This window comes from Roseivivax sp. CAU 1753 (assembly GCF_054482575.1).
In genome coordinates, this window is sequence record NZ_JBTLRF010000001.1 from 567722 (window position 1) to 625098 (window position 57377).

Consider the following 57377-nt stretch of genomic DNA (forward strand, 5'->3'; position numbering starts at 1 on the left):
TCGGGCACCGTATCTGCCACACGGTTGAGAAACCCCTGCAACTCGGCCAGCGTCTGCACCAGTCGGTCGAGGTTCTGCAATGACGCGCTGACCTCGTCCTGACCCTCCGTGCGATTGATCAGCGCGGTCATGCAGTGTTCGACAGACAGGCTCTGTTCCTCAAGCTGGGCCATTTCGCTGGCAAGCCTGCGCAAAAGCTGGCTCAGCGCCACGGCGCCCGACGCGTGATCGAGCCCGTCCTGCAGCGTTGCCCCGGCGCCGTCCGGGTACGGAGCCACCCTCACAGCGGCCCCACCACAGCCTGAAGACAGGCTTTCATCTGCGCGGTATTGAACGGTTTTTGCAGCACGTTGTTCAAGCCAAGCTGGCGACCCGTGGACACGATCTGATCGTCGAGGCGGCCACTGATCAGGATGAACCCGATCTTGGCGGTCCGGGCGTTTTGTCGCAACGCCTGCAACAGCTGAAGCCCGTTGACCTTTGGCATGTTGTAATCCGAGATCACGATGTGACGCGGTTGGGCGTTCAGTTTCTCATAGGCGGCCTGGCCGTCGGCGCAAAAGTCCACCTGTTTGATGCCGATCTCGTCGAGCGCCATCAGAATGAGGCCGCGACTCGTACTCATGTCGTCGACAACCAATACGCTCAGCTTTTCGCGCAACGCCATATTTCAGATTCCTGACTGATTGGGACCGCGCGACCGCGCAGGGCGGCGGAAAGATGTCTTGTCGAATAGTTCCAGGCGGCCCTCGAAACCCGGCCCCAGGCGTTCTGAATGGCCAAGAAACAAGACCCCGTCCGGGTGCAAAACCGCTTCGAGCCCGTTCCAGAGGCGGTCCTGGGTCGCGCTATCCATGTAGATCGCGACATTGCGGCAGAATATCGCATCGAACGGACCGGTGACCGGCCACGGCTCGACGAAGTTGAGATAGCGGAAGGTCACCAGTTGTCTGAGAGGCCCCCTGATCGTAACGGTCTCGGCGCCGTCGCCGACGGGTTCGAACATGTCCGACGCCATGCCGGGGTCCACGGACTCGGCGGAGCGCACCGTGTATTCCCCGGTTTCCGCCCGCGCCAGCACGTCGCGATCGATGTCGGTGGCCAGAATGCGAAAGTCGAACTGGGTCGCATCGGGCATCGCCTTGAGAACGACGGCCGCAAGGCTCCAGGCTTCCTCGCCGGACGCGCATCCGGCGGACCACAGCCGCACCCTTTCACCGGCCCGCGCGCGGTCCATGAGTTGTGGCAACAGCTGTGCGTGGAAGACATCGAAATGAACCGGTTCCCGAAAGAACCGGGTCGTGTTGGTGGTCAGGGCGAGGATCATCTCGTAGCGCTCGGTCTGGGCGGCGGGACTGGCGATCAGATCCGCGTAATCCAGAAAACTCTGCAGGTTCAGCGCCCGCAACCGCTTGGCCAGTCTGGCGACCACCAGGGTACGGTTGGCGGAATCAAGGCGTATGCCCGACGTCTCGTGCAACACCCTGGCGATGCGCCCGAAAGCTGCCTCGTCCAGTTCGGTAGTGAAGGTCGGGATCAACTCAGACATTCAACCTCCGCGCCAGCGCATTGCTTGGGCAACGCAGCATGAACGTCGAGAATTCGTAGCAAGCGCGCCTTTGTGGTGATCACACCGGACAGGAACGAGACGCTGGCATCGTTCAGGTTCGGAACCGACTGTATTTCGGTTTCACTGACACCGAGAATGTCGGACACCGCCGAGACGAGAAAACCTGTCAGCCTCGAACCGTCGGCCACGATGATGATGACGTGTCTGGGGCCAGGCTCGAGTGCTGCCAACCCGAGGCGAGACGCGAGATCGACGATCGGAACGACCGCGCCGCGCAGGTTGATCACCCCCAACACGTAGTCCGGCGCATGCGGAAGCACTGTCGCCTCCGTCCAACCGCGGATTTCCCGGACCAGCATGATATCCATGCAGAAGTCCTGTTCCCCGATGCGGAAGGTCACCAGTTCGCGTCGTTGTCCCTGCACATCGCTTTTCCGACGCTCATGCATATCGCTTCGTGTCTCATGGTTGGCCAGCATCATGTCACGCTCCTACAGGTTGCGGCGGCGCGGTCGGTTCCGGTAACGGCGGTGGTCCGGACCGGGCCCTGTCGCGCATCGTTGCCGTGCGGATTGTTTCCTCCGGGTCGATGATGAGCGCGATCCGACCGTCGCCGAGAATGGTGGCCGCGGCGACGCCGGGGACGCGGCCATAGTTCTCCTCGAGGCTTTTGATCACCACCTGACGCTGATCGCGGATCTCATCCACCGACAGGGCCCATTGGCGACCTTGCTCTGCTTCAACCAGCAGCAGGACACGGTCGTCAGCTTCCCTGGATCCATGCGGATAGCCGAATACGGTACCAAGGTTCACGATCGGCACCATCCGATCACGCACGCGGACAACCTCGGCCCCCTGGGCGAGATGCTCGATCTCGTCGGCCTCGGGGCGCAGCGTTTCGATGATGGCGGTGATCGGGATGACCATGGTCTGCCCCATCACCTTGACGACCATGCCTTCAAGCACTGCCAGCGTCAGCGGCAGCGAAATCGAAATGGTCGTGCCCCGGCCCGGAAGCGAGGAGATGTTGGTCCGACCGCCCAGTTTCTGAATGGCGCTGCGCACCACGTCCATTCCGACCCCGCGTCCCGACAGATCCGTGACCAGTTCGGCGGTTGAAAACCCGGGCTGAAACAGCATGCGATCGATTTCGGCCTCCTGCGGATTGGCATCGGGCGGCAACAGGCCCTTCTGCTTTGCAATCGCGAGAACCTTGGCACGGTTGATACCGCCACCATCGTCGGACACCTCGATCAAGACCCGCCCTGAGCGGTGTTCGGCGCTCAGACGTACGAGCCCTTCTTCGGACTTGCCCGACTGGCTCCGGATATCCGGCTTCTCGAGGCCGTGATCCACGGCATTGCGAAGAATATGCGTCAACGGATCGATCAGCCGTTCGATGACGGTGGTATCGACTTCCGTGGCCTCGCCGCTGGTCTCGAAGCGGACCGGCTTGCCTGCCACGGCCGAAGCTTCACGGACAATGCGTGCCATGCGCTGGAACAACGGTTTCACCGATTGCGCGCGGATGGCCATGACGCCTTCCTGGATCTGCCGCGCGAGGCTTTTGAATTCGTCCAGTCCCGCCGACAATTGCGTCTGATTGGAAAGACCAGCGTCAGCAATGCTCTGACTGAGAAATGATTGATTGATCACCAACTCGCCGACGATGTTTATAAGATCGTCGACAAGACCCAGATCAACCCTGACGGTCGACTTTCGCGACGCTGCGGCAGCGGCCGGTGGCGCAGAGACCGGTGCCGCGGAGACCGGCGCAGGAGAAGGATACTGGCGATCGGGGTCCTTGGGCGGGTCCGGCAGGGGTGCCAATTCAGCCGCGTCCGGAATTTTCGCCGCGCCGCTGGCAGTGTCTGTTAATGGCGGCTTCAAGGGGCTGGTCGCGCCCTCTGGCACGTTCGGTGTATTACCCGCGGGCGGGAGAGGCTTGTCGCTGATTGCGATCTCTGCAAGGGATTCGACGAACTCGAAGACCTCGCGAATATCTGCTTCGGAATATTCCGTCTCGAGCGTCAATCGCCACGAGAGATAGCACTGCGACGGGTCCGGATCGATCGGCAAATCAGCAAAGACCGCTTCGACTTGCAGTGTCCCCATTTCGCCCAGTTCGCGAAACAGATGCACCGGATCATGTCCGTTCGCGAAAAGCGCCGGAGTGGTGGCAAAGCTGATGCGGAAGATCCTTGAGGACTGTCCCGCGTCGCCAAGGACTTGAATGTCCTCGATCGCCCCAGGTGCCGGGTCTGAATCCTCATGGAAGGACAAGGTCAGCGGCGCGAAGCCCGTTTCCGGCAGGGCTGGCGGGTCAATGGTTAATGGTGCCGGTTCGAGCGACGGTCCAGACCCCATCGATGCGCTTTTGTCCGCGTCCGCAGCCGGGGCGACCAGCGCCGCCAGCGCGCCTGCTACCTCTGCTGCGTGCGCGGCATCGGCTGTCAGGCCATCACGCGCGGCGGCTACCAGATTGGCCAAAGTATCCCCGGCGCGGCGCAGGGTGCGCCAATCCGCGTCAGTCGGCATCAGTCGCCCCGATCGCATTTCATCAAGCACCGTCTCGAAACCATGTGCAAACCGGACCAGATCGTCGAGTCCGAACGATGCTGCTCCACCCTTGATGGAATGTACCGCCCTGAATACCGAATTTATCTCCTCCTGATCAGCTTCTGTCGTCAAATCCGCGGACGTGAGGCGATCGAATCCATCATCGAGCGCCTCGAGCAATTCGGCGCATTCCAGAAAAAACATCCACCGCAGTTCGTCGAGGCTGCTCATAACGGCGACACCGAAACGATGCGCCGGATTGCCGATATCAGCTTTGCATCGTCGAAAGGTTTCACGATCCAACCGGTGGCGCCGGATTTTCGGGCCCGTTCCTTCAGGTCCGCGCCGCTTTCAGTTGTCAGGACAAGAATGGGCACGGTTGAATGCTCTGCCCCCTGCCGGATACCATCAATCACGCCGAACCCGTCGAGGCGGGGCATATTGATGTCGGTGATGACCACATCCGGCTTGAACTCCGCAACCTGCTCAAGACCTTCGAGCCCGTCTTCGGCGACCAAAACCTCAAAGCCCTCCCGGCTCAGGCTGAAGCGCAGCATTTCACGTATGGTGCGCGAATCATCGATCGCGAGAATTCGTATTGTCATGACATGTCTCCGCTCGGTTTCGCGCCCGGGCGGGTCGCCAACGAGTCCAGTCCCAGGAGTCGCAGATCGTCCCGCATTGCTTCGGATGCCGCGAGTTCAAATTCGTGCCCGTTGGAAAGCGCGCGTTGACGGGCGGCAAGAAGGAGTTGCGCACACAAGGTCCCCAGGCTTTGCACGCGCTGGCCATCGATTGCGATTCTGCCTTCGGCGGCCTCGACCAGACGTCGGGCAAGCCCATTGGCCATGGCAGTGTCGAGTTTCTCGGGGAGATCAATAACGAGGGTCATGGCAGGTCCTAGAATAGGGTCACATCGCTGTCCGAAACCCTGGATTTTGCGACGGGAACATCAAGGTTGGTGCAATTTTCGACATGCATTAGGCTGGCGCGGCCGGTGCTCGGGCAATACCGGACCCGCCGGGCAATGCGACCGCCCATGTCTTCGGCCACGATGCGGATGTTCTCGGTTTCAAGGAAACGCCGCGCAAATGCGGCATTCTCGGCGCCGATCTGACCCATGCCGCCACTCATTGCCGCGCCGCCGAATACCTTGGCCTCGAGCCGACGTTTGTCGGCGCCGAGTTTCAAGAGCCCGTTTATCAGCACTTCCATCGCATAGAGCCCGTAACGCTCCACGCCGAGAACATCGGTCCCGCCTTCGGCGACAAGAAAATGATTCATGCCCCCGATCCTGGCGACCGGATCATGCAAGCAGGTTGCAACACATGAACCCAACAGCGTCGTGAGGACGACGTCCGCATCTGCCGTGACGCAGTGTTCACCCTGCACCACCAGCACGCTGCGGGCGGTGCTCGGACGCAAGGACTTAAGCGAACTCATCGGACGTCTCGGTGCGTCGCAAAACGCGGACGGGACATTGTCGCGCAAAGCCTGGACCACATCAGAAATCCATCCATTTCGCGGCCTCACCGCTGAGTTGTGAGGCGCTCAGAGGGGCTGAAGAAGTACCGCCTGCGGCTGCAACTCGCGGCGTTTGCGCCTTTGCCGCAGCCCTGGGCCGCGCGGAACTTCCGGTTCGGAAATGCGACAGGGTTTTCACCAGAGACACAGCATCGTTTCGAAGCGCTTCACTGGCCGCGGTGGTCTCTTCGAGCCGCGCTGCGTTTTGTTGCGTAGATTGGTCGAGGTCGTTGACCGACTGGTTGATCTCTTCGAGACTCAGGCTTTGCGCCTGTGCGGAATCCGCGATCTCGGAGACCAGGCCTGCGATCTCCGTTACCGAAGTGACGATCTCCTGTAGCGCCTGCCCCGTCTGACCAACCAATTCCACGCCTTTTTTGACCTGTCCCCCGGAATCGGCGATCAGACCATTGATCTCGCGCGCGGCATCGGACGATCGCTGCGCCAGGGCCCGAACCTCGGAGGCGACGACGGCAAATCCGCGACCAGCCTCTCCTGCCCGCGCTGCCTCGACCCCGGCATTGAGCGCCAGCAGGTTGGTCTGGAACGCGATATCGTCGATGACCCGAATGATCGATGTAATCTGTGCCGACGACCGTGCGATGAGATCCATTGCCGAGACGGTCTGAATCACGACTTCGCCCGAAGCTTCGGCCTTTCTGTGCGCCTCACCGACCACCGAATCTGCGCGCGCGGCACCTGCGGCAGCGGACTTGAGGGCTCCGGTCAGTCCATCGAGTGCGGCTGCTGTCTGTTCAAGGGTCGCGGCCGTACTTTCCGTTCTACGCGACAGGGAATCGGCCGTATTGGTGATGTCACCGGATTCGTTGCGGATGTTCTCCGCACTGTCGGCAATGTCCCGCATGGCGCGCGCGAGGTTTTTCACTGTCTGGTTAAAGTCATTGCGCAAAGCTTCGTACTGTCCCGGAAACGCCTGCGGGATCGTCACCGTCAGATCACCGTCGGACAATTTGCGCAGACCGACGCCGAGTGCATCTACGACTTCGGACTTTTCCGCTTCGGACGCGTCCCGTTCGCGTCGCGCGGCTTCCATCTGCTGTTCCTGATCGGTGATATCAGTGCCAAGGAGCAGGAAGCGCAAGCCGGTGCCATCCTCGTCGCGGATGCACGACAGGGAGCCGTCGATGATACGGGCAGACTGGCCAGCCAGGATCGGAATTTTTCCCAGGTGCGGGTTTCCAGACCGCAGATCCTGCAGGATCGAGTCGACCGAGCGCGCTCTCCCGGTCGACATGGGCGCGATGAGGTCCTGCAGGCGGCTGGCGTCCGTGCTGCTGTCGCTGAGACACTCGGTGAAGCGCGCGTTTGAATGAACGCATTCGCCTGTCATTGCAAACTCAGCCTTGATCTGGATCCGGTCTATCGTGTCGATCAGCGCCTGCTGGCGCCACAGTTCCGTGACATCGCGCCATTCCACGACGAAGCCTGCAACATCGCCGCCTGCATCGGGCACCGCGTGGATTGCGACGACAATGCGCGTGTCATCGAGCTTCAACAGAGTCTCGATACCGTCGGGACCCAAACCAAGCATTCGGTCTGTGATGGCGCCACCGGGATAGAATTCATCCATATGCATGCCGACCACGGACTCCGGATCGAACCCGGAGTGCAATTTGCGAAGGCCGTCCCTGTGGGTCGCAAAGAGCGCTTTCAGCTTCGGGCTGATCTGCGTGATCGAGAAGCCGTGATCGAGGATCATCAGGGCCGCCGAGGTGTTGTCGAGTGCGGCGCTTTTGAAAGCGCTTTCCCGATTGGCGCCTTCTGCCTCTGCCAGATCGTGGCGCAACGCGTCGGCAGCGCGCGCGACCGCGCCGAATTCATCCTTGCGCCCGATCCCATCAGGTACGGACACGAAGTCGCGATCCTGCAACCTTGAGATATCGGCTTGAGCGGACCGGAGCGGACGTATCGCCAATTGCTTGATTGCGATCGTCGCCGCTACCAGGGCCAGAAAACAGACAGCCGCGGCAATCGAAAGTGCCGCGTTGATCGATGCCCGCGTCCTTGCGGCAAGGGCAGCCGCGGACCATTCGGCAACAACCGCGCCGATCACGGCGGCATCCTGACCGAAGTGCAGCGGTGCGGCGGTGAGGTTGCGCGCCAGATCATGCTGGAACTCACCCGTTGCCATCGCAGCCTGTGCGATTTGACGTGCAGGGTCGGTTGGAGGTGCTGTCCCGTAGGCCACCACGTCCTGTTGCGCGTTCAACACCGCGATGTCGCGCAAGGTGTCACCGGAGGTCACGATCACCTCTTCGATCTGCTCCGCGATCGCGTCGATTTTGCCGAACCGCACCGGACCCGCCATCGGCTTGGCGATCAGCCGGGTCTCGGCGCTGGCCTGCTGATCGACCGCATCGTCCACGATCCGGTCCAACTGAGATGTCATCACAAAGGTAAGCGTCGCGACAACGGCAACGATGGCGCACACGATGACCAGCGCCAGTTTCATGAACACAGAATGGACACTGAGTGGAAAGCTCTTGAGCATGACGCGCTCCGCAGGAAAGGACGGGGGGATCAGAACGCTTCGGCGTTCAGACCAAAGGTGGCGGCACCGACTGCGGCACCGGAGACCGGATCGAACAGCGGCAGCGAGACCTGCATCTGGTAGGTCTGGGTCGACTCGTCGAACTCGATCTCGCTGACATGCAGGGTTCCCGGAGCCTTGCCAAAGGTCGCGGAGAACTTCGCTTCGTCACCCTGCCAGTAGTCGGAGGTGAGCGCGCTGATCGCGGCATTCAGACCGACGGCATCCATCACGATGATCTCGGTCAACTGGCCATCGGACTGATCGACCATGTCGCGCAGAACCCCGGATGCCGTGCTGGAAATGACCGGATCAATGGTCGGTCGCGCGGAATGTCCGATCTCGGCCCGCCAGTCATTGTCCATGCCGATGATCGTTTCCTCGTCGAGCGTTGCATGCGCGACATTGCCGGCGCGGATGGCACGCCAGATCTGCGGTGCGCCTTCGAGTTCGGCAAGCGCCCCCATGACGTAGGATGTCGCGGCATCGGAAGCTGTATTGGCGGCCAAAAGAGGCGGGGCAGAGATCGCGAGCGCAATCGAGGCGGCGGAAAGAAGCGGCAGTCTGAACATCTTGGATTCCCATTCGGCAACGCCGGGCCACATCCCGGCAGGACGCTTGCACACTCCCAGCCGAGGTTTAATTTCCGCTAAACAAAATTCCCGCTCCACCGACCCGCATTGATAAAACTCTACCGAAGCGCCCGGCGGTCGGTGCCCGGCGCGTGCGTGATCGACCTGAGAGACACGCCGCAACGCGTTGACCCGCAAAAAGAAATACGCCTTGAACAGCGAAAAAAGGGGCCCCGCGAGGGACCCCAAGTCTTGCCGATCAGGCGCATCGTTTACCGCTCGTTTTGTTTCTGCCTGCGGCTTGATCGGCACCGGAACGCGCGCACGCGCTCCGTGTTGTGGGCCCCGGTTTCTACGGAGATCGCGGTCCGTCGGGGTGCTAGTCCCTGCCCTTCGCGGTGCTGCCTGCCGGCCAGAACCAGCGCAGCACGCGGTTGCGCAAGCCACCGTCCGACGGCCCGCGCGGGTCGTCAGGGGCGCCTGCCCGGTCGCGCGCGCAGGGTTGGTTCGCGATGATGGCGGGATCTATGCGCAGCGGTCTGTCGAGACTGAGCGTGACCCCTCGGCAATTGGCGATGTGAATCCCGTAATCTGCCATCGTCGCGATCCTTCTGTCAGCTGCAGCCGGAGGTCCCGCCGCAGGTGTTGCACTTCATTGACTAGCGCTTTTTCTTGTTGGGTCGTTGGGTCAGTGCAGACGCTGCCGCAGACTTTGCCGCAGGAGAGGACTTTGGGTCTGCCAGTACCTTTCCGGCTGCCGAAGCCGCCTTTTTACCCGTCACTTCTGTGTTCTTCGATTTTGCCATTAGTCGGCTCCGTTACTCACAGGCCATCCCGGATACTTGGGGGAAAGTCCTGTATGTTTCGGCACTCTATTGTCAGAGTTGGGCAATTAAGTCTTTCTGCCTCTATCTGCTCTCACCGAGTGCACTTGATATCGGTGAGAGGAGCGGGGGACGGTGTTGCCGCACTGTTCCCCCACCCTCAATTTCTTAGCTGCAGCCGGAGGTCCCGCCGCAGGTGTTGCACTTCATGCAGGTGCCGTTGCGCACCAGCGTGTAGTTGCCGCATTCGCCGCAAGCCTCGCCCTCATAGCCCTGCATCCGCGCCTTGGTCGGGGCGTCGAGGGTCATGGTCGCGGTGGCCGTCGCGGTTTCCGACTTGAACGAAATCGACGTGCTCGATCCGGTGTCGGGCACCAGCGTGGCCAGCACCGAGGACGCATCGGCCGGTTGCGCATAGCTCATTGCCTGACCGCCCTGCAGCACCACCAGTTCCTGCGGCACGCGCTTGCGCAAATACCCCGAGGAGCTGATCTGCTTGAGCACTTCCAGCGACCGCGATGCGGCACTCTCCGAGATTTCCTTGACGTTGGACACGCCCTCTTCCTCGCCGCGTCCGATATCGTCGAAGGTCGCGCCCTCGGGCTTTACATGGGCCAGATCGGTGCGGTCGAGATAGGACACCGCCAGTTCCCGGAAGATATAGTCGAGGATCGAGGTCGCGTTCTTGATGCTGTCATTGCCCTGCACCATGCCCGCGGGCTCGAACTTGGTAAAGGTGAAGGCATCGACGAATTCCTCGAGCGGGACGCCGTATTGCAGACCGACCGACACCGCGATGGCGAAGTTGTTCATCATGGCGCGGAAGCCCGCACCTTCCTTGTGCATGTCGATGAAGATCTCGCCCAGGTTGCCGTCCGAGTATTCGCCGGTCCGCAGATAGACCTTGTGCCCGCCGACGATGGCCTTCTGGGTATAGCCCTTGCGGCGCTCGGGCATCCGGTCGCGCTTGCTCTTGGCGATCTCCTTGATTACCACCTTCTCGACGATCTTCTCGGCCAGGACCTGCGCCTTTTCGTGGTTCGATCCGGTCTCAAGCACTTCTGCCGCGTCGTCGTCATCCTCGACCAGCGCGGAGGCCAGCGGTTGGCTCAGCTTGGAGCCGTCGCGGTAGAGCGCGTTGGCCTTGGTGCCGAGCGACCAGGACAGCTCGTAGGCGCGCTGGCAATCGGCGATGGTGGCGTCGTTGGGCATGTTGATCGTCTTCGAGATCGCCCCCGAGATGAAGCTTTGCGCCGCTGCCATCATCTTGATGTGGCTGTCCACCCCGAGGAAGCGCTTGCCCTTCTTGCCGCAGGGATTGGCGCAATCGAAGATCGCGTAATGCTCCGGCTTGAGAAACGGCGCGCCTTCGAGGGTCATGGTACCGCAGACATGGTCGTTGGCGGCGTCGATCTCGGCCTTGGTGTAGCCCAGGTGGCGCAAGAGGTCGAAGGCCGGATCGTTGAGCTTGGCCACCGGGATGCCCAGAACCTCGCGGCAGAATTCCTCGCCCAGGGTCCACTGGTTGAAGACAAAGCGGATGTCGAAGGCCGAGGCCAGCGAGGCGTCGATCTTCTCAAGCTGCGCCGGGCCGAACCCGTGGCCCACCAGCGAGGTGTGATTGATGCCCGGCGCATTGCCAAGGGTGCCGTGGCCGACCGCGTAGGACACCATCTCCTCGATCTGGGCCGAGCCGTAGCCCAGCTTTTCCAGCGCGCCGGGCACCGAACGGTTGATGATCTTGAAATAGCCGCCGCCCGCGAGCTTCTTGAACTTGACCAGCGCGAAGTCCGGCTCGATCCCGGTGGTGTCGCAATCCATCACCAGACCGATGGTGCCGGTCGGCGCGATCACCGTGGCCTGCGCGTTGCGGTAGCCGTGCTTCTGGCCGAGCTTCAGCGCCTGATCCCAGGACGACATCGCCAGGTCGACCAGCGACGCATCGGGGCAGTTGTTGTGATCGAGAGGCACCGGCTTGACCGCGAGGTCGTCATAGCCCGTGGTGGCCCCGTAGGCGGCGTTGCGGTGGTTCTTGATGACCCGCAGCATGTGATCCTTGTTGCGCGCATAGCCCGCAAAAGCGCCCAGCTCGCCCGCAATTTCGGCCGACGTGGCGTAAGAGACGCCGGTCATGATCGCGGTCAGGGCACCGCACAGCGCCCGGCCTTCATGGCTGTCATAGGAGAAGCCCATATTCATCAACAGGCCGCCGATATTGGCGTAGCCCAGGCCCAGCGTGCGGAAATCATAGCTGCGCTGCGCGATTTCCCGGGACGGAAACTGCGCCATGGTCACGCTGATTTCCAGCGTCAGCGTCCACAGGCGGGTGGCGTGCATGTAGGTCTCGGCGTCGAACTTGCCGTCGCTGAGGAAGGTCAGCAGGTTCATCGACGCCAGGTTGCAGGCGGTATCGTCGAGGAACATGTATTCCGAGCATGGGTTCGAGCCGCGGATCGCGCCGTCTTCGGGGCAGGTGTGCCAGGCATTGACGGTGTCGTGAAACTGGATGCCGGGATCGGCACAGGCCCAGGCGGCGTGGCCGACCTGCTGCCACAGTTCCCGTGCGCTGATGGTCTTGGCGACCTTGCCGTCGGTGCGGTTCACCAGTTCCCAGGGCGCGTCGTCCTTGACCGCCTGCAGGAAGGCGTCGGTCACCCGGATCGAGTTGTTCGAGTTCTGGCCCGACACCGACGCATAGGCCTCGCTGTCCCAGTCGGTGTCATAGGTCGGGAACTCGATCGAGGTATAGCCCTGCTTGGCGTAGTCGAGCACGCGCTTGACGTAGGTCTCGGGGATCTGGACCTTTTTCGCCGCCCGGATCGCCTGTTTCAGCGACGGATTGGATTTCGGGTCATAGGCACCCTCGACCGAGCCGTCGAAGGCTGCGATGGCCGCGAAGATGCCGTTGAGCATCTGTTCGTGCATCTTCGAGCCCGCGACGATCGACGCGACCTTCTGCTCTTCCTTGACCTTCCAGTTGATGAATTCCTCGATATCGGGGTGATCGGCATCGCAGATCACCATCTTGGCGGCCCGGCGCGTGGTGCCGCCCGACTTGATGGCCCCTGCCGCGCGGTCGCCGATCTTGAGAAAGCCCATCAGCCCCGACGACTTGCCGCCGCCCGACAGACGCTCGCCCTCGGCGCGCAGCGAAGAAAAGTTGGTGCCGGTGCCCGAGCCGTACTTGAACAGACGCGCCTCGCGCACCCAAAGATCCATGATGCCGCCGTCGCCGACCAGATCGTCCGACACGGACTGGATGAAGCAGGCATGCGGCTGGGGATGCTCGTAGGCCGACTTCGACTTGGTCAGCTTGCCGGTCTTGTAGTCCACGTAGTAGTGCCCCTGGCCCGGACCGTCGATGCCATAGGCCCAGTGCAGGCCGGTGTTGAACCATTGCGGCGAATTGGGCGCGGCGGTCTGGCTGGCCAGCATGTGGCGCATTTCGTCGTAATAGGCGCGGGCGTCTTCCTCGGTCGTGAAGTAGCCGCCCTTCCAGCCCCAATAGGCCCAGGCGCCCGCCAGCCGGTCGAACACCTGCTTGGACGAGGTTTCACCGACGCGTTCGGTGGTCTTGGTCGCGGGCTCCGAGCGCCACAGGAACGCCGGCACGTCAGGCTCTTCGACCGGGGTCAATTCGGTCGGCACACCTGCCTTGCGGAAATACTTCTGCGCGATCACATCCGACGCGACCTGGCTCCAGGAGGCGGGAACCTCGACCGCGTCGAGGCGGAAGACGATCGTGCCGTCAGGATTGCGGATTTCCGATGCGGTGGTGACGAACTCGATGCCCGCATAAGCGTCCTGCCCGGCCTTGGTGTAGTGACGATCGATCTTCATTTTGCGCTGCCCCGTTAAAGCGATTGACCCAGTTTTCGTCCAGGTCGAGGGAACGGACGTGGGCAATCGATGCCAGAGACACGTAGGGTGTCCGCCGGCCGGCAGATGCTGCTGCTGCTGTCGCCTGTTTGCCCCGCGCTCTTCCACTAAATCTAGCGGTCCCTGACCCGGTAGACGCTACATTCACGGGCAGGGGCGATTCCGTCAACGTTCATTTTTACAATCGCACCCCATATTTAGTGTTGACCCTGCCAGAGGCCACATCCCCTGCCCTGCCCGATGCGATTCATCCACAGGACGAGGATCAAGCGGAACGGGTTTTACGCAAGTTATGAGGGGAGTTATCCACCATATCTGGTGTGATGCATGAAAAGTGCCCATGTTCCGCGGCCATGGTGCGAGAGCGACACAGGCAAGCGCTTTATGCGTGTATTCCACCCCCGGCACGCCCATCTCCGGCCCGTGCCCGCGCGAATCGCGGCGAAGCGATGCGGGGGACCGGACCACATGCGGGCGCATGCAACGGCAGCCCCGACCGCAACGGCCGTTCCCGGACAGACACAAGATATGGTGGGTGGTCGGGGCGATAGGATTCGAACCTACGACCTACGGTACCCAAAACCGTCGCGCTACCAAGCTGCGCTACGCCCCGAACGATGCCCGTCTAACCGCAGCTTCCGGGTTTGGAAAGCCGGATTATTCCGCCGCGCAGGGCCAGGCGGCCTCGGCGATGGCAGGGTGCTGCAATTGCGCACCGGGTGCGATGCCCAGCGTCGAAGCAAGACCGCCGTTGATCTCGAACACATATTGCGTGCCGGGCGCGCCGGGAATGGCGGTTTCGTCATGCGGGACCGCGTTAGCGTGCACCTTGCGCACGACACCGGTCACGTCGGCGAAGATCATGTCGAGCGGGATCAGCGTGTTGCGCATCCAGAACGCCACGTCGCCGGGCTGGTCATAGACAAACAGCATACCGGCGAACCGGTCCATCTGCGGCACGTTCATCAGGCCCTGCGACCGCTCTGCGGCATCGTCGGCCACGCTGACGCGAAAACTGGCCGTCCCGAAATCGCCGCGCACCGACAGCAGGTCGTCGCGGCAGCCTTGGGCGCTGGCCGCGCCCGCGAAACACAAGACCGCCAGTGCAGTCAGTGCGAAACGGCACTTTCCCATGAATTGATCTCCGTTGCCATGCGACCGCGCTTGCCCTGCACCACGCGCAGGCCGACCGCCTCTCCGGGCATCAGATCGGCAAGGCCCGAGCGGCGCAAGACCTCGACATGGACAAAGACGTCTTCGGTGCTGCCGAAGACATTGGCAAAGCCGAAACCCTTGGACTTGTCGAACCACTTGACCCGCGCGGGCACCAGCGGGGCCGCCGCAAGCTCGGTCGGGTTCATCTCTTCGAAATCGGCCAGCGCGGGAGACGCGCCGTCGGTCGGCGGCTCGATCATGTGCACATCGGTGGCCTGGAACCCGCGCGGCGTTTCCTGCACCGAAATCTCGATCCGCGCGCCATCGGCAACCGAGTTCTGCCCGAAGTTGCGCAAAACATTGGCGTGCAGCAGGATGTCGCGCCCGCCCTCGTCGGAGATCACAAAGCCGAACCCCTTGCCGGGATCGAACCACTTGACCGTTCCTTGAACGCGGGTGTCTCCGGTATCAACTTGCATTCAATCACTCGCCAGTCGGTGCCTCTTTTGGATAGCATGTCGCCATCCGAACGCATCGCCTATTTCAATCAATGCGTGCATTCAACCAGCCCCAACCGCCGAAATTGTACCGATCACGGCGATAGTCTGCCGACGTCCCAACCCGATTGCGCGGATTTTCGACGCCAAACGAAGCGATCATGCAATCTGAAGGCGCCGTCGGCCCAGAATTCGATTTCGACCGGGCGGATTCGGAAGCCGCCCCAGAACGGCGGTCTCGGCGGGTTTGCGCCGAACCTCGCGGTGATCTTGGCGACTTTCGCCATCAACTCGGTGCGGCTGCCAAGCGGTTGCGACTGTGCCGAGGCCCAGGCACCCAACCGGCTCTTGAGCGAGCGCGAATCATAATAGGCATCCGCCTGCGGTCCGTCCTCGCGCTCGGTCACGCCGCGCACCCGGATCTGCCGCCGCAGCGATTTCCAGTGCATGACGAACGCGGCCTTGCCCGCGCCGTCGATCTCGATGGCCTTCCGGCTCTCGTAATTGGTGTAGAAGACAAAGGCGTCGGCCTCGATATCCTTGAGCAACACCATGCGCGCGTTGGGCATCCCGTCCGCATCGACGGTAGCGAGCGCGATGGCGTTGGGGTCGTTCACCTCGTGCTCTCCGGCCTCGGCCAGCCAGTTGCGCGCGATCTCGAAAGGATCGTCCCCGGCGAAAATTCCTGTCCGTTCCGTCATGGTTGCCCCCTTGCCGTCGTCTGGGATGTTTTACACCGCACCGGGCAGAGCCGCCCTTGATGGCGTCTGTCCCGTCACTTAAAGGTCTTGGGGAACACATGTTGTGCGGGGACGGGCGATGTCAAACTCTCTTATGTCGGGCAAGCGCGGGCTGATCATGGGCCTGGCGAACGACAAATCCATTGCCTGGGGCATTGCCAAGGCCTGCGCGGATGCGGGCGCGGAGCTGGCCTTCTCCTATCAGGGCGACGCGTTGAAGAAGCGGGTGGACCCCCTGGCGGCAAGCCTTGGCTCGGATATCGTGCTGCCCTGCGACGTCGGTGACGAGGCCACCATCGACGCGCTTTTCGACGGGCTGAAAGAGCGTTGGGACAGCCTCGATTTTGTCGTCCACGCCATCGGCTACTCCGACAAGACGCAACTGCGCGGGCGCTATGTCGATACCACCCGCGACAACTTCGCCATGTCGATGGACATCTCGGTCTACTCCTTCACCGCGGTGATGCAGCGCGCCGAGAAGATGATGAAGAACGGTGGCTCCGCCGTCACGCTGACCTATTACGGCGCCGAGCGGGTCATGCCGCATTACAACGTCATGGGCGTCGCCAAAGCCGCGCTCGAGGCTTCGGTGCGCTACCTGGCCGAGGATCTGGGCAAGGACGGCATCCGCGTGAACGCCATTTCGGCGGGCCCGATCAAGACGCTGGCGGCCTCGGGCATCGGCGATTTCCGCTACATCATGAAGTGGAACGAGTATAACTCGCCCCTGCGGCGCAACGTGACGATCCACGATGTCGGCGGCTCGGCGCTTTACCTGCTGTCGGATCTGGGCGCGGGCGTCACCGGCGAGACGCACCATGTCGACGCGGGCTATCACGTCGTCGGCATGAAGGCGGTGGACGCCCCGGATATCGAAAAGGCCTGAGGCGCGTGGACGCCGCCCATATCATCGCCTTCAACCTGGCGCTCCTCGCCGCCATGGCCGCACCCGGACCTGCGCTTTTGTTCGCGCTGCGCCAGTCGATCGCGGGCGGGTTCCGGGCCGGGTTCGCGACCGGTCTGGGACTTGCGGTGGCGGCCGCGTTCTGGACATCGATGGCGCTTGCGGGACTGGAGGCGGTCTTCGTGCTGGTCCCTGCGGCCTATCTTGTCCTGAAGATCGGTGGCGCGCTGTATCTCATCTACATCGCCTATACGCTTTGGCGCGACGCGCGGCAGCCGCTTGAAGACAGCGCCGGTCCCGGGCGGCGCGCCTTTCTCGGCGGGATGCTCGTCAACCTTGCCAATCCCAAATCGGTCCTGTTCGCCGCTTCGGTCCTCGTGGTTATCTTCCCTGCGGGATTGCAGCTGGCGGACAAGGCGCTGATCGTCGCCAACCATTTCGCAGTGGAGGTCGCGGTCTACGGCCTCTTCGCGGCGCTGTTGGCCACGCCCCCTGCCCGCGCGGGCTATCTGCGCTTGAAAACCGGCATGGACCGGGTTGCCGCCGCGGTTCTCGGCGCGCTCGGCCTGCGCCTTTTGCTCGACCGATAGGATACTCTGACATGACCGATCTTCTGCCGCATGAAAAAGGCTTTCACGTCAGCTGGGACCAGCTGCACCGCGACGCGCGCGCGCTTTCCTGGCGTCTGCAGGGCAACGTCCCCAAGGGCGGCTGGCGGGCGGTCGTGGCGATCACCCGCGGCGGCATGGCTCCGGCGATGATCGTCGCGCGTGAGTTGGATATTCGCGTCGTCGATACCATCAGCGTGAAAAGCTATGACCACCAGACCCAGACCGAGCCGCATATCATCAAGAGCCCGGACAAGGATGTGGTCGGCGACGGCACCGGCATCCTGATCGTCGACGATCTGGTCGATACCGGCCGCACCCTTGAAGTGGTGCGCGCCGCGATGCCGAAGGCGCATGTGGCCACCGTCTACGCCAAGCCCAAGGGTCGTCCCATGGTCGACACCTTCATCACCGAAGTGAGCCAGGACACCTGGATATTCTTTCCGTGGGACATGGCGCTGCAATACGTCAAACCCTTCCACGGCGCGGACGACTGAGCGCAACCCTTGCGGGGCTTCGGCCACTCGCCTAGAGGTGTGCCGACACGTAATTTCCGACAGATCGAGGAGCCCCGATGGCACTCAAGGCAGGCCGCATTTCCAAAGTCTTCCTGTGGATCCTGATGGGCATGCTGCTCGTCGGGCTCGCGGGGTTCGGCGCGACGAACCTGTCGGGCACCGCGCGCAGCATCGGCGCTGTCGGCGACCAGGAGATCAGCGTCGACGCCTATGCGCGCGGCGTCCAGCAAGAGTTGCGCGCGCTTCAGGCACAGCGCGGCCAGCCGGTCAGCTTTGCCGACGCACGGGCTGCGGGGCTCGACACCCAAGTGCTGTCGCAACTGGTGCTGACAAGCGCGCTGGACTGGGAAGCGGACCGGCTCGGCATTTCCGTGGGCGACGAGATGGTCGCGGCGGAGTTGGCCCAGGTCGGCGCGTTCCAGGGCCCCGACGGCCAGTTCAGCCGAGATGCCTATGGCTTTGCGCTGCAGAACGCCGGGATGTCCGAGGCCGAGTTCGAAGAGGACCTGCGCAACGAGATCTCGCGTACCGTGTTTCAGGGCGGCGTCTTTGCCGGCCTGACCATGCCCCCCGCCTATACCGACGCCATCGTCGCCTACGCCGGTGAAACCCGCGACCTGACCTATGCGGTGCTGACCGCTGCCGATCTCGAGACCGGTGTCGATGCGCCGACCGAGGAAGACCTGCGCGCGTATTACGACGACAACATCGCCGACTACACCACCCCCGAGACCAAGCGCATCACCTATGCCTGGGTCACGCCCGACATGATCCTCGACAGCGTGGACATTCCCGAAGACGTGCTGCGCGACGCTTACGCCGAACAATCCGACCAGTTCAACATGCCCGCGCGACGCCTGGTGGAACGGCTGGTGTTTTCGTCCGACGCCGCCGCCGCCGAGGCCGCCGCCCGGATCGCGGACGGCACCGCGACCTTCGAGGATCTGGTCGCCGCGCGCGGGCTGGATCTGGCGGATACCGACCTGGGCGCGGTGTCGCGCGCCGATCTGGGCGATGCCGCCGATATCGTCTTTTCCGCCGAAACCGGCAGCGTCGCCGGGCCCGCGCCGTCGGGCCTCGGACCGGCCCTCTTTCGGGTCAATGCCGAACTGGCCGCTGTCGAGACCTCGTTTGAGGACGCCGTGCCGCTGCTGCGCGACACGCTGGTGCTGGACCGCGCGCGCCGGGTGATCGAGGCGCAGGCCGAAAGCTTCGACAATGAACTGGCGGGCGGGGCCACGCTCGAGGAACTGGCCGACACCACCGACATGACCCTTGGCAACATCGACTGGACCCGCAACGCCGACGCATCGATCGCGGCATATCCCGCCTTCAACCAGGCCGCCCGCGCCGCGGTGCCCGACGATTACCCCGAGATCATCGAACTGGGCGATGGCGGTGTCTTCGCCCTGCGCGTCGACGGGATCGACCCGCCCGCACCGGCCCCCTTCGAGGCAGTGCGCGCCGAAGTCGAGATCGCCGTGGAACAGGCCCGGATCACCGACGCGCTGATCGCGCAGGCCGAAGCCCGTGCCGAGGCGCTGGGTCAGGGCCAGAGCTTTGCCGACCTGGGCCTGCCCGCCACCACGCTTGCCGCCGCCGAGCGCACCGCAAACCCGGACCTCTTGCCCCGCGGCGCGGTCGCCGCCGCCTTCGACGCCGCCGCCGGGGCCGCCACCGTCGCGTCCGAGCCGGGCCGCGTCGCCATCCTGCGGGTCGATGCGATCAACGCCGCCGATCCCGCGGGTGACGCCGCCACGCAGCTGGCCGCGCGTCTGGCCGAACAGGCCGAGCAGGCCATGGCCGAAGACCTGTTTCGCGCGCTCGCCGCGGACATCCAGACCCGCGCGGGCGTGACGCTGGACCAGAACACGCTGAACGCCGTCAACGCGTCGCTGCAATGAGTGCGGAATGGCTGAGCTGACCCCCTCTTTCGCCGCGTTCGAGGCGGATTACACCGCCGGTCGCAATCAGGTGGTCTATGCCCGCCTCGCTGCCGATCTCGACACCCCGGTGTCGCTGATGCTGAAGCTGACGGGGGCCGCGCGCGATGCCTTCATGCTCGAATCCGTCACGGGTGGCGAGGTGCGCGGGCGCTATTCGATCATCGGCATGAAGCCGGACCTGGTCTGGCAATGCCACGGTGCCGAGGCGCGCGTGAACCGCCAGGCGCGCTTTGACGCCGATGCGTTCGAGCCGATGTCCGAACCGCCGCTGACCGCGCTGCGCGCCCTGCTCGAGGAAAGCCGCATCGATCTGCCCGACAGCCTGCCGCAGGCCGCGGCGGGGCTGTTCGGCTATCTCGGCTACGACATGATCCGGCTGGTCGAACACCTGCCCGACGTCAATCCGGACCCGCTGGGCCTGCCCGACGCGACGCTGATCCGGCCCTCGGTGGTGGCGGTGCTCGACGGCGTCAAGGGCGAGGTGATCGTGGTCTCGCCCGCCTGGGTCTCGTCCGGGCAATCGGCGCGCGCCGCCTATGCCCAGGCTGCCGAACGGGTGATGGACGCGGTGCGCGATCTGGAACGGGCGCTGCCGCAACAGGCCCGCACCCTGGGCGACGCGGCAGAGCTGGGCGCGCCGCGGTCCAACTTCACCCATGAAGGCTACAAGGCGGCGGTCGAGACCGCGAAGGAATATATCCGCGCCGGCGACATCTTCCAGGTTGTCCCGTCGCAGCGCTGGACGCAGGATTTCCCGCTGCCGCCGTTTGCGCTCTATCGCTCGCTCCGCCGCACCAACCCGTCGCCCTTCATGTTCTTCTTCAATTTCGGCGGTTTCCAGGTGATCGGCGCCAGCCCCGAGATCCTCGTGCGGGTCTTCGGGCGCGAAGTCACCATCCGGCCCATCGCCGGAACCCGCCCGCGCGGCGCGACACCCGCCGAGGACGATGCCCTCGAGGCGGATCTGCTGGCCGACCCGAAAGAGCTGGCCGAACACCTGATGCTGCTGGATCTCGGCCGCAACGATACCGGGCGCGTTTCGAAGATCGGCACGGTGAAGCCCACCGAGCAATTCGTGATCGAACGCTACAGCCACGTCATGCACATCGTCTCGAACGTGGTGGGCGAACTGGCCGCGGACCAGGACGCGCTGTCGGCGCTGCTGGCAGGCCTGCCCGCAGGCACGGTGTCCGGCGCCCCCAAGGTGCGGGCGATGGAAATCATCGACGAGCTCGAGCCCGAAAAGCGCGGCGTCTACGGCGGCGGCGTGGGCTATTTCTCGGCCGGGGGCGACATGGACATGTGCATCGCGCTGCGCACGGCGGTCGTCAAGGATGCGAAACTCTATATCCAGGCCGGCGGCGGCGTTGTCTTCGACAGCGACCCCGAGGCGGAATACCAGGAGACGCTGCACAAATCGAACGCCATACGCCGCGCAGCCGCCGATGCTGCGCGATTTACCGGCAACGGCAACAGCTAGGCCCCCCGCGCGCCGCTTGATCTGGCGCATGGGCAGACGCGCGCAGCCGTGCCATACCCCAAACGCGCATCACAACGCAGGAGCACACCAGTGACACACCGCATCAAGACCGCGCTGATCGCGGCAGGGGCGCTTTGCCTGGCCAGTCAGGGCATCGCCCAGGGCACCACGATGGACAGCACCCAGGGCGAATCGCTGTTTGCCCGCTTCTGCGCCACCTGCCACGGCGCGGACGCCACCGGCGGCGGTCCGATGTCCAACCTGCTGACCAAGAAGGTGCCCGATCTCACCACGCTTTCGGCCCGCAATGGCGGCCAGTTTCCGATGCGCAACGTCGTGCATGTTATCGACGGCCGCACCGACATCCGCGCCCATGGCGGGCCAATGCCGGTATACGGCGACATGTTCGATCGCGATGCCCCGCGCAACGAGACCGCGGGCGCGGTGATCGAGGCACGCGGCAATATCCTGTCGCTGGCCTATTACCTCGAAAGCATCCAACGCTAGACCCGCACCCTTCCGACGGTCCTTGTTCCTTCACTTTTCCAGACAAACGCCGGGGTTCGGGGCAGCGCCCCGATCCGTTTGCCGATCCGCCCCGGATCGGCAAGCCAAACATGGGCGCGCCATCGGCGCGCACCACTGCCTGATCCGTCCCGACAGTGCCGCCGCTCAGGCCGCCTCGACGGCGTGGGTGCGGATCCGCTCGATCATCGCGCGCAGCCCGTTCGAGCGTTGCGCCGACAGATGATCGTGCAGCCCCAGCCGCCCCAGTTCGGCGCGCGCATCGACGCCCGGCACCTCGGCCACCGGCAACCCGTCGTAAAGCTTGCGCAACAGCGCGATCAGGCCGCGCACGATCATCGCATCGCTGTCGCCCAGAAAGTGGAACGCCCCCGCCTCGATGCGCGGATGCAGCCAGACCTGGCTGGCGCAGCCGTCGACCTTGGTCGCGGGCACCTTCAATTCGTCTTCCAGAGGAGCCATGTCGCGGCCCAGTTCGATCACCAGCCGGTAGCGGTCTTCCCAATCGTCGAGAAATTCGAAATCCTCGACCACCGCTTCGAATGCGGGCTGTGCCATCCGGGCCTCCTTTCGCCTGCGTCGCTGTCCCTGAGGTAAGAGCGCAAGGCGTCGGCGTCCAGCCCCATGCCGCCGCAGATGGGCTTTTCACGCGCCGGTCGATAGGCTAGTCCAAAAGGAAAGGTTGAGGGGCGCAGATGTCGATCAGAACACCGGTAACGATTTGTCTTGTGGCAGGCCTGGTCCTTGCGGGCTGCGGCAGTCGTCTCAATCCGTTCAACTGGTTCGGACCCGCGCGGTCGGTGCCCGTCGCCAGTTCCGAGGCCACGGCCGAGGTCAATCCGCTGATCCCGGCGCGGCGGGCGGGCAGTTCGATCTTCCGCGCGCAAGAGGCCGCCTATCAGGGCCGTCCCATCGCCCAGATCGCGGACCTTGCCATCGAACGCCGCCCCGGCGGTGCCGTGATCACCGCCACAGGCGTGGCCCCGACGCCGGGGCGCTATGACGCCCGGCTGACCCCGATCGAGATCGACGATACCGCGCGGCTGATCTATTCGCTGGACGCCGCGCTGGCCCCCGGCCCCGCGGGCACCGGCGCCAATGCCCGCAGCGTCACGGTCGCGGTCTATCTGACGGATCAGGAATTGTCCGGCGTGCGCGAGATCGAGGTCCGGGGCGCGAACAACGCGCTTGTCACCCGGCGCTAAAGCTCGATCACCGCGACCTTGCTGCCATTCGCCGACAGCGCGATCAGCCCCTCGCACAGCCGCAGTGCGTCTTCGCCGAAAACCTCGCGCCGCCAGCCCTTCAGGGCGGGCACGTCCCGCGCGCCACCGGCAATCGCATCCAGATCCGCGGTCGGCGCGATCAGCTTCGGCGCCACGCCCGAACTTTCGGTCCGCGCCTTCAACAGCACCCGCAGCAGATCGGCGAGCGCCGGGTTCACCTGCCCCTTGTCGATGCCGTTGACCACTTCGGGCAGGTCTTCGTTCGGCATCGCCAGACCACGCGCCACCGCATCGAGGATGCCCTGTGCGATGTCGCCCTTGCGCGCCTCGCGCAACAGCAGCCGCGAACGGCCCAGATCCTCGAAGGTGGCCGGCTTGGTCGATGCCAGTTCGACCAGCGCATCGTCCTTGAACACCCGGTTGCGCGGGATGTTGCGCGCGATCGCATGGGTTTCGCGGAAGGCCGCAAGCTCGGCCACGATGGCCATGAAACGCGGGCTGGTGTTGCGGGTCTTGACCCGTCTCCAGGCGTCTTCGGGGCGGGTCACGTAGGTTTCCGGATCGCTCAGCAGCGCCAGTTCCTCGGCGACCCAGCGATGCCGCCCGGTATCGCGCAGCTTTCTTTCCAGGAATTCGTATATCTTGCGCAGATGCGTCACATCCCCGAGCGCGTAGTGCTTCTGCGCTTCGGTCAGCGGACGCCGCGACCAGTCGGTGAAGCGCGACGACTTGTCGAGGCTGGCCCGCGCGATGCGTTTGACCAGCGTCTCGTAGCCCACCTGCTCGCCGAAGCCGCAGACCATGGCCGCGACCTGGGTGTCGAACAGGGGCTCGGGGATGACACCATATTCGACGCTGAAAATCTCGATGTCCTGCCGCGCCGCGTGGAACACCTTGACCACCGAGGTATCCCGGAAGAGCGTCTTCAGCGGATCCAGCGACAGCCCCTCGGCCAGCGGGTCGACAAGCACGGCATCTGCCTCTGCATCGTCCTCGCCCGGGATGGCAAGCTGCACCAGGCAAAGCTTGGAATAATAGGTCCGCTCGCGCAGGAATTCGGTGTCTACGGTAACGTAGGGGGCGTCATGGGCGCGGGCGCAGAAGGCGGCAAGCTCTTCGGTGCGGGTGATCGTCTGCATTCTGGCCTTTCTTGCGGTCGATATGGTCCGAGATTACCCGATTGCGTTCGGGGTGCAATGGAGCCGCGCCTCAGAGGTCGAGGCGGGTTCGGTCCCCGGCGGCAAAGCGGCGCAGCACGGCGGGATAGAGGCGGTGTTCCTGTGTCAGCACCCGCGCGGCAAGCGTGTCGGGCGTATCGTCGGGCATGACGGGCACGCGGGCCTGTCCGAGGATCGGTCCGTCATCCAGCGCGGGCGTCACCTCGTGGACCGTGCAGCCATGCTCCGCCTCGCCCGCCGCAATGGCGCGGGCATGGGTGTGCAAACCGCGATACTTGGGCAACAGCGACGGATGGATGTTGATCATCCGCCCCTGCCAACGGCTGACGAAGCCCTCGGTCAACACGCGCATGAAACCCGCCAGACAGATGATATCCGGTGCCGCCTGTTCGAGGCGGGCATGAAGCACATCCTCGAAGGCGGCGCGGTCGCCCGCGAAGGGCACGTGGTCGACATGATCGGCGGCGATGCCCAGGTCGCGGGCGCGGTCCAGCCCGCCGGCATCAGCGCTGTTGGCCAGCACCAGAACCGGTCGCGCCGGATGGTCGCCGGTCATGCTTCGGGCAAGAGCCACCATGTTCGATCCGCCGCCCGAGATCAGGATCGCCACACGCTTCATGCAAGATCGCCCGAATAGCGCACCCCTTGCGTGCCGCCGACATGACCGATCACGTGCACGCGCTCGCCCGCCGCGTGCAGGGCGCGGCGGATGTCGTCGGCGGCGTCCGCATCGACGACCAGCACCATGCCGATGCCGCAGTTGAACGTCTTGAGCATCTCGGCTGTGGCCAGCGCGCCCTGTTCCTGCAGCCAGCGGAACACCGGCGGCATCGTCCAGGCGGACAATTCGATCTCGGCACCCAGGTCATCGGGCAGCACGCGCGGCAGGTTTTCGGTCAGGCCGCCGCCGGTTATATGGGCCAGCGCATGCACGCCGCCCTGACGGATCGCCGAAAGGCAGGGCGTCACGTAGAGCCGCGTCGGTGCCAGCAGGGCCGCACCCAGCGTGCCCTCGCCCCAGGGGCATTTCGCCTCCCAGCCGAGACCCGACCCCGCCACCAGCTTGCGCACGAGGCTGTAGCCGTTGGAATGCACCCCGTTCGAGGCAAGCCCGAGCAGCACATCGCCCTGACGCACCCCTTCGGGCAGCGCCGTGCCCCGCTCCATCGCGCCCACGGCAAAGCCCGCAAGGTCAAAATCGCCCTCCGGATACATGCCGGGCATCTCTGCGGTTTCGCCGCCGATCAGCGCCGTATTGGCCGCCTCGCAGCCCTCGGCGATGCCTTCGATCACTCCCGCCGCGGCGTCGAGGTCAAGCTTGCCGGTGGCGAAATAATCAAGGAAGAACAAGGGCTCGGCCCCCTGGCAGACCAGGTCGTTGACGCACATCGCGACAAGGTCGATGCCGACGCTGTCATAATGCCCGGTATCGATGGCGATGCGCAGCTTGGTGCCCACACCGTCGGTCGCGGCCACCAGCACCGGGTCGGAATACCCCGCCGCCTTGAGATCGAAAAGCGCGCCGAACCCGCCCAGACCAACCATGGTCCCGGCGCGATCCGTGCGCTTCGCGGCGGGTTTGATACGCTCGACCAGCGCGTTGCCCGCGTCGATATCCACGCCTGCATCGGCATAGGTGATCGGGGTCTTGCCATCGGTCATGAAAGGTCTCCGGGCTGTCGGTTGGGTGCTGTTTCCGCACGCGATAGCCCATCGCTCCGCGCCCTGCAACGATGCGCTTGACCCCCCTGCCCGGTCTGCTACTTCGGAATGCGCTGGGGGCCTGTAGCTCAATTGGTTAGAGCAGAGCGCTCATAACGCTTTGGTTGCGGGTTCAAGTCCTGCCGGGCCTACCAGTCTCGCTTTCCGTTATCGTTTTTTCCCAGGCATCATGGACCACGCATCAACAGCGTGGCCCGGAGTGCCGAAAACAAGAACCGAAACGCGTTCTATCGCCCGTGCGGCCACCCGGACCTGTCGACCCCGCGCGCGTTCACTTCCGACACCGCCAGCCCTCATCCTCCATATCGCTCACTGGACCGGTATGGGTGCGGCATGGTGCAAGGATATGCAGGAAATCGTTGCAGCAGCCCCGGAGAACCTTGCCATCCGAGGCGCGGACGATCTTCTCGGCATCGCGCACGACGGCCCCAAACCGCGGCGTCGGCGTCAACCTGCCAGCTTGGCCGCCACTCCCACCGGTCGATTCATTCCCACGCCGTATTTCCATGTCGGATCGCCGCGGTCGCGCCGCCGTTTTGAAGATCTGCTAGGACAACCGGTCGAAATCAGACCGCTTGAGCGGCCCACCGAGGCTGAGCACTATCAACCCGGAACTCTCGATTATCGGTGCCGGAAACCGAAAAGCACGCGCGCAGTCACTGGTGGCCCGGTCGGCGCCCATCTGCCGATACAAATTGCCCGTTCTGCATGATACCTACCCAAAATGAATGCGGTCCGAGGGCGACATGCTCTGAAGCCCCTCGCCTGCGAAAAGGGCGTGGTAAAAGGCCCTCGATGCGCGCATATCGTTCGTTCCGACGACGACGTAGTTCATTTTCATGGGTGTCTCTCTGATTGAATGGGTGGGGCCGACGCTGGCGGCGTGGCGAGGTCTTACACGACGACCACATTACCGCGTTTGTGCCCGGCCTCGACATAGGTGTGCGCCTCGACGAGGTCGGACAGCGGGTAGATCCGGTCCATGACCGGGGCGAGGCGGTCCTGGTCGATCTGGGTCAGGATCTCTGCCAGCATGGCCCGCAGGCGCTGCGGCTTTTCCAGCCCGGCAGCCGCGAACAGGGCGCGTTTCCGGCCCACAGCGGACGAGAGCAGGATCGCGGGCAGCCGCCCCAGCGTCAGGACCGGGCAGAGGTAGCGCCCCGCCTCGGCCAGCGCCGGCCTGGCGGCTGCAAAGGACGCGACGCCCAACGTGTCGAAAATCACATCGTAACCGGCCCCCTTCGGCAAGGCCTCTTCGCTGGTGTAGTCGATTACGCGGGTGGCCCCGAGCGACGCGACAAAGCTGGCGTTGCGGGCGCTGCAGGTGGCTGCCACCTCTGCGCCCATGGCGGCGGCGATCTGCACCGCGGCACTGCCAAGGCTGCCAGCCCCGCCAAGGATCAGCACGCGGTCTCCGTTTTGGACCTGGCCGAGGTTGCGCAGGAAATGCCAGGAGGTCAGCACGCCGTCACACAGGACGGCTGCGTCCTCATGCGACAGGGCCTTTGGTTTGGGCATCAGCACGCCGCCCTCATCGACGCAGATGTGGCTCGCATTGGCGCCGAAGCGCAGCCCGGCCTCGCCGAAGACCATATCGCCCGGCGCAAAGCGGCTGACCTTGACGCCGACCGCGATCACCTCGCCCGACAGTCCTGTGCCGGACAGCCCGTTGCGCGGACGCCGCAGGCCGAGGAAGGCGCGCGCGAACAGCGGTTCGCCCTTGCGCATCATCCCGTCGGCCCTGGTCACGGCTGAGGCGTGGATGCGGATCAGCACCTCGGTCGGTCCGGGCTGCGGCATGGGCAGCGTGACAGGCGTCAGGGTTTCGGGGTGGCCATAGCGCGGGATGTGCCAGGCGGTGCGCGTCTCAGTCATGGGGAACCCTCCGTGGTCTTTGGGTGTGCGCACAGGAATAGAGGTTCCTTCCCGCTCCGAAGAGTGGCTAGGATGGCCCGCAGTGGTTCATAAATGATCCGGGCGGCCATGGATTGGAAATCTCTTCCGGCATTTCTGGCTGTTGCGCGGAACGGTTCACTCCGCGCCGCGGCCGAGCGGTTGGGCGGCACGCACGCGACCCTGCGCCGCCAGGTCGAGGCGCTGGAGGCGCAGCTGGGCACCCGGCTTTTCCGGCGGGGCGCAGACGGCCTGTCCCTGACCGCAGCCGGTCGCAGGCTGTTGCCGCAAGCGCTCGAGGCCGAGGCCGCGCTGCTGAAAGGGTTCAACGCGGTGCAGGGCCTCGACCGGGAGGCATCCGGACGCATCCGTCTGTCGGCCGATCCGATGACGGCGCATTACCTGCTGGCCCCGGTACTGGCCGACTTCGCCGCGCTTTATCCCGAGATCGAGATCGAATTGCGCCTTGCCTATACGCTCGACTCGATCGCGCGGAACGAAACCGATGTCTCGATCCGTCACGCCGCCGCGATCGAGGACGACGCCGTGGGCCGCAAGCTGTTCCCGCTGTCGATCGGGGTGGTGGCGTCGCGCGATTACATCGACCGCGCCCTGCCGGGGGCGGGTCGCAAGGGCCAGGGGCTGAGCTGGATCGGATACGGCAACGTGCCCGAGCTTCTCACAATGATCGCGGGATCGGCCTTTCCCAAAGCGCGCGTGCGCCACTCTGTGCCCGATCCCGAAATGCATCTGCACCTGGTGCGCGCAGGTGCGGGGATGACCTTCCTTGCAACCTGGGTGACATCGGTGTTCCCCGAACTGCAACGCGTCCCGGGCACCGAGCTTGACCAGCGCCGGTCGACCTGGGTGCTGCTGCACGGTGATCTGCGCCGGGTGCGGCGTGTCCGACTCTTCGTCGACTACCTGTGCGACGCACTTCTGGAACGACGCGCGGCGTTCCTGGGATCTTGATGCGACGGGATTCCCGGTGGGACCGGGTCGCTTGGGCAGATCGCTATCGGCCCTCACAGGACCGTTGTGGGTTCTGCAGCGACAGTCGATTCAGAGCCCGAATAGCAGGATGCCAAGGTTTCCCGAACCCGTTCGATCCTGCCATTTGCCGGATGTCACTTAATAAAATATCAACCGCTGCACGCAGTGGAAGGCACCCCCCGTGAAAAAGCGCGCAGCGGATCGGCAAGACGATATCCTGAAGGTATTGAAAACCTGCGACACGCCGATGACTGCCTGTCAGATACTATCGCGCTTGCAGGCAGACGAGCCGGATATCGCGCCGCCGACCGTTTATCGGACGCTCTCGTCATTGCACCCGCCGAGACGTGTTACTGACCCAACGCGGCATAGGGGATGCCGTGTTCTTCGTAGTACCGTATCGCACCGGGATGTAGCGGCGCCGTCAGGCCCTCGGTGGTCATCGCATTGGGATCGAGGCTGCCGAGAGCGGGATGCGCGGCCCGGAACTTATCGATATTGTCGAACACATGCGCGACGATCTGGTAGGCTGTGTCCTCATCCAACTCGGCAGAAACCACCGCAGTTGCTATGACGCCGAAGGTGTTCACCGTGTCGGGGTTCGAGCTGTATATGCCCCCCGGGATCTCGGTGCGCGCGTAATGCGGTGTTGCCGCAATCATCGCGTCGATTTCCGGCCCCGTGACATTGACGATCTGCGCGTCACACAGTCCGGTTGCATGAGCGACGGACGGATTTGGGTGTCCAACCGTGTAGACGATGGCCTCGACGCGGTTGTTGCACAGCGCGAATGAATGCTCGGACGCATTCAGTTGCGTGCTGAGGGCGAAATCGTCGACCGACCAGCCCATGGCCTGCATCACCGCTTCCATGGTGCCGCGCTGCCCTGAGCCGGGATTTCCGATATTGACGCGACGTCTGACCAGATCGCTTAACGACGCGATGCCGGAATTCTTCCGAACCACAAGGGTGAATGGCTCGGAATGAACCGAAAACAGGGCCCGCAGGGACTCGTCCGGACCCGCCGCCGCAAAGGTCCCTTGGCCGTGCACGGCAAGCGCCTGAACATCGGATTGGGCGATGCCGACATGCAGTTTTCCGGCCCGAACGGCCATCAGGTTGTTTGCCGACCCGACGGTCGAATAGGACTTGCAATCCAGACCCTCGACCGGATCGGCTTTTTTGATCAACCGGCAAATCGCGCGACCGACCTGGTAATACACACCCTGCGGCGATCCCGTGCCGATGGTGATCTGTTCGGCTGAAAGCGATGACGCCGCGGTTGCGATCATGGCGGTCGCGGCCAGCACCGAGGTCTTGTTCAACAGCACTTTTAACATTGAGGTCCATCCTTCACTAACTAATATCGAGGTCCATCCTTCACTAACGAGGCCATGCAATCCGCCACGTCCCTCCGGGGCGCGGGTATTGCCAAAAGCCGGAAGCGGCTTGACCAGTCATGTCGTCAGTTCAGGCCGCGCCGCTGCCTTGGCAGCACACGCGTCGGATATTCCGGTCACACGCGCTCACGCAGTCAAATCCAGGATCATCGCTGTCAATCACAGCTCCTGACTGATGCACACGGCTCGTGCGGGGACCATACCATAAAATTGCGTCGAGCCGGGTGAAAATCCGACCGGGCACCGCGCATCGCCCTTTCGGCGGCGGGTTGCGCCATCCCCGGGGCCGCCAGGCCTCAGGTGGCCGGGACCGGGTCCTCGCCGACCGACCGCAACAGCGCCGCGGCAACCAGATCGCCTGTCACGTTGACCACCGTCCGGCACATGTCGAGCAAACGATCGACACCGAGAATGATCACCATGCCCTCGACCGGAATGCCCATGTTCGTGGCGACGCTGACCAGAATGGCGATGCTGACACCCGGGGTGCCGGGCGCGCCGATGCTGGAGGCCACAAGCGTGCCGACGACCACGGCGATCTGCAGCGACGTCAGGTCCACACCGGCAAGCTGCGCCAGAAACAGAATGGCCACCGCCTGATAAAGCGCGGTTCCGGCCATGTTCATCGTCGCCCCCAACGGCACGACGAGGTTGGCGATGTTCTCGGGCACGCCGATCTTGCGCGCCGACTGGATCGTCACCGGCATCACCGCCGAAGAGCTTGACGTCGAAAACGCCAGCAACAGGTTGCTGCCGGCAGCCCGCATGAAGCGCATCGGCGTGATCCGCGCAAAGACAAGCGCGATCAGAAGGTAGAGGCACAACAGCACCGCAAGCCCGAGCAGAACCGTTCCCACATATCCCGAGATGCCGATCATGGTTTCAAATCCCAGGCGCATGACAAGCTGCGCCATCAGACCGAACACCGCGAAGGGTGCCAGAAACATCGCCCATTTCACGATGTTCATCGAGATCGACAGCAACGCGTCCATCAGGGCCAGGAAGGGCCGCGCGCGACCGGGCTGCACCTGCGTGACCGACACGCCGACCAGCAGGGCCAGCACGACAACCGCCAGCATGTCGCCCTGAACGATCGATGCCGTGGGGTTCGTCGGCAGAATCTCGACGATCAAATCCGGCAAGGATACCTGAGAGGCCGGGACCGGCACATCGGATGCGTCGTCGGTCAGGGACGGCGCATCCTGCGCGGATGCCCCCTGGGACACCCCGGCAAGCCCCACGCCGGGCCGCAGCCACTGGGCCAGCGCCACCCCGATCATGGCGGCCACTGTCGTCGTCGCGAGGATAAAGGCGGCAAGCCGCAATCCAACCGACCGCAACTCGTCGCCGGACCCGGCCCCGGACAGCCCGCCGACGATGGACGAAAAGATCAGCGGCACCAGCACCATGGCGATCAGGGCCAGGAAGATGCGCCCCGGCAATGCCAGCCAATGCCCGACAACCTCGGCTGTATCGGGGTAGATGAACCCGGCGGGTTCGCTCAGCAGCAAGCCAAGGCCAAATCCCAGCACCATTCCAAGCATGACCTGTGCCCAGAGCCGGGACGTCATCCAGACGCGCAGTTTGAAACGCTGTTCCGAGATCCGCATCGTGGTATCGAGTGTATCGGCTGGCATGGCTGGGCCCTCAAGTGATCGGATGTCGGGGCAAGGCCGCAGCGGCCCGGGGCAGGCGTCGACCTGCGCGGGATGCGCGCACCTGCGCGCCTCGTCCGACGCCGGTGGTAATTCATCGTTAAGGCCGGACCGCAAGTCACCTCAGACAAGAAATATCGCCTGTGATCGGCCCTTACCTTCCGTCATCCTCGTGCGGCCAATGCCGGGTCGACGGGGAATGCACGGGATGGCGCCCACTGTCGTCGCGTGAGCCATTCCTGCGTGGCACAGGGACACCCCCGCCAAGGCCGCAAACGGACAAGGGCACGCGCCCCGGTCCTGGGATTGCCAAAGGACGGCAGGCGTTGCGCATACCGCGTGATTTGGATCAAGGCCCTTGGTCGAGAGGCAAATTATCATCCAAGGGCGAATACGGGGCCGGGGCGCATGCGGTAATCCGACGATGTCCGGTCGCGCCAGCAAAGCCCGTTGTCGAAACTGCAGACCCCGGCGACACCTGGGGGCACACAAATCCAGAGGACCCCTTCATGAGATCCATGTTTATGGCCGCCGCCTGCGGGCTGCTCGGTCTGCCTGTCGCCGTCACCGCCAACGATTCCGCCGCGGTGCTCGAGGCGGGCGGCCTGCGCCTCGTGCGCGATGTGCCGGTCGAAATCGTCTCGGAAGAGTTGTACCTGTCGCCGTCGAAGATCGATGTCAGCTATGTCTTCCGGGCCGCCGACGACATCGGGTTTTCAACGCTGGTGGCCTTCCCGCTGCCGGAATACGACCTGGCGTGGCTGGGTGAAAGCGTGCTTGGCGGGGCGGGCGACACGGTGCAGTCGCGCAGCGCCTTCCGGGTCTGGGTCGATGGCGCAGAGATCGTCCCGCAGCTCGAGGTCAAGGCCATGCGCAACGGGATAGATGTCACGCAGTTCCTGCAGAATTACGATGTGCCCATCGGCTCGCTCGACTACGACGCGATTACCGCCAGCCTGCGCGCCCTGCCGCAGAACGCGAGGCAGTGGGCCGAAAAGGCCGATATCGTGCGCTGGTATGATGGCACCGAGCCTGAGCCGCGATGGACGATCAAAGCCGCCTATTTCTGGGCCGAGGATTTTCCGCCGGGACAATCGGTGCATGTGCGGCACAGTTATGTCCCGATCGCCGGGCAGTTCTTCGTCTATGACCCCGCCAGTGGCGAAATCGATCCGGCGGATCATTGCATGACCGAGGCCGAACAGGCCGGACTGCGCAACCGCATCGCCGCCTCGCAGATGGGCGCGGTGGTGGCCACACAGGTGCGATACGTGCTGACCACGGGCGCGAACTGGCAGGGTCCGATCGGCAGCTTCAAGCTGATCGTGGACAAGGAGGACCCTGCGAACATGGTCAGCCTGTGTGTCGACGGTCTGAAAAAGACCGCGCCCACGCGCTTCGAAAAGACCGTGCGGGATTTCGTGCCGCGGGGCGATATCGACGCGCTGTTCATCAGCGCGCTGCAATGAGGCCGGCCGGTTCCCCCATGGCGCGGGCCTTGTGGACCCGCCCGCAATCGACCGCCCGAAGCGTCCCCGGCATGCCGCGGCCTGCCCTGCGCCTCCGCCCCTGGTTCAGACCTGCCGCGATGACACAGGTGCTGCTCTCTGGCCTCTTGCTGTTCGCATCCCCGGCGATGGCGCAACAGGTCACGCTGGCCGACAAGGACGGGTACGCGATGGGTCCGGGCACCTGGACCTGCGACAAGGCCGTCGCGGTCGCCATGAGCGATGGCGGGCAGGACAAATCGGCGCTGATCGGCTGGATCCTGGGCGCCTGGAGCCTGTCGACCTTCATCCGGGCGCCTGCGTTCAGCGACACCATCGAGCAGGTCGGCGGGCAACAGATCTATATCGAGACGATCAGACAATGCGAGGCCGCGCCAGCGGATGAACTGCTGCATCTGGTGGTGCGCGCGATGATAGACAACACCGGATCGGACTGAGGACCATGGCCATGGCGACGTTCAGACCCCCTGTCGCGGCGCTTTTGGCGCTGCTGGTGCCTGGTGGGTTCGGCCCGTCCGCCAGCGCGCTCACACCACCGATGGCCTGCCGGTTCGTGCCCGAACTGGGGCGGTTCCTCAACCCGGATGAAGCGGAACCTCCGACCGCCCAGTCGGTCCTGCCGGATACCTTTGCCAACGGCATCGTCTATTTCGAGGTCGCGGACCTTTATGGCACAGGCGACCGGTCCCGCTGGCTGGTGGTGCAACAGTGCGGGACACCGGCGGGGCTCGTGTTGCAAATCGATCCCGGCCGCCCTGCGCTGCGCGCCCGGTTTGACGAAATGATCTTCGGCACCGCCCCTTACACCTTGCGCCAGATCGCGGCGGCCATGTCCGACATGGGTGGGCAAGTGCGCCTTGGAAAGATCGACCTCGGATCCTGTCCCTGCGACCATCAACGCTTTTTCTACGGCAGGTGAGCCGCGCGCCCGCGCGGCCATTCAGGCATCAAGGCGACAGCCCGCATCGTCGCGCCACCGGGTCCCCCTGCGCAGGATCGTCACGGCGCACCCTCTTCGGTCCAGCGGCGCACATGGGTCATGTGAATGTCGAACAGATCGAGCGCCCGACCGACGGATTGGTCGACCATTTCCATCAGGGTCCTGGGCTTGCTGTAGAAGGCCGGGACCGGCGGCATGATGATCGCCCCGTTCCGCGTCGCCTGGTCCATCAGCGCGATATGGCCCGGATGCAGCGGCGTTTCGCGGAACATCAGCACAAGGCGGCGGCGTTCCTTCAGGCAGACATCCGCCGCCCGCGGGATCAGCTCGCCGGCGTTGCAGGTGGCGATATTGGACAAGGTCTTGACCGTGCAGGGCGCAACCAACATGCCCATGGTCTGAAACGAGCCCGACGACAACGACGCCCCGATGTCCTTCTGGTTGTAAAACACATCCGGCAAGGCCTTCATCTCGGCCTGCGACATGTCCACCTCGTCTTGCGCGGTCCGGAAGGCAGAGGGCGATATGATCGCGTGGGTTTCGATATCCGGCACCGATTTCAGCAATTGCAGGGCCCGGATGCCATAGATCACCCCGGAGGCACCGGTTATCGCGATGATGAGCCGCTTTTTTGGGCCGGATGCCTTCATTTCCCCGCCTCCCGAAGCCGGTTCCAGACCCGACCGGGCGTGGCTGGCATATCCAGGTGATCGATGCCTTTTACCGATAGAGCATCGACCACCGCGTTGATGCAAGCGGCCAGCGCCCCCACGGTCCCGGCCTCTCCGGCGCCCTTGGCACCGAGCGGGTTGGCCAGGGTCGGGACCGGGTGGCTCGATACCCCGATGGCGGGAAGGTTGTCACATCGCGGCATGGCGTAGTCCATGAAACTCGCCGTCAGCAGCTGCCCGGTCTCGGGATCGTAGGCGATGTCCTCCATCAGGGCCTGGCCGATGCCCTGCGCGACACCACCCGCGATCTGGCCCTTGACAAGCATCGGGTTGAGCACCGTGCCCACATCATCGACGACGCAGTACCGGTCGACCCGGACCTGTCCCGTCTCGGGGTCGAGCACAACTTCGCAGATATGGCAGCCATTGGGGAAGGTCGCGCCCCGGGCGCTGGCATGGACGTCGATGGCCACATGCGATTTCGAATGCGCCATGGCTTCGAGAAAGCTGACCGCGCGACCGTCGGACGCCGTGAAGCGCGCATCCGCGAAGGTCAGGTCCGCCTCGGGAACCCCAAGCATCCCGGCGGCAACGGGCCGGGTCCGGTCGATCGCCACATCCATCGCTTGCCAAAGGGCGGTCCCCGCCGCGGTCAGGCTGCGCGAACCGAAGGTTCCGGTTCCCTTCGCCACCTTCCCGGTATCGCCCGAAACGAACTCGATCGCCGCCGGATCAAGACCGAGCCGGTCACACAGAAGCTGCCGGAACGCCGTTTCGTGCCCCTGCCCCGCGCTGCTGGTGCCGACGACGATGCGCCCGCTGCCCTGCGCACCGACCGACAGTTCGGCATATTCCGGATGCGGCTTTCTGACCGGGCCACCGGCGATCTCGATGGGCAGGCTGATGCCGATCCCGCGCAGGTGGCCCCCGGTCTCGGTCGCCGCCCGACGGTCCGCGAAGCCGTCCCAATCCGCAGCCTTGAGGGCGCGGTCGAGAACGCCCGCGAAATCGCCGCTGTCATAGATCCAGCCGAGCGGTGTCTCGTAGGGCATCTGCGACGCCGCGATAAGGTTCCTGCGCCGCAGGTCGACCCGGTCGTGGCCGGTCTCGGCGGCGGCGATATCGAGGATCCGCTCGATCATGTAGGTCGCTTCGGGACGCCCCGCCCCGCGATAGGGGGCCACGTGCTGGCAATTGGTGAACAGGCCATCGACGACAACATGGATCGCGGGCGTCGTATAGACCCCGGCCAGCCCCGCGAGGTTGGCAACCGGCGGATGCGTGGTGGCGAACCCCATGCAGGCACCAAGTCCCGCGACGATATGCACGTCGAGCGCCAGGATCCGCCCCTGCCGATCAAGCGCAATCGCCACATCGGCCCATTGATCGCGCGCATGCGCATCCGACAGGAACGACTCGGTGCGCGTGGCCTGCCACGACACCGCCCGCCCGGTACGTCGCGCCGCCCAGAGCGCCAGCGCGTATTCCACGTAGCCCGCGTTCTTCATCCCGAACGACCCGCCGGTGTCCCCTGTCACGACGCGGATGTCCGCAGCCGTCACGTTCAGAACCGGCGCGAGGTCCGAGGCCACGCGATGCGGCGTCTGGCTGCCCACATCAAGCGTGTATCCGCCGTCTTCATCGTAGCGCGCGACCACGGCGCGGGGTTCAAGCGCCACCGCCGTCACCCGGTTGATCCGCATCCGCGCGCGGGACACATGGGCCGCAGCCTCGAAGGCACGGGCCACCGCATCGCCATCGCCCTTTTCGACCCGAAAACACCGGTTGTCCGGCAGATCGGGCCAGACCCGGGGCGCGCTTTCCTTCAGCGCCTCCAGCGGGTCCACCACCGCCGCGCGGTCCGTGTAATCCAGCACGATCGCATCGACCGCGTCTTCCGCTTGCACGCGCGTTTCCGCCAAGACCACCGCGACCGGGTGGCCCACGTATTGCAGCAGTCCGGTGGCCAGCGGCCTGACCTCCGGCAGCGGCATCTCACCGCCATCCGGTCCGGGATGACGCAGCCGGGGCAGGATCAGGCCAAGCCCGTCTTCCACCTGTTCATCCGGGGTCAGAACCGCGATCACGCCGGGCATGTGCCGGGCCGCCTCTGCGTCGATGCCCAGAAGCCGCCCCGCGGCAACGGGCGACCGCAAGACCACCATCTCGAGCCCCGACGGGTCCCGTCGATCCGCGGCATACGCGCCCTGGCCCTTGAGAAACCGGTCATCCTCGACCCGAGCTTGCGACCTGCCGATCTTCCACATGTGCTTCGCGACGCTCCTTCCGGCAGGGGCCATGTCCAGTCGACCGATCGCGCTGCAATCGGCCACTTGAAAATCATACTGTCATACACTAATACATACAGCAATAGGATCAAGTCGGACCTTCACGCCATGAGCGAGCATGAAAACGGCAGGCAGGACGCCCCGGACGCCGCACCTGCCCGTGCCGGTCCCTGCACCGAATTGCCCGACGGATGGGCCTATGACGCGGCCACATCGGGGATCGGCACGCTCTCGGTGGACCTTTTCCGCAACATCGGCAAGCCGTTGAAACGGCGCGAGGATCGTCGCCTTGTGACCGGACATGGCCGGTTCACGGACGACTTTTCGGTGGCCGGGCAATGTTATGCCGCCATGGTCCGCGCGCCCTACCCGCATGCCCGGATCAGGGGGATCGACAAGACCGCCGCGCTGGCGATGCCCGGCGTGGTCGCCGTCCTGACCGGGCAGGACGCGATGGCGGACGGGCTGGGCCCGATCCCCCACAACCCGGTCCCCTCGACCCGGTTCGATGTCAAACTGCGCGCGCCGGATGGCAGCATGCCGTTCATCGGTCCGCACCTTCTGCTGCCCACCGACAAGGCGCGCCATGTCGGCGAAGCGGTGGCGATGGTTGTGGCCACGTCCCGGGCCGCCGCGGAAGATGCCGCCGAGCTGGTGGAAATCGACTGGGAGGAGTTGCCACACGTCTCGGACAGCCTCGATGCGATCAAAGACGATGCCCCCAAGGTCTGGGACGCGGTCAGCCGCAACACGCTTGTCGACAGCGAGTTTGGTGACAGGGCATCGGTCGATTCGGCGTTTTCGACAGCGGCCCACGTTGCCCGCGCGACATTCCACATCAACCGCGTCACCGCCGTCACGATGGAGCCGCGCGCGGCGCTGGCCGACTACGACCCCGACACCGGTCGCTCGACGCTTTATGCAGGCAGCGGGGGGGCGGTTCGGCAAAAGCATGAACTGTCGCAGGTGCTGGGCATCGACCCCGAGGACCTGCGGGTGCTGTCCTACGACGTCGGCGGCAATTTCGGGGCGCGCAACCGGGTCTACGTGGAGTTCGGCCTGGTTCTCTGGGCATCGCGTCGCCTCAAGCGGCCGGTCAAGTTCACCGCCACCCGGTCCGAGGCGTTTCTGACCGACTACCAGGGGCGCGACCTGCACACGCGCGTCGAACTGGCGCTTGATGCGGACGGCAAATTCCTGGCGATGCGGGCGGACAACATCTCGAATGTGGGGGCGCGCTGCGTGTCGCTGTCGCCGCTGTCGAAAGGGTCGGGGCTGATTACCGGCTCGTATCACATTCCGCACGCGCATCTGCGGGCCCGCGCGGTGTTTACCAATACCATGTGTACCCAGGCCTATCGCAGTTCCGGGCGGCCCGAGGTCACCTATGCAATCGAGCGGCTCGTGGATATCGCCGCCGAAGAGATGGGCATAGACAAGATCGCCCTGCGCCGCCGCAATCTGATCCCGCCCAGCGACATGCCCTACCGCAACGCTTCGGGGTCGATCTATGACAGCGGCACGTATGAAGCCAATATGGACCGGGCCATGGCGATCTTCGACTGGAGCGCCATCGACGTCCGCCGTGCCGATGCCGAAGCGCGCGGCAAACGGCTTGGCGTCGGGCTTGCCAACTATGTCGAAAGCTCCATCGGATCGCCGAGGGAACGGGCCGAGGTCACCGTCGCACCCGACGGTCAGGTCGAGGTCGTCATCGGCACGCAGCCCTCTGGCCAGGGGCACGAGACATCCTTTGCCCAGGTCGTCGCGGACATGTTGCAGACACCGGTCGAACAAGTGCAGATCGTCATCGGCGACACCGACAAGGTCAGCATCGGCGGCGGATCGCATTCCGGCCGTTCCATGCGGCATGCGGGCACGGTGATGGCCATGGCCTCGGCGGATCTGCTTGCCAAGGCGCGAATGATGGCCGCCGAGCGGCTTGGCTTCCCGCCCGAAGAACTGGACTTCGAGGATGGGGCCTTTTCGCACCGGGAGTCGAACCAGAAGGTCACGCTGGCCGACCTCTCGACCCCCGAAGAGCCGCTGTTCGCGGCCCGCACGAACGAGATGCACGCCCCGGTCTTTCCGAACGGCACCGCCATCTGCGAGGTCGAGATCGACCCCGTCACCTGCCAGATCGCGGTGACGCGCTATGCCTCGATCGACGATGTGGGCCGCTGCATCAACCCGCTGATCGTACATGGCCAAAGCCATGGCGGCATCGCCCAGGGCGTCGGTCAGGCGATGTGGGAAAACTGCCCGATCGATCCGGATTCGGGTCAGCCCTTGGCCGGATCGCTGATGGATTACGGGCTGCCGCGCGCGGACAGCGTGCCGTTCTTCGACTGCGAAATCTCGGAAGTGCTGTCGCCCACCAACCCGTTCGGCGTCAAGGCGGGCGGCGAAGGCGGCACGACGCCCGCACTGGCCACCGTGACGCTGGCCGTGCTCGATGCGCTGCGCCCTCTCGGCGTGCGGGATATCTCGATGCCAGTCACACCGGAGCGTCTGTGGCAGGCGCTGTCCGCGACCTCTGCCCGCTCGTGAAAGGAGACCCCGACAGCATGACCCATGCGCAGCACAAGACCCGCGTCATCGCCTTTCCCGGCGCGCCGAACCTGCCCATCTTCGCCGCCCTGGAAGAGGGGTTCTTCGACGCCGAAGGCGTCGCGGTCGAGATTGAACTGACCCCGTCGAGCATCTATCAGGCCGAACAGGTGTCCGCGGGCGCATTCGACGTGGCGATGACGGCGTTTGACAATGTCGTCGCCTATACCGAGGGGCAAGGCGCGGCGGGACCGGACGTCGACCCCGATTACGTCGTGGTGATGGGGGCCACGCAGCTTGAACTCAGCCTGATCGTCGCGCCGGATGTGACGCGGTTCGAGGACCTGCGTGGGCGCTCCATCGCGCTCGACGCCAAGGATACCGGCTTTGCCTTCGTGCTGACCGAGATGCTCGAACGCGCGGGCCTGTCGAAAAACGACACCGACTACGTGGCCGTGGGCGCAACCCCCCAGCGGTGGCATTCGGTGCAGGCGGGCGCGCATGCGGGCACCCTGACGATCGAGCCATTTACCACCCTGGCGACGCGGGCGGGCTTCAACGTCTTGCAGAAATCGACCGACATCCTGCGCTCTTATCAGGGCGGCGTGATGGCGGCCAATCGCGGCTACTTGCGCGACCACAAGAACGCCCTTGCCGCCTTCATGCGCGGATACCTGACAGCGCTGGACTGGGTGCGCGACCCCGCCAACCGCGACGCCGCGGCGGCGCATCTGCAAAAGCACATGCCCGCCATCAAGCCGCAGGCGGTGGCTCCGGTGATGGCCAGCCTGCTCGACCCGACATCGGGGCTGACCCCCGGCGGCGATATCCTGCCCGAGGGAATGGCCTGCGTGCTCGACCTGCGCAGCCGCCACGGGTCGGGCGGTCGCGTGCTGTCCGGTCTCGATCGCTACCTCGACCTGTCGCTCCTCGAGGCCATTCGCAACGAGGCCCGGGATGAGTGACGTCACCATAACCGTCAACGGCCTTCCGCGTCACGCCGACGTCGAGGACCGGACCTTGCTGGTCGACTTCCTGCGCGGCGAGCTTGCCCTGACCGGCACCCATGTCGGCTGCGATACCTCGCAATGCGGGGCCTGCACCGTCATCCTCGACGGGCAATCGGTCAAGAGCTGCACGGTGCTGGCGGTGATGGCCGATGGCGCCGAAGTGCGCACCATCGAAGGTCTGGCCGATGGCGACACCCTGCACCCGGTTCAACAGGCGTTCTGCACGCAGCATGCCCTGCAATGCGGGTTTTGCACGCCGGGGATGATCATGGCCGCGGTCAACATCCTCGACCGGTACGGCACCGATGTGGACGCGACACTGGTGCGCCATCAGCTCGAAGGCAATCTTTGCCGCTGCACCGGCTACCACAATATCGTCAAGGCGGTGCTTGATGCCGCGGAGCAGATGAAACGCGCGGCGGAGTAGTACGACGATGATGTATGCCTTCACCTACCACCGCGCGACGACGCTGGACGATGCCCGCGCGGCGTTCGACGGCGCCGAGGATGCGACCTATCTGGCTGGCGGTCATTCGCTGCTGCCGACGATGAAGAACCGTCTGGCCGCCCCCGACCGGCTGGTGCACCTGTCCGGGATCCCGGACTTGCGCGGCATCCAGCGCGACGGCGACCGGCTGATCATCGGCGCGGCGGAAACCCATGCCGACGTGGCGGCCTCTGCCCTGGTGCAAGAGACGATCCCGGCGCTGGCCCGGATGGCGGGCTCGATCGGCGATCCCCAGGTGCGCCACCGTGGTACCCTGGGCGGATCGGTCGCCAACAACGACCCTGCCGCCGATTACCCGTCCGCAGTGCTGGCGCTGCGCGCGACGGTCCACACGACCGCGCGGCAGATCGCGGCGGACGACTTCTTTCAGGGCATGTTCACAACCGCGCTCGACGCGGGCGAGATCATCACCCGCATCGCTTTCCGGGTCCCCGACAGCGCGGGATATGCCAAGATGCGCAACCCGGCGTCGCGTTATGCGCTGGCGGCAAGCCTTGTCGCGCGATACCCCGACGGCGTGCGGGTCGCGATCACCGGCGCGGGCAACGATGGCGTGTTCCGGTGGTCCGAGGCGGAGGCGGCGCTTGACGGGTGCTTCGAAGAGGCCGCGCTTCGGGCGCTGCGGATCGGCACCGGGACCATGATGTCCGACATGCACGCCAGTGCGGCCTTTCGCGCGCATCTTTGCGCTGTCACGACCGCCAGGGCGGTGTCCCATCAGGGCGGCCTGACCCTGCTGTCCTGAAAGGCGCTCCTGCCCCGTCAGGCGGCCTCTGCCGCGGTCACGAGCGGGGCGATCAGCCGTTCGGGAATGTCCGCGCCGCCGGAATAATGCGCCAGTGCAGCGGCAAGGTTGTCGCGAACGGCCCCCTGCCCCGTCGCCGGAAATGTCTGGTCCACCCAGAACGCCAAGGCTGCCAACTGGATCTTTTCGGCGTGAAGTTCGGCGCGCTTGACCTCGGATCTGAGCGCCTCTGTCCCGTCGAAGCCTGCCACCAGGGCCCCCGACTTCAGGCGACGCCGAAGCGCGCGCAAGGGTTGGACTGTTTCGCTGCGCCACGCGCCGATCCGGGCCTCGACCAGCGCCATGCCCGACGCATCGAGCACCGCGCCGCGCCGCGCCATCCAGAGCGCGGTCAGAAGAACCGGCACATCCGCACCGAAACTGTCCTGCAAGGTCAAACAGCAGGTTGACACGTCGTCGCCGCCATAGACCCTCAGCGCGAAGTCCCAGAGTGCGTCCGCGACATCGGGCCGATCAGTCATCGCCATCCGTCTCGGTCACGAACGGCAAGGCCGACCGCGCTGCGTTTTCCACATGGGATCGCGCGGCAAGGGCAGCGGCGTCCCCATCATACGCGAGGATCGCGGCCTTGAGCGCGCGGATTTCCTCGATGGATTGGCGTTGCCGTGCCGCGCGCACCACCGACTGACTACGAAGCTGGGCAGTGCGCAGGGTCAGGCGGCTCAGCAACTCGTGCGCGACCCGGTTGTCTGCCACATCGCAGACAAAATCGTAAAGCGCGCGCTTGGCATCGACGATCGGCATCAGGTCGCCGCTCTCATAGGCAGCGATGATGTTGTCGCACAGCGTGCCCGCCCGGTCCCGCGACTGCGCGTCCGCCTTGTCGAGGAATTGCGCGATGATCAGCGCTTCGATGTCGGCGCGAATGCGGTAGATATTCTCGGCGTCCCGGCGCGAGATCTTGACGACGGTCAGGCCCCGCGCGCCAAGTTGCGCCACGACGCCTTCGGCCTCGAGTTCGCGCAGCGCTTCACGCAGCGAGGTGCGGCTGACCCCAAGCTGCTCGCACAGGGACTTTTCGACCAGCCGATCCCCGGGCCTGAGATCGCCCTGCTCTATCGCACGGCGCATCGCTTCGATGATCTTTGCGCGCAACGGGGCGGGCTGGAATTGAATGGGGGACAATCCGCCGGTTTTCATTTCTGACATGCTACTTGCCCTCCATCATTTCCGCGCGGTGTTACCGTCCGCCACGCCAACCGCCGCCTTTGATCGCCTTGAAGACGATCGGTGCGATCAGAACGATCATGCTGATACGCAAAAGATGGTGGCTTGCTACGTAGGCGATGTCGGCGTCAATCGCCAGAGCGACAAGGCTCATTTCCGCAAGCCCCCCGGGCGAATAGGCCAGAACGACCTGTTCCAGCGTCTGGTTGAACAGACCAAACAGCAGACCCGCGAAGGCGAAGGTGACGATCAGCATGAGCACCGTCGCCCCTATGCTGAGACCGATCGCGCGCAGGATCATGCGCGGCGAGGCCCCGACGAACCGGCACCCGATGATCGTTCCGAGAAAGACCTGCGCGACGATGACCAGTTCTTGCGGCGGCGGGCTGTCGGTCAGGCCGACCAGATGGACCATGGCGCTGACGATCATCGGCCCCAGCAGCATCGGTGCCGGAAGCCGCAACACCTTGCCCAGAAAGTACCCGGTGACCCCCGCTACGAAAAGCACGACAAGTTCGATTGCGGGGATGCTCATCAGCGGCGTGCCGAATTGCGTGCGGTTCGACAGGTCCACATGCTGGATGAGCCGAAACCAGACCGCAACCAGCGCCACCACGACGACGATCCGGCTGGCATGCGCCAGCACGATGGACCGCTCGTCGCCCCCCATCTCCTTGCCGACGATCATCATCTCGTTGAGCCCGCCCGGCATCCCCGCGAAATAGGCGGTGGGCAGATCGAAGCCCCCGAAATAGCGGTAATAGGGAATGACGATCGCGCCGCTGACGGCGATATACACCGCGAGAAACAGAAACGAGAGCGACCAGACACCCAGTTGATCGAAGATCTCGGGGGTAAAGCCCGACCCCAGCATGACACCGATCACCACCACCACGTAAGGACGCGCGCGCCCGGGCGAGGCCACCGGAAGCCGCAGCACCGCGGCGAGTGTGTTCGCGATCATCGGTCCCAGCATCCAGGGCAGCGGCAGCGTCGCCCAGTTGAACAGCAGCCCGGCGGCGGCACCAAGCGCCAGCGCGAATGCGATGTTGGGCAGCCCGCGCTTTCCGTCATCGGCCATGCGCGTGCCTCACTGCCCGGTCTCTTCGATGTCCCGCGTCGGCGTTTCGGGCTTCATGCCGCCCCGCTGGCGGGCACGCGTGAGCGCGCCGTTGGCCTCCCAGTCGCCCGCGACCGCGCGGTCGGCGTATTCCGACCAGAGGTCGGACCAGTCGCCCAGCTCGTAGCCGTGCCAGGGCGGTTGCGGCGTCAGGCGCGGCAGTTGCAGCTCTTCCCAGATCTCGCGCGCCCGGGTCATGTAGGGCTCTCGCGGCAGGGCCAGCGGCGGCATGTCCGCTTTAAGGGTCGCATCGATCATCAGGGTCGAGTCCGAACTGCCCCGCCCCGACTTCGGCCCGTGCCCGCCCGAGCGATAGGGCGTGACGTGAATATCCGTCGACAGGTTCGCCCGGTAGGCGATGGACCAGAAGATCGCGTCGGCGTTGTTGGGCTCGATGTCTTCCGACACCGCGATCACCACCTTGCCGCATTGCGCCTGCAAGGCAGCGGCACCCTGCAGGCCGCGCCAGATCTCGGTCTGCGGCGCGCTGCGGTCGAACTGCAGGAAGATCACCTTGCGGATGTTGGTCAGCGGTTCGTGCATCACCACGCGCTTGATGCCCTTGACGTTCAGCGCATGCCTGAGGTGTTCAAGATAGAGCGGCTCGTAGGCCACCTTTTTCAGGGTCGAGCTTTCGCTTGGCGTGACCTGGCTGACGATCGAGACGAAGACCGGCTTCTTCTTCATGGTGATCGCGGTGATCTGCATCGACATGTTGAAGTCTTCAAGCGCCACATGGCCGTGGCTTTCGCCAAACGGGCCTTCGGGTTCAAGGTATTCGGTGGCGATCTCGCCCTCGATCACGATTTCCGCATCGGCGGGCACTTCAAGATCGACGGTCTTGCATCTGACGGTCCGCACCGGCGCGCCGATCAGCCCGCCCGCGACCGCCATCTCGTCCTGATCGATGGGCAGCTTCTGCGGGCCGGTGAACAGCACCGCCGGGGCGCAACCGATGACGATGGCCACCGGCATCTTTTCGCCGCGCGCCTTGTATTTCAGCCAGTGCTGGTAGCCGCCTGCGCCGCCCAGCCGACTGGCCATCCGCACGCCCAGGCGGTCGCGGGCCTTCAACTGGCCGCGATAGGTGCCCATGTTGCGGATGCCGGACTCCGGGTCTCTGGTGACGACAAGCGTCGCCGTCAGATACGGTGCCGCATCGAATCCCGGGGTCGAGATAGGCACTGGCAAGGCGGCCATCCCGCCGCCGTCGCGGGTCAGATCGTCGCCCGTCATGACGACCTCCTGGCAGGGCGCATCGGTCACGGTGACGGGCGGGATCGGGGTCTGCATCGCGCGCACCCAAACCTCGCCGATCTCGGCCTCGGGCACGCCAAGACCCGCGGCATAGATCTCTGCGTTGGCGGCCAGCGCTCCGACCGTGACCGGGATGTCGTAGCGCTTGCCCTTGCCGTCGATCACGTCGCTGAACAGGAACGCCTTGCGATCCTCGGCGGGGATACCGCCCTGGAACTGCCAGCGCGCCAGGGGATGCAGTTCGCTGTCCTTGTCGATGGGGCGTGCGATACGTGTCAGCAGCCCCCGCTGTTCCAGCCGTGCCAGGTGATCCTGCAGATCGATGGGGGCCTGGGTCCTGCGCGCGTTCGACATCGTCTCTCACCATTCATGGAGCGCCGTTCCCGGCGACGGGAACAGTGCGTGTTCTCGGGTTGCCCGGCCAGCGCACGTGTCGCTGGCCATGGTGCTTATTTGGCATCTTCCGCGTCGGAGGTATCGATGGCCGCCCTGACATCGGCAAGCAGTTCCTCGCTCGCGCCCATGATCTCGGCCATCACCGCTTCCATCTCTTCGCCGGAGGCGGCGTTGATGATCGCCTTGCGCTGTTCGGCGGCGGCCAGGAAATCCTCGTCGGTGATCATCGCCTGGAACGCCTCGCGCAGCCCCTCGATGATGTATTCGGGCGTGTCGGGATGGATCATCATGGACCGCCCGATCGGTGCCGAGGCCCCGAGATAGCGCAGCACCGCCTTGCCTTTGGGATCGTCGGTGAGGTCCTGCATCAGCGGTACGTCCTGAAGGTCGGGGTCCCGCTCCAGCCCGGTCTGGACCACGATCTTGAGCGTCCCGTCCCCGAGGTCGCCCGGATCGGACACGAAGGAGGCCCAGTTCTGCGACAGCATGTCCGCTTCGCCGCGCAGCGCAGCGAGCACAGTGGCCTGCGAGCCGTCATATCCGCAGATCAGGCGCAGTTTCATCCCGGCCGCGTTCTTCATCGCCGCGGCCTGCTGCGCCGAGCGCGCGTTGCGCCCCGTGCACGCCACGATGACCTCGGTATCGCGCATGTCCTCGGCGGTATCGATCTTGTCGGCGCGGACCGCGAAGGCGGCGTTGGCGGTCGAGAAGCGACCGATGTACCGGAATTTGGCGGCGTCCCAGCTTGCCGCGTCCGGACGCAGATGCTGGATGTGGCCCAGGCTGTCGGGGAAGATGCCCACGGTCAGCCCGTCGGGGTCGGTGTTGTTCAGAAAGAACGCGGCCCCCTTGCGACCGCCGCCGCCGGGCATGTGCTGGACGATGACGTTCGGATCGCCGGGAATATGCGCGCCCATGAACTCGGCAGCGAGCTGGGCGTACAGGTCGTAGGAGCCACCGGGCGGGTGCCCGACCATGATGGTCAGCGTTTCGCCGTCATAGACCTCCTCAAGAGATTGCGCCGCCGCGTCCTGCGGCATCCAGGCCGCCGTCGCCGCAACCGCGCCGATCGCAGCCGCCGAGCGGAAAATGTGTCCGAACTTCATGTTGATCCTCCCTTCACGATAGCCCGCATCGGGGGCACCCCCGGCCTGCGGCTTGCACCGATCGGCAACGCGGCGGATGTCGCGGCGCACCACAAATCGGTTGTAAGTAATACTGTCATACATTATGAGGAAGTGCAATCGGCCCGATCGATGTTCGGCAAGCAGCTGGTCCGGTCTTGCGTCAAGGGAGGATTTCGTATGATCGAAGCGGCTCTGGAGGCGCTGTTGATTATCGCAGATCCAGCGCGGCTGGTTTTCGTTGCGCTTGGGACGATCCTGGGCCTGATGATCGGCGTCATTCCCGGAATCGGCGGTCTTGTCGGACTTGCGCTACTTCTGCCGTTTACCTTCTCGATGGATCCCTACACCGCGCTTGCCTTTCTGGTGGGCGTGCAGTCGGTAACCACCACCTCCGACACGATCCCCGCCGTCCTGTTTGGCGTTCCCGGCACCTCGGGCTCTGCGGCGACCGTCCTTGACGGGCACCCGATGGCCAAGAAGGGCGAGGCCGGGCGCGCCTTTGGCGCGGCCTTCACCGCCTCGGTCTGCGGCGGCCTGTTCGGTGCGGTCGTCCTCGCGATGTCGATTCCGATCCTGCGGCCGTTCATCATGGCCATCGGCACGCCCGAACTGCTGGCGATCTGTCTTCTGGGCCTGACGCTGGTGGTGTCTTTGAGCCACGGCGCGCTGTTCAAGGGGCTTGTCGCGACCGCGGTCGGTCTGCTGCTTGCCACCATCGGCGACGAGCCCCAGACCGGAGAGTTGCGCTGGACATTCGGCACCTTCTACCTCTGGGACGGGCTGAGCCTGGTGCCCGTCGCGCTCGGGCTCTTCGCGGTGCCGGAAATGATCGATCTCGGGGCCTCGAAGCGGGCGATCGCGCGGGAAGGTCACAAGATGTCCCCCTGGGACCAGCTTGAAGGTGCGCGCGACGCGTTCCGCAACTGGTGGCTGGTCCTGCGCTGTTCGAGCATCGGCACGTTCCTCGGGTCGATCCCCGGGCTCGGGGCGAACGTCATCGACTGGATATCCTACGGCTACGCGGCCCGCACCGTCCCGGGCGCGCGCGAGACCTTCGGCAAGGGCGATGTGCGCGGCGTCATCGCGTCGGAAAGCGCCAACAACGCCAAGGAGGGCGGCGCGCTGGTGCCGACGCTGGCCTTCGGCGTGCCGGGGTCCGCCTCGATGGCCATTCTGCTGGGCGCGTTCCTGATCCACGGCATCGCGCCCGGACCCAACATGCTCGATGCGCAACTCGATGTGACCTTCACGCTGATCTGGACCGTGGCGCTGGCAAACATCCTTGGTGCAGGCATCTGTTTCGGCCTCGCGGGTCAGTTCGCCAAGGTCGCCATGGTCCGCGCCGGACTGCTGGTGCCGCTGGTCTTCGGCATCATGATCATCGGGGCCTATCAGGGCGCCAAGGACTATGCCGACCTGATCGTGCTTCTGGGCTTCGGCCTGCTGGGCTGGGTGATGAAGCGGCTGAACTGGCCGCGCCCGCCGCTGATCCTGGCCTTCGTGCTGGGCGGGCTGGTCGAGAACTACCTGTTCATCTCGCAATTGCGCTATGGCTTCGGCTGGATGCTGCAGCCCCTGCCCTTCGTGGTCACGGTGATGATCGCGTTCCTACTGCTGCGCCCGCTGGTGGTGCGCTTCCTGCCCATGTGGAACACGCGCCAGTCGCAGCTCGGGTCGGCCTCTGCGAAGACCGACGGCGGTGGCGCGACCCATGCCAGCAGGTCCGAGCTGGTGTCGGACCTGACCATGTGGGGCGTTGCGGTGGCGCTGATGGTCTATGTCTACTTCAGTGCCGCGGGCTGGCCCGCGCCTGCCAGGATGCTGCCGCAGACCGTTGCCGTCGGCGGGCTGATCGCGGCGGTCGGGTACTTCGTCTTTCGCGCGCTGGGCAAGATCCCGCCGCTGCGCACCGACCAGAGCGAGCCCTTGCCAGCGGTGGTGAAGCAGGCGGCCTGGCTTGCCGGTCTCGTCATCGGCGTCAAGCTGATCGGCATGGTTCCCGCCATCGCGGTCTTTGCCCTGTGCTACATGCTGATCGAGGGCAAGGTGCGCCCGTTCCACGCGATCCTGATCCTGATCCCGTTTCTCGGCGGCATCCTGTTCCTGTTCCACAACATGCTGCACATTCCCTGGCCGCAATCGCTGCTGGGCGACGTCTTTCCCGAATTCCGCAAACTGACCCAACGCCTGATCTGAAGGCCGCAGACAAGGAGAGTCCCGTGGACAAACCGACCGAGGAAGCATCCGCAGACACGACGTCGCCAAACCATGCGCTCTACGGCAGCGACCTCATTGCCGAGGCGCTGCGCGAACAGAACTTTCCCTATATCTGCCTCAATCCCGGTGCCAGCTATCGCGGGTTGCATGACAGTCTGGTCAACCATCTGGGCAACAGGACGCCCGAGATCATCACCTGCATGCACGAGGAACACGCGGTCGGCATCGCGCAGGGCTATGCCAAGATCACCGACACCGCGCTGGCCGTGGCGGTGCATTCCAATGTCGGGCTGATGCACGCCTCGATGGGCATCTTCAACGCCTGGTGCGACCGCACGCCGATGCTGGTGATCGGCGCGACCGGCCCCATCGACGCGGCCAGGCGGCGGCCCTGGATCGAGTGGATCCACACCACCGTCGATCAGGCCGACATTGTACGCGGCTATACCAAGTGGGACGACCAGCCGGGATCGCCCGAGGCGGCGGTGGAGTCCATCCGCCGCGGCGTGATGCTGTCGAACACCCGGCCCTCGGGCCCGGTCTATGTGAACCTCGATGTCAGCATCCAGGAGCAGGAGATCGACGCGCGGCCGGATCTGGGCAACATTTCACACTATCCGACACCCGATGATGCGGAGCCGCCCAAAGCCGCGCTGCAAGCCGCGCTGGACATCCTGAAAGACGCCAAGCGGCCCTTCATATTCTGTGGCCGCGCCAGCCGCAGCGAAGACGAATGGACCGACCGCATCCGCCTTGCCGAAACGCTTGGCGCGCGCACCACGACCCACATGAAGCTGCCCGCGGGCTTCCCGACCACGCATCCCGCCTTCATCGGCGAGACCGGCTGGCGGCTCAAGGGGCCGGTGCTGGACGCGATCCGCAACGCCGATGCCATCGTCATGCTCGACTGGCTCGATGCGGGCAACGCGATCAAGCTGGCCTTTCCGCCGGGCAAGAACCGCCCGCCGATCATCCATATCTCGAACGACTTCCACATCCATCGCGGCTGGAACATGGATTACGGCGGGTTGCCCGCGGTCGACGTGACCATCCCCACCGTTTCCTCGACCGCCGTGTCCGCCCTGCTCGAGGGGCTCGATGCGGGCCCGGCGTGCCAGCCCCTGAAAGGGTGGGACCTGCCGGGCGTGACAGGCTCGGGCGAGATCGGCCTGATGGACCTCGCCCGCGCCTTCCACAATGCCAGCAAGCACCGCGAGATCAGCATCACCGGGCGTCCGCTGGGCTGGCCGGTCAATGCCAATGAAATAACGCACCCCCTGGGCTTTCTGGGCCATACCGGCGGCGGCGGGCTTGGGGCCGGGACCAGCATCGCGGTCGGCGCGGCGCTGGGCCTGCGCGAGATCGGGTCGGACCGGCGTGCGGTGGCGATCCTGGGCGATGGCGACTACACCATGGGCCTGACCGCGATCTGGAACGCGGCGACGCTGAAGCTACCGGTGCTGTTCCTGATCGCCAACAACCATTCCTACTACAACGACGAGGATCACCAGATCAAAGTTGCCCGCCGCCGGGGCCGCCCCGAGGAAAACGCCCCCATCGGCCAGCGCATGCAGGGACCCGAACCGGATCTCGCGGGGCTGGCGCGCAATCTGGGGCTGGAAGCGCCGGACCCGGTCACCGATCTGGCCGATCTTCCGGCGGCGCTGAACGCCGCGCTCGACCGGGTGGCGGACGGCGCCGCGATCGTGCTCGATGTGCGGGTGCGCCAGGAATATATCGGCCAGCCGCTGGTCGAGCTTTCGTGAGGACAGACATGAAGACCGAACATTTCGCCAAGGCCACCGACGGCATCAAGCTCCGCTACGTGATCTGGAAGGGCGCATCCGCGAAACATCGCGTCGCGCTGGTGCATTCGCTGGCCATGCGGGCCGAGTTCTGGGAGGCCACCGCAAAGGCGCTTGGCGACGATTGGGAGGTCCTGGCGCTGGATTGCCGGGGCCACGGGGCGTCGGACAAGCCCGCCGGGCCCTATTCGGTCGCACTCTTCGCCGACGATCTGGCGGCGGTACTGGATGACGCAGGCTGGGACCGGGCGGTGATCGGCGGGGCCTCCATGGGCGGCTGCGTTGCGCTGGCCTTCGCGGCGCAGCACGCGGACCGCGTTCGGGGCCTGGGCCTGATCGACACGACGGCGTGGTATGGCGACAGCGCCGAGGGCGATTGGGAAACCCGCGGCCAGAAAGCCCGGTCGGACGGCATGGCAGCACTGACCGATTTCCAGAAGACGCGCTGGTTCTCGGACGACTTCCGCGCCGCCAATCCCGGCATCGTGGATGCGGCGGTCGCGGTGTTCATGGCCAACGATACCGCCGCCTACCTTGAAACCTGCCGCATGCTGGGCCGCTGCGATATGCGAAGCGCCCTGCCCGGGTTCACGTTCCCGGTGGCCATCGCCGTCGGAGAAGAGGACTACGCCACCCCGATCCCGATGGCCGAAGCCATGGCCGCGGCGATCCCCGGGGCGACCTTGCAGGTCCTTGACGGCGTGCGCCACTTCACCCCGCTGGAAGTGCCCGAAAAGATCGCGGAATGCCTGCGTTCCGTGGCGGGCGCTTGAACGGCCCAACAGGACCCGACCCACAGGACCCCTGCGTCGGCCCGCCGCGCGCACCCCCGCCGGGTCACCCGACCGCTTGCAGCCGGACCGTCGCGCGCAGCCCGCCCGAGTCGCGGTTTTCAAGCGTGATGCTGCCCCCGTGCGCCAGGATGATCGTGCGTGCGATGGCAAGCCCGAGCCCCGCACCGCCGGTGCCGATATTGCGGCTGTCGTCGCCGCGCGTGAACGGGTGGAACATGTCGTCCAGACGGTCAGGCGGGATGCCGGGACCGGAATCCGCGACGGTCACGACGGCGCTCTTGTCGTCCCGCACCAGCGTCACCGTGGCATCGGTCCCATACCGCAGCGCATTGTCGATCAGGTTGCCGATGGCACGGCCCAGCCCGACGCGGCGGCCCATCACCCGGATGCCCGGCGCACCCCGGTATTGCGCGCCACGATCGTCGCAGAGCTTTGCAAGCAGCGCGTCCAGATCGAGAGACTGCATCTCTTCGCCGTCCCGTCCGTCCTTGGCATAGCTGACAAGACCGTCCGCCATCACCGTCATCTCGTCGAGCGTCCGCACCATCGCGTCGCGCTGCTCGTCGTCGTCGACCATCTCGGCGCGGATGCGCAGGCTGGTCATCGGCGTGCGCAGGTCGTGGCCGACGGCGGCCAGCATGCGCATCCGTTCCGCGTCGAACCGGGAAATCTCGGACTGCATCGCGTTGAAGGCATGCGCCGCCTCGCGCATCTCTCGCGGCCCCTCTTCGGCAACCCGCGCGCTGCGGTCGCCGCGCCCGGCGGCCCGGGCCGCCTGGGACAATTGCCGCAGCGGTTTCGTCAGCCGCCGCGCAAACACCGCTCCGACCCCGAGAACACACAGCAGCGACAGCGCCAGGAACGTCAGGAATGGTTCGCCCTTGATCGAGCCGGTGCCCACCGACCGACTTCGCGCCGTCACATTGAGCCACTCCGTCCGCCCTTGCCTTGGCGCCAGTGCGATGCTGACGGCAAGCACGCTGTCACTGCGGGAGGTGGCCGCACGATCCGTCGCTGCCGGTCGTCGCGGTTGGTCGATGAATGCGACCCGCACGCCATCGCGACCCAGGGCGTCGCCAAGTCGTTCGGCAATCGAAACCGACCGGCGGTCCGTCGCCGTCTGCGTCACCAGAGGCGTCGCCGCGACCCGCACCTGCGCATGCCGCATGGAGGCGTCGCGCACGATGGCCTGTTGTGTATCGGCATCCACGGCTTCGAGGACCGGAACAAGGGCCGCGATCCGTTCGATCGAGCGGTCATCGACGGTCTGCCGGTCAAACCGCTGCTGCTGAAAGCTCAGCACGCCCAGCCCGATCAGGTTGGCCGCGAGGATCGCCGTCGCCAGCAAAAGCGCAAAGCGCCCGGCCAGCGTATCGGGAAACAGGCGCGCCGCCCGGGCCATCACGTGGCCCCCTGACCGTCCGGGGTCACGTCTGCCACCAGCCTGTAGCCGCCGCCCCATTCGGTGACGAGGATCTGCGGGTTCTTCGGGTCGGCTTCGATCTTGCGGCGCAGGCGGCTGATCTGGTTGTCGATGGCCCGGTCATAGGCCTTGGCCTCGCGCCCGGCGGTCAGGTCCAGCAGGGTCGACCGACTGAGCACGGTGCGTGGCTGATCCAGGAAAATGCCCAGCAGGCGGTTTTCCGCACTGGTCAGGTCGACGGTCCGCCCGTCCTGTCCTGTCAGTTTCTGGGCATCGGGGTCGTGCACCCAGCCGGCAAATCCGCGCCGCCCGCTTGGCGGGGCTGCGATTTCGGGCGGTGCGCGGCGCAGGATGGCACGCACCCGCGCCAGCAATTCGCGCGGGTTGAAGGGTTTCACCAGATAATCGTCGGCCCCCAGCTCAAGGCCGACGATGCGGTCCGTTTCGTCCGCCATCGCGGTCAGCAGCAGAACCGGCGGTCCGTCATTGGCAACCAGCCACCGGCACAGGCTCAGCCCGTCCTCGCCCGGCATCATGATATCCAGGACCACCAGATGAATGGTCGCCTCGGCCAGAACCTCGCGGGCCTCGGCGGCGTGGGCGGCCAGACGGGTGCGGAACCCTTGCTTGCGCAGGTACTGGCCCAGCGGCTCGCGGATGTCGCGGGCGTCGTCGACGATCAGGATCTGGGGCGCGATGGGGTCTGTCACGGTCTGTCTCCTCGGACGCGCGCTGGCATCCGCTTTTTCAGTTGCACCCTTTGCAGCATACAAATCAATCGGTGGGCAGGCTGTTTTCGATCTGAATTGTCGCAACATGTATCAGGTCCGCGACCTGCGACAGATGGCGACAAAGCGGTGCTGGCGCTGACAAACCTCGCGGCCCAAGACCTCCTAGATAGGGATCACGCAGGCAATGACTGCCCAAGCAGAACCCCGAAAGGACACCACATGACGAACTCGAAAATCATCCCCGGCACTTTTCTTGCTGTGGCCGCACTTCTGTCCGGCCTGGCGATCGCAAACGCGCAGACCGCCCCGGACGAGAGCGACAGCAATGCGCAGACGCCGACCGTCACCCGCGTTGATTACCGCATGGATCGGGATGGTCGCGGCATGGATCGCGACAGCCGCGGTGGTCGCGGCATGCCCGGAATGATGGGTCAGATCATGAACCAGGTCGACGCCGATGACGACGGTGCCGTGACCCAGGCCGAGATTGACGCCTTCCGCGCGAGCCTGGTCGAAGGCGCGGATGCGTCCGGCGACGGCGACATCTCGCTCGACGAGTTCGAGACGATCTACCTGCAACTGATCCGCGAGCGGATCGTCGATGAATTCCAGAAGCTGGACGCGGATGGCGACGGCAACGTGACGCAAGCCGAGATGGATGACCGGTTCGGCAAGATCGTCGAGCGGATGGACCGCAACGATGACGGCAAACTGGACAGCGACGACCGGCGTGCCCGCGACGGGCGGGACGGACGCGGCGGTCATGACGGCAAGGGTCGCGGTCACGGCCACGGCCATGGCGGCGACCGCGACGGCGGGCGTGATGGCGGGCGTGATGGCGGGCGTGATAGCAACGGCGACCGTGATGGCAACGGCGACGGCATGCGGCGCAACTGATCCGCACATCGAACCGGCGGGGGCATGACAGCCTCCGCCGCATCGGTTTCGACGTCAGGGCAAGTTGCACCGGTCACACATCCGGCGGGCCCTCGGGCAGATGCCATGGCCAGACCGAAGTCCGGTCGTCAATTCTGGAGGTCTTCAATTTGCGCACGTTTTTCATGCCGGTGGTTGCCACGGCAATCCTTGCCGGGGCCTATGCCGCGACATTCGGCCTTCCCTCTCCCGTGGCGGCGCTGGTCGGCGTGGCGTCGGACGCCGCAACGGCCCCCATGGCGGACAGCGCCGCGGCACCGGGTCCTGCCGGTCCTGCCGGTGCATCCGCAAGACCCGGTCGCAGCGCCCCGGCGACAACCGTCGTCACGGCACCGCTGGACCTGCAGCCCTATGTCCGGGTCACCAACGCGATCGGCACCGCATCCGCCCTGCGCAGTGTCGATGTCGTGTCGGACGCGGGCGGCACCGTGACCGAAGTCAACCTGGCTGCCAACCGGCAGGTCGCGGCGGGCGCGGCCCTGGTGCGGCTCGATGCGCGCACCGAAGAGCTGAACCTTGAAATCGCGCAGGCGAACCTCGAGCAGGCGCAGGAAACCCTGAGCCGGTACGAGCGGTTGCGCGTCAACGGCAATTCAACGGTTACGGACGTGACGCTGGCCGACGCGCGCGTGGCCCTGCGTCTGGCGCAGGCCGCCGCCGGGCTTGCGCAGGTGGCACTGGACGACCGCACCATCCGCGCGCCTATCGCGGGACGTCTGGGCCTCAGCGATATCGGCGTCGGCGACACGCTGACCGTCGGCAGCGTCATTGCCGGCATCGACCAGTCGGATACGCTGGTGATCGAGTTCGAGCTTCCCGAGCGGATGGTCGGCGTGCTGGACGCGGCGACCGAGGTGCTCGTCAGCACCCCAACCTTCACCGGACGGGTGTTTCAGGGCACGGTCACCGCGTTTGACAGCCGCATCGACAGCATCACCCGCAGCGTCACGGTCGAGGCGCATATCGACAACGCCGATGGCAGTCTGTGGCCGGGCATGACCTTTACCGTGCGGTTGATCCAGCAAAGCGCGCCTCTGCCGTCCCTGCCTTCGACAGCGATCACATGGTCGCGCGACGGGTCGGGCGTCTGGATCGACGCGGACGGCATCGCCGAGCGGGTGCCCGTGACGCAGCTGTTCCGGCGCGATGACACCGTCTGGATCGACGCGGATATCGCCGCGGGCACGATGATCGTCACCGAAGGCGCGCAGAAACTTCGGGCGGGCGCGCGCATCTCCACCCCCGACACCCCCGACACCCCCACGCGCCCCGGCGCCAAGGAGCCGACATGACCGCGCCCGCCCCGCATCCGCGCCGATCCGGTCTGGCCGATCTTTTCGTCGGTCGTCCGATCCTTGCCATCGTTGTCAATCTGCTGATCCTGATCGCAGGTCTGGCGGCCCTTGCGGCGGTCGACGTGCGCGAAATGCCGGATGTCGACAAGCCCGTCCTGTCGGTCCGCACGAGCTATACCGGTGCCGTCCCGGCGACGGTCGACAGCGAGATCACCCAGGTCCTCGAGGACGCGCTCAGCGCGCTCGAGGGATTGTCCTACATGGAATCGACCTCGTCGACCGGGGAAAGCCGGATCACCATCGATCTGTCCGAGGGCACCGACGTCGATGTCGCCGCCAACGAGGCGCGTGAGATCGTGTCGGCCACGCTGCGCCGACTGCCCGACGATCTCGATGATGATCCGACCGTCACCAAAAGCGACAGCAACGCGGATGCCATCATCCGCCTGGCGCTTCTGGGCGCGGCGACGTTCGATGACCTTACCGCCCTTGCGGAAGGCCCTGTCTATGACCGGCTGACGACCATCGACGGCGTCGCGGAAGTCTCCGTGCGCGGCAACCGCTCGAACGAATTTCGCGTGACCCTGGACATGCCGACGCTGCTCAGCCGGGGGCTGACGATATTCGACGTCTCCGAGGCGCTGACGGCCCTGCGGGACGACACGCCACTGGGGCAGTTGGAGACGGGTTCGCAAACGCTTCCGCTGAGTGTGCGCAACGCGGCCGTGACCGTCGACAGCATCGGGCAGATCCCGATAGATGCGCATACCCGCGTCGCCGATGTGGCCTTCGTCCGGCTTTTGCCCGAGGACAACACGGTGCTGACCCGGGTCAACGGGCAAGTGGCGGTCGGCCTCGACATCACCCGCCAATCGGTCGGCAATACGCTGACCATTTCGCAGCAGGTCCG

At 65.1% G+C, this 57377-nt stretch carries 53 protein-coding genes and 2 tRNA genes (2 of these 55 running past the window's edge); 23 read left to right on the top strand and 32 right to left on the bottom strand.

Going from position 1 to position 57377, the window contains the following annotated elements; translation table 11 throughout:
- From ACXYMN_RS02580 to pdxH, 16 genes are all read right to left on the bottom strand, one after another.
- Positions 1-284 carry the 5' portion of a hypothetical protein gene (locus ACXYMN_RS02580; protein ID WP_459011843.1) on the bottom strand. It extends 121 nt beyond the left edge of the window, so only the first 284 of its 405 coding nucleotides appear in the window; its start codon is at positions 282-284; its stop codon lies beyond the left edge, outside the window.
- Complete coding sequence (locus ACXYMN_RS02585; protein WP_459011844.1) at positions 281-667, bottom strand: response regulator; 387 nt, start codon at positions 665-667, stop codon at positions 281-283. Before ACXYMN_RS02585 ends, ACXYMN_RS02580 begins: the two co-directional genes overlap by 4 nt.
- A gap of 3 nt (positions 668-670) precedes the next feature.
- Complete coding sequence (locus ACXYMN_RS02590; protein WP_459011845.1) at positions 671-1549, bottom strand: CheR family methyltransferase; 879 nt, start codon at positions 1547-1549, stop codon at positions 671-673.
- Positions 1537-2052, bottom strand: coding sequence for a chemotaxis protein CheW (locus ACXYMN_RS02595; RefSeq protein ID WP_459011846.1), 516 nt, complete (start codon positions 2050-2052; stop codon positions 1537-1539). Before ACXYMN_RS02595 ends, ACXYMN_RS02590 begins: the two co-directional genes overlap by 13 nt.
- A gap of 1 nt (position 2053) precedes the next feature.
- Entirely contained in the window at positions 2054-4432 is a 2379-nt protein-coding gene (locus ACXYMN_RS02600; protein WP_459011847.1) for a chemotaxis protein CheA, read from the bottom strand.
- Complete coding sequence (locus ACXYMN_RS02605) at positions 4357-4734, bottom strand: response regulator (RefSeq protein WP_459011848.1); 378 nt, start codon at positions 4732-4734, stop codon at positions 4357-4359. Before ACXYMN_RS02605 ends, ACXYMN_RS02600 begins: the two co-directional genes overlap by 76 nt.
- The gene (locus ACXYMN_RS02610; RefSeq protein ID WP_459011849.1) at positions 4731-5021 is read right to left on the bottom strand and encodes an STAS domain-containing protein; all 291 of its coding nucleotides are present in this window, start codon (positions 5019-5021) and stop codon (positions 4731-4733) included. Before ACXYMN_RS02610 ends, ACXYMN_RS02605 begins: the two co-directional genes overlap by 4 nt.
- 8 nt (positions 5022-5029) lie before the next feature.
- Entirely contained in the window at positions 5030-5572 is a 543-nt protein-coding gene (locus tag ACXYMN_RS02615; protein WP_459011850.1) for a chemotaxis protein CheD, read from the bottom strand.
- 61 nt (positions 5573-5633) lie between these two features.
- Complete coding sequence (locus tag ACXYMN_RS02620) at positions 5634-8165, bottom strand: methyl-accepting chemotaxis protein (RefSeq protein WP_459011851.1); 2532 nt, start codon at positions 8163-8165, stop codon at positions 5634-5636.
- 29 nt (positions 8166-8194) lie between these two features.
- On the bottom strand, positions 8195-9088 hold the full coding sequence (locus tag ACXYMN_RS02625) for a hypothetical protein (RefSeq protein ID WP_459011852.1): 894 nt from the start codon (positions 9086-9088) through the stop codon (positions 8195-8197).
- 67 nt (positions 9089-9155) lie between these two features.
- The gene (locus ACXYMN_RS02630) at positions 9156-9374 is read right to left on the bottom strand and encodes a hypothetical protein (protein ID WP_459011853.1); all 219 of its coding nucleotides are present in this window, start codon (positions 9372-9374) and stop codon (positions 9156-9158) included.
- A 394-nt stretch (positions 9375-9768) separates the two neighbouring features.
- Complete coding sequence (locus ACXYMN_RS02635) at positions 9769-13440, bottom strand: vitamin B12-dependent ribonucleotide reductase (protein ID WP_459011854.1); 3672 nt, start codon at positions 13438-13440, stop codon at positions 9769-9771.
- Positions 13441-14015: 575 nt separating this feature from the next.
- Positions 14016-14092: transfer RNA gene (locus ACXYMN_RS02640), tRNA-Pro, on the bottom strand.
- A 44-nt stretch (positions 14093-14136) separates the two neighbouring features.
- Positions 14137-14613: a DUF192 domain-containing protein gene (locus ACXYMN_RS02645; protein WP_459011855.1), complete on the bottom strand. Its 477-nt coding sequence runs from the start codon at positions 14611-14613 to the stop codon at positions 14137-14139.
- Positions 14589-15113, bottom strand: a complete 525-nt coding sequence (locus ACXYMN_RS02650; RefSeq protein ID WP_459011856.1) for a cold-shock protein — start codon at positions 15111-15113, stop codon at positions 14589-14591. Before ACXYMN_RS02650 ends, ACXYMN_RS02645 begins: the two co-directional genes overlap by 25 nt.
- A 113-nt stretch (positions 15114-15226) precedes the next feature.
- Entirely contained in the window at positions 15227-15832 is a 606-nt protein-coding gene (gene pdxH / locus ACXYMN_RS02655) for a pyridoxamine 5'-phosphate oxidase (protein WP_459011857.1), read from the bottom strand.
- A gap of 118 nt (positions 15833-15950) precedes the next feature.
- Here pdxH and fabI point away from each other — a divergent pair, with 118 nt between their 5' ends.
- The 6 genes from fabI (at position 15951) to ACXYMN_RS02685 (ending at position 21834) form a co-directional block, all read left to right on the top strand.
- The gene (gene fabI / locus ACXYMN_RS02660; protein WP_459011858.1) at positions 15951-16757 is read left to right on the top strand and encodes an enoyl-ACP reductase FabI; all 807 of its coding nucleotides are present in this window, start codon (positions 15951-15953) and stop codon (positions 16755-16757) included.
- Positions 16758-16762: 5 nt separating this feature from the next.
- Positions 16763-17365: a LysE family translocator gene (locus tag ACXYMN_RS02665; RefSeq protein ID WP_459011859.1), complete on the top strand. Its 603-nt coding sequence runs from the start codon at positions 16763-16765 to the stop codon at positions 17363-17365.
- An 11-nt stretch (positions 17366-17376) separates the two neighbouring features.
- Positions 17377-17880, top strand: coding sequence for a xanthine phosphoribosyltransferase (gpt, locus tag ACXYMN_RS02670; RefSeq protein WP_459011860.1), 504 nt, complete (start codon positions 17377-17379; stop codon positions 17878-17880).
- 77 nt (positions 17881-17957) lie between these two features.
- Positions 17958-19805 carry a peptidylprolyl isomerase gene (locus ACXYMN_RS02675; protein ID WP_459011862.1) on the top strand — a complete coding sequence of 616 codons (1848 nt, stop codon included), beginning with the start codon at positions 17958-17960 and terminating at the stop codon, positions 19803-19805.
- Between the two features lie 7 nt (positions 19806-19812).
- Complete coding sequence (gene trpE, locus ACXYMN_RS02680) at positions 19813-21327, top strand: anthranilate synthase component I (RefSeq protein WP_459011863.1); 1515 nt, start codon at positions 19813-19815, stop codon at positions 21325-21327.
- A gap of 90 nt (positions 21328-21417) precedes the next feature.
- The gene (locus ACXYMN_RS02685; RefSeq protein ID WP_459011864.1) at positions 21418-21834 is read left to right on the top strand and encodes a c-type cytochrome; all 417 of its coding nucleotides are present in this window, start codon (positions 21418-21420) and stop codon (positions 21832-21834) included.
- Positions 21835-21999: 165 nt separating this feature from the next.
- Here ACXYMN_RS02685 and ACXYMN_RS02690 read toward each other — a convergent pair whose 3' ends face one another.
- Complete coding sequence (locus ACXYMN_RS02690; protein WP_459011865.1) at positions 22000-22410, bottom strand: SufE family protein; 411 nt, start codon at positions 22408-22410, stop codon at positions 22000-22002.
- Between the two features lie 170 nt (positions 22411-22580).
- Here ACXYMN_RS02690 and ACXYMN_RS02695 point away from each other — a divergent pair, with 170 nt between their 5' ends.
- Positions 22581-23057, top strand: coding sequence for a hypothetical protein (locus tag ACXYMN_RS02695; protein ID WP_459011866.1), 477 nt, complete (start codon positions 22581-22583; stop codon positions 23055-23057).
- On the opposite strand, the gene rnd is transcribed toward ACXYMN_RS02695, so the two are convergent.
- From rnd to purM, 3 genes are all read right to left on the bottom strand, one after another.
- Positions 23054-24217 (bottom strand): ribonuclease D, encoded by a 1164-nt coding sequence (rnd, locus tag ACXYMN_RS02700; RefSeq protein WP_459011867.1) that lies wholly within the window; start codon positions 24215-24217, stop codon positions 23054-23056. The two genes, ACXYMN_RS02695 and rnd, sit on opposite strands and share 4 nt — an antisense overlap.
- Before the next feature lie 70 nt (positions 24218-24287).
- Entirely contained in the window at positions 24288-24875 is a 588-nt protein-coding gene (purN, locus tag ACXYMN_RS02705; RefSeq protein ID WP_459011868.1) for a phosphoribosylglycinamide formyltransferase, read from the bottom strand.
- Complete coding sequence (gene purM / locus ACXYMN_RS02710) at positions 24872-25918, bottom strand: phosphoribosylformylglycinamidine cyclo-ligase (RefSeq protein ID WP_459011869.1); 1047 nt, start codon at positions 25916-25918, stop codon at positions 24872-24874. The genes purN and purM overlap by 4 nt, the downstream gene beginning before the upstream one ends.
- 117 nt (positions 25919-26035) lie before the next feature.
- On the opposite strand from purM, the gene ACXYMN_RS02715 reads away from it, so the two are divergent.
- Positions 26036-26112 (top strand) — tRNA-Ile (locus tag ACXYMN_RS02715).
- Between the two features lie 212 nt (positions 26113-26324).
- Positions 26325-26690, top strand: coding sequence for a hypothetical protein (locus ACXYMN_RS02720; protein ID WP_459011870.1), 366 nt, complete (start codon positions 26325-26327; stop codon positions 26688-26690).
- Positions 26691-26872: 182 nt separating this feature from the next.
- Here the strand turns inward: ACXYMN_RS02720 and ACXYMN_RS02725 are convergent, their stop codons facing one another.
- Entirely contained in the window at positions 26873-27853 is a 981-nt protein-coding gene (locus tag ACXYMN_RS02725) for an NAD(P)-dependent alcohol dehydrogenase (protein ID WP_459011871.1), read from the bottom strand.
- Positions 27854-27961: 108 nt separating this feature from the next.
- On the opposite strand from ACXYMN_RS02725, the gene ACXYMN_RS02730 reads away from it, so the two are divergent.
- Positions 27962-28843 (top strand): LysR family transcriptional regulator, encoded by an 882-nt coding sequence (locus ACXYMN_RS02730; RefSeq protein ID WP_459011873.1) that lies wholly within the window; start codon positions 27962-27964, stop codon positions 28841-28843.
- Positions 28844-29214: 371 nt separating this feature from the next.
- Here the strand turns inward: ACXYMN_RS02730 and ACXYMN_RS02735 are convergent, their stop codons facing one another.
- Together ACXYMN_RS02735 and ACXYMN_RS02740 are read right to left on the bottom strand one after the other, a co-directional pair.
- Positions 29215-30204, bottom strand: a complete 990-nt coding sequence (locus ACXYMN_RS02735) for a TAXI family TRAP transporter solute-binding subunit (RefSeq protein ID WP_459011874.1) — start codon at positions 30202-30204, stop codon at positions 29215-29217.
- Between the two features lie 356 nt (positions 30205-30560).
- Complete coding sequence (locus tag ACXYMN_RS02740; RefSeq protein ID WP_459011875.1) at positions 30561-31901, bottom strand: dicarboxylate/amino acid:cation symporter; 1341 nt, start codon at positions 31899-31901, stop codon at positions 30561-30563.
- 527 nt (positions 31902-32428) lie between these two features.
- On the opposite strand from ACXYMN_RS02740, the gene ACXYMN_RS02745 reads away from it, so the two are divergent.
- The 3 genes from ACXYMN_RS02745 to ACXYMN_RS02755 all read left to right on the top strand — a co-directional run bounded on the left by ACXYMN_RS02745 (position 32429) and on the right by ACXYMN_RS02755 (position 34346).
- A complete protein-coding gene (locus ACXYMN_RS02745; protein ID WP_459011876.1) occupies positions 32429-33388 on the top strand; it encodes a DUF4424 family protein in 960 nt (319 codons plus the stop codon).
- 119 nt (positions 33389-33507) lie between these two features.
- Positions 33508-33864 (top strand): 5'-methylthioadenosine phosphorylase, encoded by a 357-nt coding sequence (locus ACXYMN_RS02750; protein WP_459011878.1) that lies wholly within the window; start codon positions 33508-33510, stop codon positions 33862-33864.
- Positions 33865-33875: 11 nt separating this feature from the next.
- Positions 33876-34346 carry a hypothetical protein gene (locus tag ACXYMN_RS02755; protein ID WP_459011879.1) on the top strand — a complete coding sequence of 157 codons (471 nt, stop codon included), beginning with the start codon at positions 33876-33878 and terminating at the stop codon, positions 34344-34346.
- 80 nt (positions 34347-34426) lie between these two features.
- Here the strand turns inward: ACXYMN_RS02755 and ACXYMN_RS02760 are convergent, their stop codons facing one another.
- Positions 34427-35017: a UbiX family flavin prenyltransferase gene (locus ACXYMN_RS02760; protein ID WP_459011880.1), complete on the bottom strand. Its 591-nt coding sequence runs from the start codon at positions 35015-35017 to the stop codon at positions 34427-34429.
- On the bottom strand, positions 35014-37305 hold the full coding sequence (locus tag ACXYMN_RS02765; protein ID WP_459011881.1) for a xanthine dehydrogenase family protein molybdopterin-binding subunit: 2292 nt from the start codon (positions 37303-37305) through the stop codon (positions 35014-35016). The genes ACXYMN_RS02760 and ACXYMN_RS02765 overlap by 4 nt, the downstream gene beginning before the upstream one ends.
- 129 nt (positions 37306-37434) lie before the next feature.
- Between ACXYMN_RS02765 and ACXYMN_RS02770 the strand changes: the two genes are divergently transcribed.
- From ACXYMN_RS02770 to ACXYMN_RS02785, 4 genes are read left to right on the top strand one after another with little or no spacing between them, the layout of a single operon-like run.
- Positions 37435-39876: a xanthine dehydrogenase family protein molybdopterin-binding subunit gene (locus ACXYMN_RS02770; RefSeq protein ID WP_459011882.1), complete on the top strand. Its 2442-nt coding sequence runs from the start codon at positions 37435-37437 to the stop codon at positions 39874-39876.
- A gap of 17 nt (positions 39877-39893) precedes the next feature.
- Positions 39894-40841 carry an ABC transporter substrate-binding protein gene (locus ACXYMN_RS02775; RefSeq protein WP_459011883.1) on the top strand — a complete coding sequence of 316 codons (948 nt, stop codon included), beginning with the start codon at positions 39894-39896 and terminating at the stop codon, positions 40839-40841.
- On the top strand, positions 40834-41313 hold the full coding sequence (locus tag ACXYMN_RS02780) for a (2Fe-2S)-binding protein (RefSeq protein ID WP_459011884.1): 480 nt from the start codon (positions 40834-40836) through the stop codon (positions 41311-41313). The genes ACXYMN_RS02775 and ACXYMN_RS02780 overlap by 8 nt, the downstream gene beginning before the upstream one ends.
- 7 nt (positions 41314-41320) lie before the next feature.
- Positions 41321-42139, top strand: coding sequence for an FAD binding domain-containing protein (locus ACXYMN_RS02785; RefSeq protein ID WP_459011885.1), 819 nt, complete (start codon positions 41321-41323; stop codon positions 42137-42139).
- A 17-nt stretch (positions 42140-42156) separates the two neighbouring features.
- Here the strand turns inward: ACXYMN_RS02785 and ACXYMN_RS02790 are convergent, their stop codons facing one another.
- The 5 genes from ACXYMN_RS02790 to ACXYMN_RS02810 all read right to left on the bottom strand — a co-directional run bounded on the left by ACXYMN_RS02790 (position 42157) and on the right by ACXYMN_RS02810 (position 47245).
- Positions 42157-42660 (bottom strand): TIGR02444 family protein, encoded by a 504-nt coding sequence (locus ACXYMN_RS02790; RefSeq protein WP_459011886.1) that lies wholly within the window; start codon positions 42658-42660, stop codon positions 42157-42159.
- The gene (locus ACXYMN_RS02795) at positions 42653-43348 is read right to left on the bottom strand and encodes a GntR family transcriptional regulator (RefSeq protein ID WP_459011887.1); all 696 of its coding nucleotides are present in this window, start codon (positions 43346-43348) and stop codon (positions 42653-42655) included. The genes ACXYMN_RS02790 and ACXYMN_RS02795 overlap by 8 nt, the downstream gene beginning before the upstream one ends.
- A 31-nt stretch (positions 43349-43379) precedes the next feature.
- Positions 43380-44447, bottom strand: coding sequence for an AbrB family transcriptional regulator (locus ACXYMN_RS02800; RefSeq protein ID WP_459011888.1), 1068 nt, complete (start codon positions 44445-44447; stop codon positions 43380-43382).
- A 9-nt stretch (positions 44448-44456) separates the two neighbouring features.
- Positions 44457-46097 (bottom strand): UbiD family decarboxylase, encoded by a 1641-nt coding sequence (locus ACXYMN_RS02805; protein WP_459011889.1) that lies wholly within the window; start codon positions 46095-46097, stop codon positions 44457-44459.
- A gap of 95 nt (positions 46098-46192) precedes the next feature.
- Positions 46193-47245, bottom strand: coding sequence for a Bug family tripartite tricarboxylate transporter substrate binding protein (locus ACXYMN_RS02810; protein ID WP_459011890.1), 1053 nt, complete (start codon positions 47243-47245; stop codon positions 46193-46195).
- A 198-nt stretch (positions 47246-47443) separates the two neighbouring features.
- On the opposite strand from ACXYMN_RS02810, the gene ACXYMN_RS02815 reads away from it, so the two are divergent.
- The 3 genes from ACXYMN_RS02815 to ACXYMN_RS02825 are packed head-to-tail and all read left to right on the top strand — an operon-like array spanning position 47444 to position 52061.
- Positions 47444-49462, top strand: coding sequence for a tripartite tricarboxylate transporter permease (locus ACXYMN_RS02815; protein WP_459011891.1), 2019 nt, complete (start codon positions 47444-47446; stop codon positions 49460-49462).
- A 23-nt stretch (positions 49463-49485) separates the two neighbouring features.
- Positions 49486-51249 carry a thiamine pyrophosphate-binding protein gene (locus ACXYMN_RS02820; protein WP_459011892.1) on the top strand — a complete coding sequence of 588 codons (1764 nt, stop codon included), beginning with the start codon at positions 49486-49488 and terminating at the stop codon, positions 51247-51249.
- Positions 51250-51257: 8 nt separating this feature from the next.
- On the top strand, positions 51258-52061 hold the full coding sequence (locus ACXYMN_RS02825) for an alpha/beta fold hydrolase (protein WP_459011893.1): 804 nt from the start codon (positions 51258-51260) through the stop codon (positions 52059-52061).
- A gap of 64 nt (positions 52062-52125) precedes the next feature.
- Here ACXYMN_RS02825 and ACXYMN_RS02830 read toward each other — a convergent pair whose 3' ends face one another.
- Together ACXYMN_RS02830 and ACXYMN_RS02835 are read right to left on the bottom strand one after the other, a co-directional pair.
- Positions 52126-53484, bottom strand: coding sequence for an ATP-binding protein (locus ACXYMN_RS02830; RefSeq protein ID WP_459011894.1), 1359 nt, complete (start codon positions 53482-53484; stop codon positions 52126-52128).
- Positions 53484-54215 carry a response regulator gene (locus ACXYMN_RS02835; RefSeq protein WP_459011895.1) on the bottom strand — a complete coding sequence of 244 codons (732 nt, stop codon included), beginning with the start codon at positions 54213-54215 and terminating at the stop codon, positions 53484-53486. The genes ACXYMN_RS02830 and ACXYMN_RS02835 overlap by 1 nt, the downstream gene beginning before the upstream one ends.
- A gap of 240 nt (positions 54216-54455) precedes the next feature.
- Here ACXYMN_RS02835 and ACXYMN_RS02840 point away from each other — a divergent pair, with 240 nt between their 5' ends.
- The 3 genes from ACXYMN_RS02840 to ACXYMN_RS02850 all read left to right on the top strand — a co-directional run.
- Positions 54456-55133: an EF-hand domain-containing protein gene (locus ACXYMN_RS02840; protein ID WP_459011896.1), complete on the top strand. Its 678-nt coding sequence runs from the start codon at positions 54456-54458 to the stop codon at positions 55131-55133.
- 149 nt (positions 55134-55282) lie between these two features.
- Positions 55283-56464 (top strand): efflux RND transporter periplasmic adaptor subunit, encoded by a 1182-nt coding sequence (locus ACXYMN_RS02845; RefSeq protein WP_459011898.1) that lies wholly within the window; start codon positions 55283-55285, stop codon positions 56462-56464.
- A protein-coding gene (locus ACXYMN_RS02850; protein ID WP_459011900.1) for an efflux RND transporter permease subunit crosses the window boundary here: on the top strand, positions 56461-57377 show its 5' end (the start). The gene runs 2206 nt beyond the window's last position; 917 of the gene's 3123 nt are visible here — the first part of the coding sequence; its start codon is at positions 56461-56463; its stop codon lies off the right edge, out of view. The genes ACXYMN_RS02845 and ACXYMN_RS02850 overlap by 4 nt, the downstream gene beginning before the upstream one ends.

Coding starts and splice junctions, on each gene's coding strand:
- ACXYMN_RS02585 (WP_459011844.1), bottom strand. CDS start 667: ATGGCGTTGCGCGAAAAGCTGAGCGTATTGGTTGTCGACGACATGAGT.
- ACXYMN_RS02590 (WP_459011845.1), bottom strand. CDS start 1,549: ATGTCTGAGTTGATCCCGACCTTCACTACCGAACTGGACGAGGCAGCT.
- ACXYMN_RS02595 (WP_459011846.1), bottom strand. CDS start 2,052: ATGATGCTGGCCAACCATGAGACACGAAGCGATATGCATGAGCGTCGG.
- ACXYMN_RS02605 (WP_459011848.1), bottom strand. CDS start 4,734: ATGACAATACGAATTCTCGCGATCGATGATTCGCGCACCATACGTGAA.
- ACXYMN_RS02610 (WP_459011849.1), bottom strand. CDS start 5,021: ATGACCCTCGTTATTGATCTCCCCGAGAAACTCGACACTGCCATGGCC.
- ACXYMN_RS02615 (WP_459011850.1), bottom strand. CDS start 5,572: ATGAGTTCGCTTAAGTCCTTGCGTCCGAGCACCGCCCGCAGCGTGCTG.
- ACXYMN_RS02620 (WP_459011851.1), bottom strand. CDS start 8,165: ATGCTCAAGAGCTTTCCACTCAGTGTCCATTCTGTGTTCATGAAACTG.
- ACXYMN_RS02630 (WP_459011853.1), bottom strand. CDS start 9,374: ATGGCAGATTACGGGATTCACATCGCCAATTGCCGAGGGGTCACGCTC.
- ACXYMN_RS02635 (WP_459011854.1), bottom strand. CDS start 13,440: ATGAAGATCGATCGTCACTACACCAAGGCCGGGCAGGACGCTTATGCG.
- ACXYMN_RS02645 (WP_459011855.1), bottom strand. CDS start 14,613: ATGGGAAAGTGCCGTTTCGCACTGACTGCACTGGCGGTCTTGTGTTTC.
- ACXYMN_RS02650 (WP_459011856.1), bottom strand. CDS start 15,113: ATGCAAGTTGATACCGGAGACACCCGCGTTCAAGGAACGGTCAAGTGG.
- pdxH (WP_459011857.1), bottom strand. CDS start 15,832: ATGACGGAACGGACAGGAATTTTCGCCGGGGACGATCCTTTCGAGATC.
- fabI (WP_459011858.1), top strand. CDS start 15,951: ATGTCAAACTCTCTTATGTCGGGCAAGCGCGGGCTGATCATGGGCCTG.
- gpt (WP_459011860.1), top strand. CDS start 17,377: ATGACCGATCTTCTGCCGCATGAAAAAGGCTTTCACGTCAGCTGGGAC.
- ACXYMN_RS02675 (WP_459011862.1), top strand. CDS start 17,958: ATGGCACTCAAGGCAGGCCGCATTTCCAAAGTCTTCCTGTGGATCCTG.
- trpE (WP_459011863.1), top strand. CDS start 19,813: ATGGCTGAGCTGACCCCCTCTTTCGCCGCGTTCGAGGCGGATTACACC.
- ACXYMN_RS02690 (WP_459011865.1), bottom strand. CDS start 22,410: ATGGCACAGCCCGCATTCGAAGCGGTGGTCGAGGATTTCGAATTTCTC.
- rnd (WP_459011867.1), bottom strand. CDS start 24,217: ATGCAGACGATCACCCGCACCGAAGAGCTTGCCGCCTTCTGCGCCCGC.
- purN (WP_459011868.1), bottom strand. CDS start 24,875: ATGAAGCGTGTGGCGATCCTGATCTCGGGCGGCGGATCGAACATGGTG.
- purM (WP_459011869.1), bottom strand. CDS start 25,918: ATGACCGATGGCAAGACCCCGATCACCTATGCCGATGCAGGCGTGGAT.
- ACXYMN_RS02720 (WP_459011870.1), top strand. CDS start 26,325: ATGCAGGAAATCGTTGCAGCAGCCCCGGAGAACCTTGCCATCCGAGGC.
- ACXYMN_RS02725 (WP_459011871.1), bottom strand. CDS start 27,853: ATGACTGAGACGCGCACCGCCTGGCACATCCCGCGCTATGGCCACCCC.
- ACXYMN_RS02730 (WP_459011873.1), top strand. CDS start 27,962: ATGGATTGGAAATCTCTTCCGGCATTTCTGGCTGTTGCGCGGAACGGT.
- ACXYMN_RS02735 (WP_459011874.1), bottom strand. CDS start 30,204: ATGTTAAAAGTGCTGTTGAACAAGACCTCGGTGCTGGCCGCGACCGCC.
- ACXYMN_RS02740 (WP_459011875.1), bottom strand. CDS start 31,901: ATGCCAGCCGATACACTCGATACCACGATGCGGATCTCGGAACAGCGT.
- ACXYMN_RS02745 (WP_459011876.1), top strand. CDS start 32,429: ATGAGATCCATGTTTATGGCCGCCGCCTGCGGGCTGCTCGGTCTGCCT.
- ACXYMN_RS02750 (WP_459011878.1), top strand. CDS start 33,508: ATGACACAGGTGCTGCTCTCTGGCCTCTTGCTGTTCGCATCCCCGGCG.
- ACXYMN_RS02755 (WP_459011879.1), top strand. CDS start 33,876: ATGGCGACGTTCAGACCCCCTGTCGCGGCGCTTTTGGCGCTGCTGGTG.
- ACXYMN_RS02760 (WP_459011880.1), bottom strand. CDS start 35,017: ATGAAGGCATCCGGCCCAAAAAAGCGGCTCATCATCGCGATAACCGGT.
- ACXYMN_RS02765 (WP_459011881.1), bottom strand. CDS start 37,305: ATGTGGAAGATCGGCAGGTCGCAAGCTCGGGTCGAGGATGACCGGTTT.
- ACXYMN_RS02770 (WP_459011882.1), top strand. CDS start 37,435: ATGAGCGAGCATGAAAACGGCAGGCAGGACGCCCCGGACGCCGCACCT.
- ACXYMN_RS02775 (WP_459011883.1), top strand. CDS start 39,894: ATGACCCATGCGCAGCACAAGACCCGCGTCATCGCCTTTCCCGGCGCG.
- ACXYMN_RS02780 (WP_459011884.1), top strand. CDS start 40,834: ATGAGTGACGTCACCATAACCGTCAACGGCCTTCCGCGTCACGCCGAC.
- ACXYMN_RS02785 (WP_459011885.1), top strand. CDS start 41,321: ATGATGTATGCCTTCACCTACCACCGCGCGACGACGCTGGACGATGCC.
- ACXYMN_RS02790 (WP_459011886.1), bottom strand. CDS start 42,660: ATGACTGATCGGCCCGATGTCGCGGACGCACTCTGGGACTTCGCGCTG.
- ACXYMN_RS02795 (WP_459011887.1), bottom strand. CDS start 43,348: ATGTCAGAAATGAAAACCGGCGGATTGTCCCCCATTCAATTCCAGCCC.
- ACXYMN_RS02800 (WP_459011888.1), bottom strand. CDS start 44,447: ATGGCCGATGACGGAAAGCGCGGGCTGCCCAACATCGCATTCGCGCTG.
- ACXYMN_RS02805 (WP_459011889.1), bottom strand. CDS start 46,097: ATGTCGAACGCGCGCAGGACCCAGGCCCCCATCGATCTGCAGGATCAC.
- ACXYMN_RS02810 (WP_459011890.1), bottom strand. CDS start 47,245: ATGAAGTTCGGACACATTTTCCGCTCGGCGGCTGCGATCGGCGCGGTT.
- ACXYMN_RS02815 (WP_459011891.1), top strand. CDS start 47,444: ATGATCGAAGCGGCTCTGGAGGCGCTGTTGATTATCGCAGATCCAGCG.
- ACXYMN_RS02825 (WP_459011893.1), top strand. CDS start 51,258: ATGAAGACCGAACATTTCGCCAAGGCCACCGACGGCATCAAGCTCCGC.
- ACXYMN_RS02830 (WP_459011894.1), bottom strand. CDS start 53,484: ATGGCCCGGGCGGCGCGCCTGTTTCCCGATACGCTGGCCGGGCGCTTT.
- ACXYMN_RS02840 (WP_459011896.1), top strand. CDS start 54,456: ATGACGAACTCGAAAATCATCCCCGGCACTTTTCTTGCTGTGGCCGCA.